Raw genomic sequence first — 50,132 nt, 5'->3', positions numbered from 1 at the left:
GAAGGCATGGGAGCGTACGTGCAGTGGGTTCCGGACCGCCACATCGTGGTCGTCCGCTACATCCCGCCGACGCCGCCGCCCCCGCCGCCCACGGAGGCACCGCCTCCGCCGCCACCGCCGCCGCCGACACCTGCGCCGGCTCCCTATCACGACGTCTACGTGGCGGGCGATTACATCATCTCACCCAAGGTGTACAACCAGTTCAGTCCGGGTAACACGGCGGACAACAATCACGACGGGTTCTCGTACCGCATTCACGGCGCCGCGGAGTTCGATCTCCTCAACATCCCCTGGATGTTGGAGGGCGACTATCGCCAGATCAACTACCCGCATAACTGCAGCAGTCCCTCGGATCCGCAGTGCTACGTCACGAATGTCGGCAGCACGGGTAGTTCGTTCGTTCCCGCGTTCACCGTGCGTGACTACGACCTGGATGTTCGACTCGGCATTCGCGTGCTGAGCCCGAGGATCTACGTCGGCGTCGGGTACATGTGGCGGACGAATAACTACGGCTATCCGCACCTCAACAACTGGGGCTTCGGAGTATCGAAGCTGCCCGACCTAAACCACCCGTGGAGCTGGTACGGCAGTGCGTGGTACTATCCGAACGTCAAGGGCACGTATGGTGCCTACACCGTTGCGTACAACATCTTGAAGTACGACATCGGCTTCGCGTACTCAATCTTCAACACCCCGATCATGATCGAGGGCGGTTGGCAAGGAGAACGCGGATATCAGCTCGATGACTCGCCGATCGGCACGTCTCAAAACGGTCCGTACCTCGGCTTGGGCATCAAGTTCTAGATCGTCAGCGAACGATCGAGGAGAGCCCCCGGAGCAATCCGGGGGCTCTTTCTTTTTTATCGCGTTATAGCGGCGTTACTTCGGGAGCCGGCGTCGCGCTCTCTTCGGGAACCGGCGTCGCGCTCTCTTCGGGAACCGGCGGCTCGCTCTCTTCGGGAACCGGCGACGCGCTCTCCTCGGGAGCCGGCGTCTGCGGCTGCACGCACGGCGGGGTTATGACGACGACCTTCGGCTGGCCGGGCGGCGTGGGCGTCGGCGTTTCGACCGGCGTCGGTTCGGGTGTCGGAGTCGGAGGCGGCCGTCGATCGCGCGGACCCGGCGTCGGCAGCGGCGTCGGGCACATCTGCGCAAGCGCGAACCAGTGTTCGGTGAAGCCGCGCGCAACGTCGACGCGCAAAACTTTCGCGAAGTACGACGACGGATACGTGTGAATGATATGCTGCATGTACGCCCACGCCCGCCGCTGCGCGTCTTGCGTGTACACCTTACGGTATACTTCGACCATCAGAAAGTAACTGCGCGCAAGCTGCGGATCGCCGGGATAGCGCTGCGCCCATTGCCGCAGCGCTTCGTCGGCGAACTCGAGACGAGCGATGAGCCCGGGATTAGTCGTGTACGCACCGGCTTCAATGGCCACGTCGTGCGCGGTGTTGTCGATGCCGAGATAGCTCATCTTCATACGCCCGAAGTACTCGTCGCCGGGAGCCGAGCGATGAAAGTTCTCGCACTGCAAACGCTGCCACCGGCTCGGCAGCGGCGAGCACGCGTCTTTCGGCGGCGCGTGGTGCGGAGCGCCCGCTGCAGAGAGCGGCGCTTCGACGGCGAGAACGCTGAGGAGGGCGACGGCTGCGAGGATGCGGTGCATGCGCGCCCCTTCTTCGTTGCGACGCCCGGAGACCTGCGCCTCGAAGGCGAATCGAGCCGCAATGGCACGGACTCTTCGCGTTGCGGCTCTCCAGCTTCGCGCGCACGACCGCCGTTCGTTCGAGCAAGCATTTCGCGGTATCGAACGCAGCGTCGATGACGCCGCAGCGGACGCAGATCTCGTCGTCCTGCCGGAGGGAACCGTGCCTGCGTACGTTCTCGGCGACTCGGACGTTGACGATATAGGTATCGATCGTGCCGTCGCGCGCCTTTGTGAGATCGCGGCTCGGCGAGCGGCCGTTATCGTTGCGGGGGTCGCGACTCGCGACGGCTCGCAGCTCTACAACGCCGGAGTCGTGATCGACTCCGACGGTCGCGTGGCCGGCCGTGCCGACAAGGTGTTCTTATGGCACTTCGACCGGCGATGGTTCGCAGCGGGAACGCAGGTCGCGCCGATTCACACGTCGATCGGTCGCCTCGGCGTCTTGGTATGCGCCGATGGGAGAATGCCGGAGATCGCACGCGCCCTGGTCGACGGCGGAGCCGAGATGCTCGTCATGCCGACGGCGTGGGTTTCGAGCGGACGCGACCCAAATGCGCTAGAGAACCCCATCGCCGATCTGCTGGCACCCATGCGCGCGTACGAGAACGGGGTCCCGTTTGCCGCCGCCGACAAGTGCGGCGTCGAACGCGAAATGGTGCTCTACTGCGGAAAGAGCCAAATCCTCTCGGACTCAGGCGACGTCCTTGCCATAGCCGGCGAGCGCGAGCCGCAATGCATCGTGGCGACCGTCGAACTCGGCGACCCGCACCCGAGCCGCGTTGCACTCCCCGAGCCGGCGCCGCGAGAGACGGCGGCCCGAAGCGTCCTGCGCGTGGCCGTCAGCGCGCATGCGCTTCCAGGCGACATCGACGACCGCTTGCGTATTTTGGAATGCGAGCACGTACTCGCTCCGGGAGCACAGCCGCAGCTCGCCGCCCTCGATGCGACGATCCCGGTTGCGATCGTGGACGACGGCGTGATGCACGACCCCGCGGGCCTCGCGGCCTTCCGCCGGGCGGGCTATCGACTCGCGCTCTGGGCGACGCGAAGCGACGCATGGACCGAGCGCATCGCGCGCGCGCGCGCCGGTGAGGCGCGGATGTACGTCGTCGTGCTGGATGCGCAGGCGGGGCGCGCCTTCGTCGTCGATCCCGACTACGCCATCGTGTGCGGAACGTTCGACGGCTACCGCTTGGCAGCGTGTGCGATCGATCCCGCGAAGACCGCGCAGACCCTCGTGGCGCCGGGAACCGACGTCGCGGAAGGTCTGGCACGCGTCCACGCGATGACGATGCGTTGATGCGCACGATCGTTGCGGCCGCATGCGCGCTCGCGCTCCTCGCAGCGACCCACCGCCTCGCGATCGCGCGATTCGCGAACACGGCCGCGTCCCTCGTGCCGGGCAGCCGCTTCCCCACGCGCCTGTCGGACGGCGCGCTGCCGAATCGCGTCTCGGTGATCGGCAGTGGTGCCATCGTGAACGGCGCGTACGTCGTGCCGCCGGGCGCTCCGCCGGGAAGCGCAACGCTGGTTGCGGCAAACGCCGCGTCCCTTGCGGTTCGAACGTTTCACATCGTCGCGCCGCCGCACGCTCCGGTGATCGCCGTCGCTTCGTACCAAAACGGCATAGCGTTTCACGATCCTCGCACCTTCGCGCCGCTCGGAACGCTCGCAACCGCAGGCTCTCCGAGCGACGTGATCGCAGCCGGCGGGGAGATTGCGGCGACCGACACGGACGGCAGTACGATGACGTCGGTGCGACTGAGGCCCTGGAACGTTCGCGAGATCCCAGGCATCCTGCTCGGCGATGAGCTCGCGGCAGATCCGCCGCTCCACGCGGTCTTCGTCACCGAGCGCGAGCTGAACGGCAAGGGCGGCCTCGCACGCGTCTCCGGCGATCGGGTCGCGACCATCGTCACGGGAACGACCGCCGAAGGTATCGCGATCGATGTTCGCACGCAGCGCGTCTACGTTGCCGACGTGAACGACGACGCCGTCGCAATCGTGGACGCGAAGCGCATGCGCGTCGTCGGGCGAATACGGCATGTCCCGCGCGCCTTCTCGCTGGCGCTCTCGCGCGACGGGCGCCGGCTCTACGTGGTCTCGAACCAAAGCGAGAGCACGTTTCTCGCAGCGGCCGGAAGGGTCACCGAGATCGCGCTCGGTCCCGGAGGTCCACGCGTAGCGGCGCGAAGTTCTCCACTCGAGTTTCCGGTCGGCATCGCGCTTGGGACGCTCGGGCGCGTCTTCGTTACCGACGAGCAAAGCAACGTCGTCGACGTGCTGAACGCGCGGACCCTGCGCGTCGCGCACGCACCGGTCGGTACCTGCCGCACGCCGTGGGCGCCCACCCTCGACGTACGCTCGCACCGGCTCTATATCCCTTGCGCGGGAAGCAACGAGGTCGACGTGCTCGACGCGCGAACTCTGAAGCGCGTGCGCGGCGCACCCTTTCAAACCGGCGGCTACCCACTCGCCGTCTCCGTCGTACGCCGGTGACGCACCGGCTGCCGGCCGCGATCGTGCTGGCACTACTTCCGGCATTTGCGTCGGCGGCCGATCTGCCGTCGAAGCTCGATCTTCACGCTCCGTTTCCGGTCGTTACGCTCCAGGCGCCGGAGATCGAGCGGGTCGCTCCGGGCGTCGAATACGGCGACTACGAGCTATGGAGCGATGCCGGGCCGATCTCCGTCCACGTCATCGCCGCAGATCTCACGAACCCCGGCGTGCACGCGCGTACCGTGCTCGCAGGCGATGCGTTGGGCTCGAACGGCGAGACGATCTCGGACATGGCGCAACGCACGGGCGCCGTCGCCGGCATCAACGGCGACTACTTCGACATCGGACGGACGAACCGCCCGACGAACATCGTGGTTCAAGACGGCACGCTCCTGCGCTCGCCGCGCAAACGTTACGCACTCGCGCTGCTGCGCTCGGGAAGCGCGCACTTCGCCGAGTTCTCCTTCACCGGCTCGGTGCAGATCGGCACGCAGGCGTTCTCACTCGACGGCGTTGACGTCATGCCCTCGCATTCCAATGAGATCGCGCTCCTCACGCCTGCATTCGGAGCGGTGTCCCAAGAGCCGGGCTTCACGAGCGTTGCGCTCACGCCCACGACAGGAACACCGCCGTTTGCCGCCTATCGCGTCGATTCATTCGCGCAGACCGCCGACGGACCCCAGCCCGCTGGATACTATCTCGTCGTCGGCTCCGACGTCGCGCCCGGCGCTCTCCCAGCGGTCGGCGATGCGGTGGTCGCAAGCGGCGCCCTCGCGCCGATCGCGCTCTCGGAGATCGCGGACGCCGTCGGTGGCGGCCCGCTCATTCTCTATCACGGCGCGTGGTACGCGGATCCCGACGGCCCTCGCGGCGGCGCGTTCGATCACCGGATCCCATGCTCCGGAGCCGCGCTCGAGAGCGACGGAACGCTGTTGCTCGTCGAGGTCGACGGGCGCCAGCCGGAGCGCAGCGTGGGTTTGACGCGGCCGCAGCTCGCCGAGCTGATGCGCGCACTCGGCGCGCAGGACGGCATGGCGTTCGACGGCGGAGGATCCTCCGCGATCGCCGTGCGACTGCTCGGCGAGCGGAAGGCATTACTCCAAAGCTCGCCGTCAGACGGTATCGAACGCCGCGTCGCAAACGGCATCTTTCTCTACAACGACGCTCCCGTCGGAGCGGCGCAGCGGTTGGTGGCGTCGCCGCAGGTGGTTCGCGCCGTCCCGGGCGCGCAGGTCGCACTGCACGTCGCTGCAATCGACGCAGACGAACACCCCGCGGATCTGCAAGCGCCGCTCACGGCAACGGTCGAGCCGGGCGCGCTCGGAACCGTACGCGGGGACACGTTCGTAGCAGCCGCACCCGGTACCGGACGCATTCAACTGCGCGCCGGAACGATCCGCGGAAGCATTCCGCTCGAGGTGGCCGCAGCGCCCGCGCGGCTGCTTATCCTGCCGCCGGATCCGAACGTCGAACCGCACGGCGTGCTCGCGTTGCAAGCCCACGCCTTCGATGCGGCCGGCTTCGCGCTCGCTCTCCCGCGCCAGATGCTTTGGAGCGCCAGCGGCGCTACTATCGACGGTCTCGGGCAGGTAACTGCGGGCGATCGCGACGCGGACGTACGTTTGGACGTCGGCGGCCGCGTCGCGGCATTGCACGTCTCGGTCGGCAGTCACGACGTCGCCGTCGACATCGCGAACGGCATTGCATTCCTCACCTTTCCCGCCGGCGGCAGCGGCAGCGCAAGCGCGCAGGTCGCGTGTGACGGGTGCATTCGTCTGACCTACGCCATCGGCGATCGGGAGCACGCGGCGTATGCGGTCGCCGAGCGAGAGCTTCCGGCCGGCAGCGTGGGTTTGAGCTTCGACGTTCGCGACGACGGCAGCGGCGCCGCACTACGCCTCGCGCTGCGCAACGCGATCGACGAACAGGTGCTTCTTGCAGCCGTGACCCTCAACCAACAGGGGCTGCGCCACGTCGTCGTCCGGTTTCCGCTCGGCATGCCGCAGCCGATGCGGTTGGTAGGCTTCTACGTCATCGCTACGCGCGCGTCGCCTGCACCCGCCGGCTCGATCGTGATCGGCAACGTTCGTGCGCTCGTGGGAGGGTCTCGATGACGGACGCGGCAGCGCAGCGCGTTCTCGACACCGCCGCAGCGCGTGGCGCGCAGTTCGCAGACGTGCGCTTCGAGACGACGCGCAGCGAGCGCGTCGAAGTGCGCAACGGCGTCGTCGCGTCGCTTGCCGATGCGACCTCCAGCGGCTATGGCGTCCGCGCGCTCGTCGACGGCTCCTGGGGATTCGCCGCAAGCGACGATCCGAACGACGCTGCGCTCGATGCAACCGCGGCGCGCGCGTGCGCGATTGCGCGAGCCGGGGCCGCAATCGCGCGCCGGCGCATCGGCTTCCCGCCCCCGCGCGCCTATGTCGACGAGTACGCGACGCCGGTCGAGCGCGATCCGGCGAGCGTGCCGCTCGGCGAGCGCGTCGCCTTGCTTCTCGAAGCCGAGAGAGATCTGCACGCCGGAAACGCGATCGCAGTCGGCCGCGCGTGGATCGATCTTTGGAGCACGAAGAAAACATTGTACAGCTCGAGCGGATCGCGCATCGCGCAGCACGTCGTGCAGACCGGCTGCGGGATGGAAGCGATGGCGGTCGGTGACGGCGACGCGCAGACGCGCACGTTCCCGGGCGACGTTGGACTCTACCAATCCGGAGGCTGGGAGATCGTCGAAAAGGCGAACCTCCGGGAGAATGCGCGGCGAATTGGCGAAGAGGCGATCGCGCTGCTCGCGGCTCCGCAGTGCCGCAGCGGAATCTGCGACATCGTCCTGGGCGGATCGCAAGTGTCGCTGCAGATTCACGAATCCTGCGGTCATCCCGCCGAGCTCGATCGCGTCATGGGCTGGGAGGCGAACTTCTCCGGCACGAGCTTTCTTGAAATCGACCAGCTCGATCGGCTGCGCTACGGATCGCCGCACGTCACCATCGTGATCGACAACGCGATGCCGCTCGGGATGGCGACCTGCGGCTATGACGACGAGGGGACGAAATCCGGCCTCTCCGATATCGTGCGCGACGGCATCCTCGTCGGCTACGAGATGAGCAACGACACAGCGCGCGCAATCGGAAGAGCATCAAACGGCTGCGTCCGTGCCCAGAGCTGGGCCTTCGCGCCGATGATCCGCATGTGCAACCTGAGCCTGCTGCCCGGTAACGTTCCTTTCGAGCATCTCTTCGACGACGTCCGCGAGGGTCTCTACATGGAGAGCAACCGCTCCTGGTCCATCGACGATCGCCGCCTGAACTTCCAGTTTGGATGCGAGATCGCGTGGGAGATCAAGAACGGCAAACGCGGCCGCATGCTCAAGAACCCTACCTACGCCGGCATGACGCCGCAGTTCTGGGGCTCATGCGACGCCGTCGGCGATGCCGCGTCTTGGTTCGCCTGGGGGACCCCGAACTGCGGCAAAGGCGAGCCGATGCAGGTCGGACGCACGACCCAAGCCGCGGCACCCGCACGCTTTCGAAACGTCGCAGTCGGCGTGGGATACGAATGAGCGGAGTACAGGGATGAATGGCCTGGATCGCGAGCGGCTAGCGCGCGAGATCCTCGAACGCTCGACCGCCGACGAGACCGAGGCTCTCGTCGCGGCGAGCGACAGCGCGGTGACGCGCTTCACGCACGAGGTTTCAAACCAGAACGTTGCGGCCGAGGGCGTCGAGCTCTCCGTTCGCGCGATCGTGGACGGGCGCACCGGCGTTGCGAGCGCAAATGCGTTTGACGCGCTCTCGCTGCAGCAGCTCGTCGACCGCGCCACGGCGATGGCGCGGCTTGCTCCGAAGGATCCTCTGCAGCCGTCGCTTCCCGCGGGTAAACCCGCGGCTGCGCCTGCCGGCGCGTACGTGCGTGCGACGGCAACGGCGCCACCACAGCGCCGCGCGCAGCTCTGCGATCCGCTCTTCGCGGCAGCGGAGGACTCGGGATGCTGGTGCGCCGGCTACATCTCCACGGCCTCCACCGGTATCACGGTTGCAAACTCGAATGGCGCGCTTTCGTCCTTTGACGGAACCGAGGCGGGCGCCAACGTCAAGATGATCGCACCCGACGCGAGCGGATGGGCGGAGTCACACGCGACCGACGTCGACGCGATCGATGCCGTCGCCGTGGCTACGCGTGCGGTTGAGAAAGCGCGGCGCGCGAGGGCGCCTCAAAGCGTCGAACCCGGAAAGTGGACCGTCGTGCTCGAGCCGGCGGCCTTCGGGGAGATGCTCGCCTACCTCTCGGGACACTTCTCGGCGCAGAGTTTCGACGAAGGCTCTTCGTTTTGCAGCGCAGGGCTCGACCGTTCGTACTTCGGCGAGAACGTGTCCCTGTACGACGATTGGTCGCATCCGCTCGCTCCAGGCATGCCGTTCGATTTCGAAGGGTATCCGACGCAGCGGCTCGCCCTCGTGGAGCGCGGGGTCGTGCGCTCGGTAGTCACCGACAGCTACTACGCGCACAAACTTGGGCGCGAGAACACCGGCCACGCCTTGCCGGCTCCCAACGCGTACGGCCCGCAGCCGCTCCACCTCGTCGTCGGGCCCGGAAGCGCCTCGTTCGACGAGCTCGTCGCACGAACCGAGCGCGGCCTGCTCGTCACGCGCTTTTGGTACATTCGGCCCGTCGATCAGAAGCGAGCGATCGTCACCGGGATGACGCGCGACGGAACGTTTCTCATCGACAAAGGGCGCGTCGCGCACGGGGTTCGCAACCTGCGATTCAATCAGAGCATCCTAGAAGCGCTGCGCGCGTGCGAGTTCTCGCGAGAGCAGTATCGTACGGGCGGCTACGGCTACGGCGTCGTCACGCCAGCTGCGCGAATAGAAGGCTTCAACTTTTCGAGCGTGACGGAGTTTTAGCGCCGCGCTGCGAGAGCGACAACCCGAGGCCCAGCGCAAGAGCGCCGAATCCAACCGTCAGACCCGGGAGCGATGGGATCGCCGTAAGCTCGACCGCCGGATACCGCACGATCGTCGCGCGCAAGCGTAGTCCGCCGACGGCCACCTGCTGGCGGTCGTTCGCCAGGAATATCGCGTGTGGAAGCGGTCGATCGGTCTCGTCGTCTACGGCAAAGAGCACGACCGGGCGCGGGGATCCCGAGATGCCGCTCATCAGCGCGACTTGCTGCGCGCTGAAGAGCACGACCTTGACGATGCGATGTGCGGCCGGAACGGAGAAGGCATCGAAGGGAAGATCGAGCCCCGAGATCCGCTGCGTCTGCTGCATCAGCAAGACGGGCGACGAGAACGCCGACCCCGTCGGCTGCGTGATCGTGAGGTGCGCGTCCGCCGCGTCGCGCGCTTCGACTGCAACCACGGTGCGCATCATCTGCTTCACGAGAAACGCACCGATGTACCGCTGGGACGCGATCGGCAACGGCGCGCGTCCGGGGAGGACGAGCGCCGGCGGCTCTCGACCGTGCAAGGCGGCGAAGCGAAGCGAGCCGCCGAGATCGGGAACGAAAATGTCCGAGCCCGGCGCTCCGACGATCTGCTGCCGGTCCGGCGCCAAGAGTCCGCTCGCAACTCCGCTAAACGCGATCGCTCCTCCGCCGAACGCGAGGAGCACGACGGCCGCTCGCGCACGCCCCGCCGCCTTTACGGCGGCATGCCGCGCACGAACCGCGAGCAACGCGACGAGCGCGACGAGCGCGACGCTGTACCATCCTTGGTGCCAGATCGCGCGATTCGGAAGCAGGAGTTGCAGGAGCACGGCGGCCGCGACGGCGACGACCAGCGTAGCGACGTCTCTCACGCTCAGGAGTGCAGCCTTGCGAGCAGCGGCGCGACCGCAGCGCGCATTTGGTCGAAGGTCAACGCACCGTCGTACCCGCGCACGATCGTACCGGTCGAGTCGATGATGACCGTCGTAGGAAATCCGAGTGCGTCGTAGGCTCGTCCGAAATCTTGTTGGGCGTCGATCCAGATCGGAAAGTGCAGGCCGAGCGATTGCGCGAACGCGCGAGCGCGCTGCGCCGATTCGCCTTGATCGACGCCGATCACGACGAGTCCCCGGCTCGCGTCGGCTGCGTACAGGCGCTGCAGATCCGGCAGCTCCTCGCGGCAGGGCGGACACCACGTCGCCCAAAGGTTCATGAGCACGACTTTGGAGCGATACCGTGCGAGCGATGCGGGGCGTCCTTCGTCGTCGCGCAGCACGATCAGCGGAGCGCGCTGACCGGCAAGCCCTGCCGGACCCGCGACGCGCGACCCTCCGCGAAAGAGCGGTACGAGTACGAGCGTCGCGACGATTGCCGCGATCGCTGCGAGGATCCATGGCGCCGACCTGCGCACGGCGGAAGAGTCCAGGGGTAACTCCTTTTGCGGACGAAGGCGACGGCGTGCCCGCTCGCATACTCGACGGCAAGGCCGTAGCTGCCGAACTGCGCGCCGAACTTCTCTCGCGTATTCTTGCGCTGCGGGAGCGCGGAACTCATCCCAAGCTCGCAGTAGTCCTCGTGGGAGAGGACGAGGCGAGTGCCGCATACGTGCACACGCTCGAGCGAACCGGCGTGCGGCTCGGCATCGAGGTCCGGGCCGAGCGTCTGCCCTCGTCCGCGCAGACGGGGGACGTTCGCGAACGGCTCGCGGCACTCGACGTGGACGCCTCGGTGCACGGCGTCATGCTCCAGCAGCCGCTTCCGGAGCCTCTATCGATCCGCGCGATCGCCGATGCCATTCCGCGGAACAAGGACGTCGACGGAGCGAACCCCTCGAACCAGGGAAATCTCGCCTTCGGAAAGTGCGCGCTCTTCGTTCCGGCTACGCCCGCCGCCGTGATGCTCTTGCTGCAGCGCAGCCCCCATTGGCCGCTGCGCGGATACGCGGCCGTCATGATCGGGCGCTCCGTCGTCGTGGGCGCGCCAGTCGCACTGCTCATGCTCCTCGAAGACGCTACCGTCACCGTGCTGCACAAAGCATCGCGCAGCCTCCAACCCTACGTTCGCATGGCAGACGTCGTGGTCACGGCAACGGGCGTGCCGGGACTGCTGCGCGCCGAGGATATCGCGCCGGGAGCGACAGTGATCGACGTCGGCACGACGCTCCTGCACGGCAAGCTCGTCGGCGACGTAGATTTTGCCAGCGTGGCTCGAGTGGCCGGCGCGATCACCCCGGTGCCCGGGGGCGTGGGTCCCGTCACGAATGTGGCGCTCTTGCGCAATGTAGTCCTCGCCGCCGAGCGAATGACGCAGTCATGAACGACGTCACCGCGTATCTCGAAGCAGCGCATCCGCCGCCCGATCCCCTCCTCTTGGAGCTGGAACGCCACGGCCGAAAGGACGGCATCCCGATCGTGTCGCGCGAGACCGGACGGTTTTTGGCAACGCTGGTCCACGCGATGCAGGCCAACCGCATTCTGGAGATCGGCACCGCCTACGGCTACTCGACGCTCTGGATGGCACTCGCGCAGCCGCCCGTGGGGACCATTTGGACGATCGATGTCGACGTGGCGCGTACCGACGTCGCGCGCTCCTATTTCGAGCGCGCAGGGGAGGCGGAGTCGATCGTCGTGCTCAATCAGAACGCGCTCGAGGTTCTCGAAACCTTTCCGCATCGCAATCTCGACATCGTCTTCATCGACGCCGACAAGACCGAATACCGAGCATATCTGGATCTCGCGATTCCGCGCCTGAAGCGATCGGGGCTCGTGATCGTCGACAACTGCTTGTGGAGCGGCCGGGTCGCGCAGCCGGAACGCGCGGACGACACCTCCGAGACGCGCGCGCTGCGCGACTTCAACCGGTATTTCCTCGCGCATCCCGATCTCGCGGCAACCATCTTGCCCCTCGGCGACGGCACGGGAATCGGCGCGCGCGTGCGGTGATTCGCGAGACGTTCGCGCTCGGACCACTCGCCTGCAACTGCACGATTCTCGCTGACGAACGGACGCGTGATGCGATCGTCGTCGACGGCGGCGACGGCGTGGACGACGTCGTAGAGCGCCTGCGCACGCGCGGCTTTCGCGCGACGTTTCTCGTGTACACGCACGCGCACATCGACCACATCGGAGACGTCGGCCGTCTCCGCGACGCGACGGGCGCGCGTGCGTTGCTTCACCCGGCGGATCTGCCGCTGTACGAAACGCTGCCTTGGCAGGCGGGGCTCATCGGGTACGCGCGGGCCCCTGCGGTGGTGCCGCTCGACGGCGGCTTTGCCGATGGGGACGAGATCGGCTCGGGTGAGATTGCGTTGCGCGTACTGCACACGCCGGGTCACACGCCCGGCAGCGTCTCCTTCGTAACTCGCGACAGAGCGACGCTCTTCACGGGCGATACCCTCTTCGCCGGATCGATCGGGCGATGGGATCTCGGCGGAACCTCGATGGAAGACATCGTCGCGTCGATCGTAACCAAGCTCCTGCCCTTCGACGATGCGACGCGCGTCGTTCCGGGGCATGGGCCGATGACGTCGATCGGCATCGAGCGCCGCGATAATCCCTACCTCACGTGAGGCTATTTATCGGCATCACGATCGACGACCAGACGCGTATCGCCTGCGCGTCCGTCGCTACGAGGCTCGAGGGTTGCGGCGTGAACGCACGGTTCGTCGATCCTGAGAACTATCACATGACGCTCGTCTTTCTCGGCAGCGTATATTCCGGACGCCTCTGCGATATCGTGGCGGCAACGCGGGGCGTTGCGCAACGTCACGCACCTTTTTTACTCGCCTTCGATCGCATTGGAGCCTTTCCACACGAGCGCAAGCCGCGCGTGATCTTCGTCGGGTCTCGGGGCGCCGATAACGCGTATCGCGTGCTCTCGGCGCAGGTGCGCGAGGTCTGCGCGGCGTTAGGCTACGGCAGCGAGAATGACGCGGTTCCGCACGTAACCTTGGCGCGAGTTCCCGGGCGCGTGAAAACGACGCTTCCGATGCTCGAGATCGACCCATTTGAGGTCGCCGTCGACGCGTTGACGGTTTTCGACTCGGTGCCCCGCAACGGAAAGACCCGGTACGAGAAGCGAGCGGCTTTCCCGCTTACGCGCGCAGGTTGATCAGGAACTTCCCGTCGCTCGCGCTCGCCGCAGCGGCAGGCGCTGCAGGCTCGACGCGCGGCGATGCGGGCATAGCGGCGTAATCGGGAACGTCGCCGCGCGCGACTTTGGCGCGATAATCGGCAATTGCGAGTTTGAGCGCTTCGAGCGCGCGGCCGGGATAATCGCGCTTCTTCTCGGGATAGCCGCCGAGCGCGTCCACGATCTCTTGCTCGCCGATCGCTTCAGCCTCTTCCAGCGTCTTGCCGCGCGCAATTTCCGTGACCAAGCTGCAGGTCGCAGTACCGAAGCCACAGCCGGTCGTGAAGTACGTGATGTCCTCGACGACGGCGCCGGCGCCGACCTTGAGAAAAATGTTGTACATATCGCCGCATGAGTCGCTGAAGTACTCGCCGCTCGCCGTTGGATTCTCCATCGTACGAAATCCCGGGCGCTCTTCGACCAGACGCTGAAACTTTGCGAAATCCACGTTTATCCTCCAACCTGCGCTTTTATCTCGAACCGGCACTCCCTGCCCCCGGTTGCGAGCGACTCGGTCTGTTCCATCTTACCGCCGATCGTCTCGTCGATCATCTGATGAACGACGTGACACATCTCGGGGTGCTCTTTGGCAACAGCCGAGTACGGGCAGTTGTGCTCGTGGAGCGCGAAACCGCCATCGATAAGGCTGTACTCAGCCACCACGCCGTCGTGCCGCAGGAGATCGGCGAGCTGAGAGACGCGATCTTCGGCGCCCGCGGCGGTCACGGTACGCTTCGCGCGCGCGACGGCGCGCTCGGAGATCGAGTCGAAGATCTTACCGACTGCGGAGTCGCCGTATTGACGGCGTACCTCTCGAAGGACCGTCGAGAGCAGCCGGTCGTACCGTTGCGGGAAAAGCGCGTCCGCCTCGCTCGTCAGCGAGAACTCCAGCGTCGGCTTGGTCGGGCCGCGCCGTACCGGCCGTTCGAGCACGAGCCCGTCTCGCTCGAGAACGACCACCTGCTGGCGTATGGCGTTGGGCGACAGATCGAAGATGCGGGCGAGATCCGCGGCCGACGCCGAGCCCCGACGGCGCAGCTCGGCGACGATCCTCCCGCGCGTGGTCTTGAAGAAGCGCTCGCCCTGCATTTGGCCGTATCCTAGCATGGAGAAGGCAGATAGTAAAGTTTATCCTTGACTTTCTCAACGGGCCTTCGCTACGATACCTCAATGAGGGAAGAGCAGGGTCTGTCTGTCGTCGGACTGCGCGCTGAGGTCGAGGGTAATGAAATTCTCAAAGGCATCGATCTCACCGTCGAGCCGGGCCGCGTCCATGCCCTGATGGGCCCCAACGGCAGCGGCAAAACGACGCTCGCGCTCGCTCTTTCCGGGCATCCCCATTACCGGATTACGAGCGGGAGCGTAACGCTCGACGGCGAGGATCTGCTCGCACTCTCGCCGGACAAGCGCGCGAAAGCCGGGCTCTTTCTCTCGTTCCAATATCCCGCTGCCATCCCGGGAGTGAAGGTTGCAAACTTCCTCTACGCCGCTCGGCAAGCCGTTCGTCCCGGCGATCTCACGCCGGCAAAGTTTCGGGCGCTTCTCATGGAGCAGATGGAGGCACTCGGCATGGATGCGTCCTTCCTCGGACGATACTTGAACGACGGTTTCTCGGGCGGTGAGAAAAAGCGGCTGGAGATGCTGCAGATGGCGGTGCTCGCGCCGCGATACGCCGTTCTCGACGAAACCGACTCCGGCCTCGACGTCGACGCGCTCAAGCACATCGGCGAATCGATTGCGTCGCTGCGCGGCAAGAGCGACCCGACGGGCTTGCTCGTCATCACGCATTACCCGCGTATCCTCCGCTACGTGAAGCCCGACGTCGTCCACGTGATGCTCGACGGCCGCATCGTCAAGACGGGCGACGCGGAGCTGGCCAATTACATCGAGCGCGGCGGCTACGACGCCATTCGCGCGGAGACCGGCGCCGTTGCTTGAACGCACGGCCGCTCCGCCGGCCGAGCTCCTCGCACGCTTTGCCGACGACGTGTTCCCGGTGGAGGTGCGCTCGGCGGCATTGCAGCGCTTCGGGCATACGCACTCCGGACGCGAACGTCCTGGGCGCTACTGGCGCATCGATCTCGACGCCGTTTCGATCGACGATCTCGCGTTCGACCCGGCGTGCGGCGAGGTCACGGTCGTCTGTGACGACCCGCGGGTGCGCGTCGGCGAACGGCCGCAAACCCTCGGAATGACGGCGTCGGGGGCGTCGAAGTTCGGCGCACTTGCATCTGCCTTCGCGAACCGGTACGCCTTCGTCACCATTCCGCCGGACGCGGACGTCGAACGGCCGATCGTCATCACCTATCGCGCCGGTACCGCGCCGCTCTTTCCCTACACCTGCGTCCACGTCCGTCGCGGCGCTCGAGCGACGATCGTGCAGCGCATCGAAGGCGATGGCGGGGCGTTCGTTTGCGGCATCGTCGAAGTCGTGACGGAGGACGGAAGCGACCTTCGCGTGGCGACCCTCCAGGATCTGCCGCAGGACGCGCGCCTCTTTCTGACGATTGGTGCTTTGCCGGGCAGAGACTCCGCCTTTTCGTGCGCAACGGCCGATCTCGGCGCGGCGCTCGTCGTCGAAGAGATCGGCGTCGAGCTCCTGGCGATGGGAGCGCAAGCGCAGATCGCAAGCATCTTCTTTCCGCGTGGAAGCCAACACGTCGACCTGCGTTCGACCGTCGACCACCGCGTCGGCGGTGCCACCTCGCTGACGACCGTGAAGTCCGCTGCGACGGACCGCGGTCAAGGACGGTACGTCGGGAACATCCGCATCGCGGCGCGAGCGCAGAAGAGTGATGCGTCGCTGCGCGACGACGCACTGCTCTTGTCGCCGAGCGCGCACATCGATTCGGTGCCTGCTCTCGAGATCGCGGCTAACGACGTAAAAGCCTACCACGGAGCGACGGTCGGAGCGCTCGACGCAGAGATGCTCTTCTACATGATGACGCGCGGCATCGAGCGCGACGCGGCGGAACGCATGGTGACGCTCGGTTTCTTCGAGCCCGCGCTCGAGCGGTTTCCGGAGCAGCTGCGCGACGAGCTGCGCGGTCTGCTCGCGGCAAAGATCGCGTGAGCACGCTCCATCTTCCCGAACGCGGAACGCGACCGCGCCCAACGGCGCTCGGAATTCGGGCCGACTTTCCGATCTTCGATCGCCCGACCGTACGCGGTAAACGGCTCGTCTATCTCGATTCCGCAGCGACTTCTCAGAAGCCGAACTGCGTGATCGAAACGCTCGACACGTATTACCGGGAATACAACGCCAACATCCACCGCGGCGTGTACGAGATCGCCGCGCTCGCGACGGAGCGCTTCGAAGCGGCTCGTGCGAGCGTCGCACGCTTCGTCAACTGTGCTCCCACGGAGCTCGTGTGGACGAGAAACACCACCGAAGCGATCAACCTCGTCGCCTACGCCTGGGGCGACGCCAACCTTCGCGCCGGCGACGCGATACTGCTCACGGAGATGGAGCACCACTCGAATCTCGTTCCCTGGCAGCTCCTCGCGCGCCGCACCGGGGCGGTGCTGCGCTTCATTCCGGTCGACGACCGCGGACTGCTGGTCCTGGACGATCTCGACCGGCTGCTCGACGGATCCAAAGTGCTGTCGATCGCGCACGTGGGCAACACGCTTGGCACGATCTCACCGCTCGAGCAGATCGTTCCGCGGGCCCGCGCTGCCGGAGCGCTCATCGTCGTCGACGGCGCTCAGGCAGCGCCGCATCTGCCCGTCGACGTCGCCGCGCTCGGCTGTGACTTTTACGCGTTCAGCGCCCACAAAATGCTCGGACCCACGGGGATCGGAGGGCTCTACGGGCGCCGCGAGCTGCTCGAATCCATGCCGCCGTTTCTCTCCGGCGGCGACATGATTCGAACGGTTGAGTACGAGCGCGCGACGTTCGCCGATCCCCCCTGGAAGTTCGAAGCGGGAACGAGCAACATCGCCGACGCGATCGCCTTCGGCACGGCCATCGAGTATCTCACCAACGTCGGGCTCGACTGGGTGCGCGAGCACGAGAAGCAGATCACGCGCTACGCATTGGAGCGCCTTGCGGAGCTCGAGCCGCACGGCCTTGCCGTCTACGGCCCCAAAGACCCGGAGCGCACGGGCGGCGTCATCTCCTTCAATCTTGCCGACGTGCACGCGCACGACGTCGCATCGATCCTGGACACCGACGGCGTCTGCATCCGCGCCGGGCACCATTGCACCATGCCCCTCATGCACCGGATGGGCTGGGACGCAACCGCTCGAGCGTCCTTTTACCTGTATACGACGCAAGACGACGTCGACGCACTCGCCGCGGGCCTCGAGAAGGCGGCGCGCATCTTCAAGGTCTAAGGTTTAACGAACGACGTGGACGACTTCTACCGCGACTACATCCTCGATCACTATCGCAATCCGCGGAACTTCGGTCGCCTCGAGGCGCCGACGGCAACCGCCGAGGATCTCAATCCGCTCTGCGGTGATCGCATCCGCATGGACCTGCTCGTCGACGCGGGCGGTACCGTTCGCAACGTGCGCTTCTCCGGGAAGGGCTGCGCGATCAGCCAAGCCTCGGCCTCGATGTTGACCGAATCCGTGATCGGCAAGTCGCTGGAAGAGGTCGCGAAGCTCACGAAGGAAGCCGTCCTGGAGAACGTCGGCATCGGCATCAGCCCGACGCGCATGAAGTGCGCGATGCTCGGCTTGCGCGTGCTCAAGAGTGCCGCTATCGGCTCCCTCGCCTCGTGGCCCGACGAAGAGTAACCCCGACCGTCAGTGAGGCTTGACGTAGAAATGGTCGGTGATGACCATTCCCTGCGGTAATGCCGCAACGGTGCAGGTCACGCGGTAGCTCCCACCGCGCGCTCGCACGTCCGCCGTGACGAGATAGGTGCCGTCGCCGTTCGACATCGATTCAACGTCGGCCACGCGCGCGCCGCGCATGAAGGGCTCGTCGGGTGCACCTGAGGCGAGATACGACGCCGCTTGCGACGTGTTTCCGCGCGCAAGCGCGTAGAGATACGCCCGGACGACGGCCGCCGGGTCGTTCGTCTCCATGCCTCTGGCTTGTTGGACGCGCTGCGGAGGCTGCGTCCGCGGCGCTTGCGTTCGCACCGTCAGCGGGCGTGGCGGCGGCGTGCGCGGGGGCGGCGCGGGGCTCGCAGTGACCACCGCCGGCAGTGTCGTTGCGGGCGCCGGCGTCGGAGGCCGCGGCGCGAGATGCGCCGGCGTCAGCCGCGCCGTCGGCACCGCGTGCGGCATTACGGTCGGCATCGCTTCGGGTGTTGGCGCAGGCTTAGCTGTCGGTCGAGGGGTCAGCGATACGAGTGGCGCCGGCGAAGAATGCGCCCGCGGCGTGGGTCGAGGTGTACGATGACGCGGCAGAGGCGTTAGACTCGGCATTGCGCTCGGCCTCGGAACCGGCGTGACGAGTGACGGGCTCATCGCCTCCTGCGCTCCAGAGCCGCGACTCCCGAAAAAATGCGCGAGAAGACCGCCGAGCAGCAGGCCCGCGAAGACGACGATAATCACGAGCGGAATGACGGGTAGCCCTCCGCCTTCGTGCCGCTCCTCGTCGCCGCGGCGGCGGCGCGGCGTGTAGCGCATCTCCGTCGTTTTCTACGCTATCGCGGCAGGCAGCTCCTCGGGTAACGCAAAATCACGAAGCGTGATCCGCGTGAGGATTCCGCTCGATCTGCAAGCCGTTGCGCAGAGCGGAGCGGCGGTCTTCGCGCTCGCTACGCCGCTGCGCGTGCGCGAGCTGCTGGCGCTCGCCGTGCGTGAAGCGATCGGCGATCTCGCTCCGGCCGACAAGTTCTCGCGTAGCGTGGTACGGACGCTGGAAGGCCTCTATGCCGGCGACTTCACGCTCTCCATCGACGGCCGGACGTTTGCCGACCCCGATGCGGTCGTGGTGTGCGGGGGGACCGCCGACGTGCGGTTCTTCGTCAACGATTGGAGGCGCGTCCGGTCGCGGGTCCGGGGTCTCCCAGCTCGGTGAAGAGCGCGTTCGGCCAGGCGAAGTCCGCACGCGTGTAATGCTTGGGGTCGTTCGGATCGAACGACTCGTGCAGCACGTGATTGCCCGTATCTGAAGCGGCGAGATACCCCAGCACCCGCGCCTTTTCGACCGGATCGATGCTCGTCATGGCCTCGACGATGAGCGCGAGGGGCCATACGTATCCGCGCGGCGTGTGCGCGCTTCCGATGCCTTGCGCATCCTTTCCGGAGTAGAAGTACGGGTCGGAGGGGGAGAGCACGAAGCGTCGCGTCGCTTGATAGATTGGATCGCGCACGTCGAGGTAGCCGATGTACGGAGCCGAGAGCAGCGACGGCACGTTGGCGTCGTCCATGAGATTGGCGTGGCCCAAGCCGTCGACTTCGTACGCGTAGATGCGCCCGTAATGCGGGACGAAGACCACGCCGGAGCGCTCGATGGCGTCGTGCACCTGCACGCTGAGACCCCAGGCCTCCTCGGCGAGACGCTCGTTGTGATAACAACTGCGCTCGATCGAGCTCAACTGCTGGAGTTCGACGACGGCAAACATGTTCTGCGGAATGTTGTAGGGGTACTGAGCGGCGTCGTCAGAGGGGCGGAATCCGGTCCAAATCATGCCGGTATAGGAGAAGGGCATGCCGTCGTCGCCCCCCACGAGCGAGCCGTTGCGATAGTGCGAGCGGGTCGCGTGGTGCTGCTCCGTTCGCAGCACGCGCAAGACGAGCGCGAACGCCCGGCCCAGTTGCGGCGTGAAGATCGATCCGTCGTGATCCTCACGCCAGTACCGGTACGCGAGCTGGACGGGATAGAGCAAGGAATCGACTTCGAACTTGCGCTCCGCGACGCGATAGTCTTCGGTAAAGGCATTGGCATAGGGATCGATGAGGATGTAGCGAGCCTGGCGGGCGATGGCACCCTTGATCATCGAGCGGACTGCGGGCTTCGTCGCCGCGTCCGGGACGTAGGCAACGAGCACCGCGCTCGAATCGCGCAGCCACTCCATGTTGATGTCGCCGCTCGAGATATACGTCGTTCCATCGCGCTCGAGTATCGCATGGCGGCTGTACGCGGAATCGGCGGCATGGGAGTAGATGGCCGAGAGCGTCGCGACGTCGGACGCAGACGTGGCGGCGATGCAACCGAACGCGGCTACACACAAAAGGACGCTTTGGTAGCGCGCCGGCTGCAGCATTTCGTGTATGATGATACCATGTCGAGCCGAGCCGTCCTTGCAGCCGGGGCATTTGCCGCCCTGATTGCACATCCGTCAGGCTCCACTCTGCGCTACAGGATCGCCGGCGACGACCTCTACCGCGTCGGCACGGCAGCGACGACGCACATCGCCTATAGCGGGATGCAGGTGCTGGCAGTCGCTCGCGCCCGCGGCGTGACGCAGTTCACGGCGCAGGCCGATTGCACGCGCACGGATGCCGCCGGGAGCACGGTCGAGCACGCGCGGTTCGTGCAGGACGAACTTCCCGATGGGAGTTTCGAGGATCGCACGGACGAGGACCCCGATTTTCTGACGATATTGAACCAGCCGTTTGCCGTCCGCCTCGACGTAGCGACGGTTCGCGATCTGCGCGAGCTCCGCGCTCCCGTGCCGTTTGCGGCCGCGTCCCCGGTGGGCGGCGGCGACTTGCGCGGGACCTTGCGCCCGGGGGTGAACGGAATCCTCGGTGGCCGGCGCGTCGTCGGAGTCGAGTTTCGCGCGGACGGCTTCGTGAACGGCCCCCTGCCGGAGCAAAATGCGAGAATCAAGGGGCGCATCCACCTCGACGGGACCGCGTACTACGACACCGTCCAATCCATGCTGCTCGCTCTCGACGCCCGTCTGACGATCGACGGCATGCTGACCGGCACCCACCTCTTCGCGGTGCCGGTACGCATCGTCTACAGCCGCTCCATAAAAATAGTGTAGAGCGACCGTCCGGCAGCCCGGTCAGAACGCGGCGAGAAGCTGGAGCTCCAAAGGATGCAAGAATGGCGTCTCGCCGAGCTCCGTCAGCGGCGTGAAGGCCAAGTGATTCTGATGGCAGTCCACGAGCATCTCAATCCCTCGCCTCACCGACCCCGTCTCGTCGACGTACTTGGCGAGTTTCTTTCGAAAGTACGCTCGCGGATCGCGTAAAACGCGCGAATAGTACGGGTCGCTCGTCAGCCCCTCCGGGCGCAGCCCTTCCTGCGGAACCAGCCAAACGAACCAAGGGTCCTCGTGCGCGCGATAGCCGATAAGCACGAGCGGTATCGCCCGTGCCGAATCGAGGTCGGGCAAGAAACTGCACATGGTGTACGCGTCGAAGGAGATCTCTCCAACAAAAACGCCCGACTGCGGCTGCAGTTCGGGCGATGGGACGACCTCCGGCGGCATCCGGTGTTGCGTCATGGGAGGAGCTTCCCCGTGAGGCCGCGGGAACCTCCGGACTGGCGAGTGAAACTCGGCCATAGGAGCGGGCGGTTCGAGCTAGGGATGAGTGCTCTCGCACCGCTCCTTCAAGGAGCCTTCTTGTCAACTGCGGTTCGCCCCGCACGCCCTTCAGCCAAGCGGGAAAGCAAGAGCGTCGCGAGCGTCGAGAGCTTCGACCAGATCGTCGACGACTATCAGCGTAGGCTCTACGGCTTCGCACTGCGCATGACCGGTAATCGCGAGGACGCCGAAGAGATCGTCCAGGATGCGTTCGTGCGCGCCTATCGCGCGCTCGGCAAGATGCCTGCCGAGCAGCGACACGAGCTTCGCCTTCAGCCCTGGCTCTACACGATTACGCTGAACGTCACGCGCAATCGTCTTCGCAGCAAGCGACCGGCGAGCGTCGCTCTCGACGCGCTCGCTGATCCCGACGCCCTGCTGCGCAACACCGAGGAGCGCCGGCCGCAGCGACCGGAGACCATCGTGGAGCAGAACGCGGATGTCGCCCTCGTCGAACGCGCGCTGCTCCAACTTCCCATGCACCTTCGTGCGGCGGCGACGCTGCGATTCATCGAGGGGCGCAGTCACCCGGAGATCGCCGAAATTCTGCACCAACCCATCGGCACCGTGAAGTCGCACGTGCACCGAGCCGTGCGGATTCTGCGGCGCATTCTCGGGCCGCAGGTCGGCCGCTTTACCCCGCAAGGAGCACCAACCCATGCGATGTCGTGACCTCGAAGCGATGTGGGACGAGACCCGAGGCACCTGCACGCGCACGCTGAAGGCCGAGGTGACGACGCACCTTCACGCCTGCCCACAATGCCAGCGACTCTACGAGGAGTGCGAAGGCGTCGCCTACTGCCTTGCATGCCTCCCCGTTCCCGAGCCGTCGTGCGACCTCGCCCGAAGAGTTCTCGGGCACATTACGTCATTACGCCAGCGCATGCGCAGCGAGCCGCTGATGCTGACCTCGGCTCGCACGCCCGTCGGGCGGCTCTACGTCGGTTTCAGGGGACCGCGCATCGCGTACCTCGGATTCGACACCGGCGGAGGCTTCGAGGCAGTGCAGCAGCGCGTCGAGCAGCGCTTGCGCCGCCCAGTCTTGCGCGGACAGGCTCCGGCGTGGCTCCACGATACGCTCGACCGATTCTTTCGGACGTGGCGCGTCGACGAGCGCGTCGTCGACATCGGCGATCTCACGCCGTTCGAGCAGGCCGCGCTTCGCGCCGCAGCGAGCATCCCTCCCGGGGAGGTGCGCTCGTACGGCTGGGTCGCGACGCAGATCGGCAAGCCCAAAGCGGCGCGGGCCGTAGGACGGGTGATGGCACGCAATCCCCTTCCGCTCTTCTTCCCCTGCCACCGCGTCGTCGACTCCTCGGGGGCGCTGCACGACTACTACTATGGGCTCGAGATGAAGCAACGTCTTTTGGAACTCGAAGGGTATCGGCGCGCGCGTTAGCCAAAAATCCGCCGGAGTCAGATGAGCGACCCACGGATACGCGCAATCCCGGACGTCCACGGCCACGCGAAGGGGGAACATCGGCCATTGTTTGCCGAGGAGCGTCCCATCGCGTATTCGGCGCGGATGCTCTTCCTTTGGTTCTATCAAGCCTGCCGCCGCGGCTGGCCGCGCTTCCTGATGGTGAGCGATCACGTCAACTTCCTCACCTTCGAAGACCCCGGCGCGGTCAATACGGTGCGCCGCGCGCTCAAGCTCGCCGAAGCGGGAGATATCTACGGCTGTGCCGAGACGGCGGGCGTCGAGGTCGGCCACGCGCAGGTCGTCTCCGAAGGTCTGCGCCGCGGCATGCGCTTCTCCATCGGGGTCGAGATCGACACCGATCCTCGCTCGAGGCCCGACGCGCAAAACATCGTGGATGCCATGCGGCCCGACGGCCTCGTGCGCTCCGTCCATTTTCTCACGATCGATCACCCCGAGAAGGGCTCCGACTGGCCTTGGCCCTTCGACAATCCGGAGTTCGCCGAGTACTTCGAGGCCGTCGGCAAAGAACGAACGTGGGAGATGTACGTCACGAAGCTCGTGGACGAGATCGAAAAGCTGCCCGGCCAGATCGCCGGGCACATCTATGCGCCGGCGATCTTCGGACAATGGCCGGAGGCCAAGAAGCTCGAGGAGTACGAAAATCGCGTGTTGGCGGCATGCCTCGCCCGCGGCATGGCGATCGAGTTCAACACGCGCTTCCTCTATCGCGACCATCCCGAGGATCAGAAGCGGCGTTATCTCGACGCGTACCGTCGGTTGTTGCGCAAGGCGAAGGCGAAGGGCGTTCCGGTCGCGATCGGCTCCGACGCGCACAGCCCCAAGGACCAGGGGGGAGCGTTCGAAGCAGTGCTCAAGCTGCTCGATGACTGCGGCATCAACGAGCTGGTCTTCCCCGTGAACGGACGGCTCGCGCGCGTCGCGCTTCGCGCCACGCGGGAGCACATCGAGAAGGCACGACAGCGGCGCCCCGAGCGGCCGCATGCGCCGGGAAGCAGCATCACGGGGTTCGGCCGAGCCGAGCTGGGCCTCCCGGAAGAGACGGAGAGCGCTCGCGCCCTTCGCCTCGGCGGCGCTCGCGCCGCTCGCACCGCCGGCCCGAAGCGCAAAGTGCCGCTGTCCGCCAGAACGGCCTCCCCTAAGGGAAGCAGCGCTCGCCGGAGCGTTGAATCGGCGGCCTCGTCGTCGAAGGCACGCGCGGTAAAGGCCTCCAAGCCGGGCAAGAAGCCCGTGGCAAAGAAAAGCGTCGCGAAGAAGCCCGCCAAGAAGGCCGTTGCGAAGGCCGTTGTCAAGAAGCGCGTTCCGATAAAGAAGACGAAAACCGTCGCCAGGGCCTCGCGCGCCGCGACGGCGAGAAAGACGCCGAAACGGAAAGTGGCCGCGAAACGCACGGCGAAGCCGAAGAAGCTCGCGAAGAAGAAGACGAACAAGAAGGCGGCCAAGCGCCGCCGCTGACACCACGCTCGAAGGGGGAGCCATCGATGGCGGAGATCTCACGCCTGCGTAACGTTGCATTCGTCGGTCCTCACCACGCGGGCAAGACTACGCTCGTCGAAGCGATCCTCGCACACTGCGGCGCCATTGGGCGCCGCGGTTCCATTTCCGACGGTACGACCGTCACCGATTTCGAGCCCGAAGACGTCGCTCACGCGCAGAGTACGACGGTCGGCTTCGCACACTGTGCGGCAGACGGCATCGACCTCACCATCGTCGATACGCCGGGCTTCATCGATTTTTTCGAAGAGACGCGCATGGCGCTCACCGGCGTCGATGCCGCCGTCATTGTGGTCGAGGCGGACCCCTCACGCGTCGTGCAGACCCGCATGCTCGTCGACGCCGTCGAGCAGCTGCGGCTCCCGCACCTCTTCGTCGTCGACAAGATGGACCGGCCGGGCGCGAACTTCGCGGGCACGCTCGCCGCACTGCAGGACGCGTACGGCCGCCACGTGATCGCGGAGCAATGGCCGATCGGCGCAGCGGAGTCCTTCACCGGTTTCGTCGATCTCGCGGAGATGAAGGCGTATGCATCGGCTGACGGCGCAGAGCGCGAGGTGGAGATTCCGCAGGGCGTGCAGCAGCAGGTCGGGCAGGCGCGTACCGCACTCCTCGAGGCTATGGCCGATTTCGACGATACCCTCATGGAAGAGCTGCTCGAAGGAAAGGAACCTCCGCTCGACGAGGTCGAGCGCGACTTGTGCAACGAGTGCTCGCACGATCAGATCATTCCGGTCCTCGTCGCTGCAGGCGCGACGGGCGCCGGCGTCGGCGCGCTCGTGCGCGCGATGGAACGCTGGTTTCCCTCACCGGCGGATCGGCCGCATATCGACGCCGAGGGACGCCCGCTTCCGCCGGATCCGTCGGCACCATTCGTCGCACGCGTCCTCAAGACGTCGATCCACCCGCAATCGGGCAAGATATCCGTCGTGCGCGTGCTCGCCGGAACCGTGACGTCCGACGCGACCCTCACCGATATCAGCAAAGGCGGCGAGCGCGTGCGTTCCGGCGGCCTTTACCGCTTACAAGGCAAGAAACAAGAGCCCATGGGCGATGCCGGGCCGGGCGCGATCGTCGCCATCGCGCGTCTTGAATCCGTCGCCACCGGTGACACGATCACCGCGAACGGCCACAAGGTTCTTCTGCCGCGGATCACGCACGGTGCGCCCGTCTTCGCCGTTGCGATCAGGCCGAGGGAGAGAATCGACGAGGCAAAGATCTCGCAGATGCTCGCCCGCATCGTGGACGAGGACCCGTCGCTCTCGCTCGGGCGAGCCGACGTCACCAACGAGTTGTTGCTTCAAGGCTCTGGGGAACAGCATGTGAACATCGCTGTCGAGCGGCTTGCGCGCAAGTACAAGGTCGAGGTCGAGGTGGCGCCCCCGTCGATCCCGTATCAAGAGACGATCACGGCATCGACCGAGATCCACTCGCGGTACAAGCATCAAACGGGTGGGCACGGCCAGTTCGGCGACGTATGGCTGCGCTTCGAGCCGCGGGAACGCGGCTCGGGCGTGACGTTCGAGGAGAAGATCGTGGGAGGGGTCGTGCCGCGCCAGTTCATTCCCGCGGTCGAAAAGGGCGTGCGCGAAGCGCTCGCACGTGGGCCTGGCGGTTATCCCGTCAGCGATCTGCACGTGACGTTGTTCGACGGACAGTACCACGACGTCGACTCGAGCGAGCAGTCGTTCAAGACGGCAGCAGGCATGGGCGTCCGGGAGGCGCTGCCGAAGTGCCGGCCTGTCGTGCTCGAGCCGATCGTTCGCGTTACGGTGATCGTGCCGACGCCATACACGTCGACGGTCATTCAGCAGCTGACCGGCAAGCGCGGGCAGATTCTCGGCATGACGCCCTCGGCGCGCTCGGGATTCGACGAGATCGAAGCCGACGTTCCGCAGGTCGAGATGCCGCGGTACATCACCGAGTTGCGCACGGGGACGCAAGGCTTGGGAACGTTCCGTTGGCGTCACGAGCGCTACGATCCGATTCCCGGAAACCGCGTCGGCGGAAAGGCGGCGGTATGAGACGCGCGGTCGCCTTCGTCGCGCTGAGTCTCCTTCTCGCGAGTTGCACCCGCAGCATTGGAAACGTCCAGGGCGGCCGGCACGCATGGACGGTGCCGGGCGACTTACGCATCGCCATCCAAGGGGACTTGAAGAATCTCAATCCTTTGCTCGCTTCGAACACGACCGACGTCTTCGTCGCGCGATTGATGTTCGAGCCGCTCGTCTCGGCCGACGCTCGCGGCAACCCGGTTCCGATGCTCGCCGCCCAGGTACCGACGCTAGAGAACGGCGGCGTCAGCCGCGACGGCCTCGCGATCACTTACCACCTGCGCCGGGATGCCTACTGGACCGACGGCGTGCCGGTCACGGCGCGCGACGTCAAGTGGTCGTGGCAAGCGATCATGAACCCGAACAACAACGTCGTTTCGCGGCACGGCTACGACGAGATCCGCACGATCGACACGCCCGACCCCTACACGGTCGTGGTGCATCTCAAAGAGAAGTTCTCGCCGTTCGTCAATACGTTCTTTGCTGAGAGCGATCAGCCGTACCCGATTGCACCGGCTCACGTGCTGGACAAGTATCCCAACATCAACCAGGTTCCGTTCAACAGCGAGCCGACCGTGAGCGACGGCCCGTTTCGCTTCGGCGAATGGTCGCACGGCGACCATATCACGCTGCTTCGCAACGACCGGTTCTTCATGGGGCGGCCCGGATTGCAGCGCGTCGAGCTGAAGATCGTTCCCGACGAGAACACGTCGGTGAACATGCTGCGCACGCACGCGATCGACTGGATCTATCAGGCCTCCATCGAGACCTATCCGCAGACGAGTCAAATCCCGGATACGCACATCGTGTGGATGAACATCAACGGATACGAGGACATCCAGCTCAACGACGCGCGGCCGTACCTGCGCGATGTGCGCGTCCGGCAAGCGATTGCGTATGCGCTCGACAAGGGAGAGTTGATTCGTACGCTCACGTACGGCCAGCAAAAGGAGGCTACAGAGGACCTCCCCGACTGGATGTGGGCATTCGATCCCAACGTCCGGTCGTATCCGCATGACCTCGCGCGCGCGCGCGCTCTGCTCGAGGCGGCGGGGTGGGCGCCGGGGCCCGACGGCATCATGCGCAAGAATGGGCAGCCGCTCGTGCTCGTCGAGGTAACGAACCCCTCGAACGTCACGCGAAGCAAAGAGTCGGTGATCGTGCAGGCGCAGCTTCGCCAGGCCGGGATCGAAGTGCAGGTCAAGGACTTTCCCGGCGACGTGCTCTTCGCTCCGGCAGGCGAGGGCGGGATCCTTCAGCTCGGACACTTCGACCTCAGCCTCGCCGGATGGTTCTCCGGCATCGACCCCGATGACAGCTCGCAGTACATGTGCAAGAACGTTCCGCCCGGAGGATACAACTACTCACGGTATTGCAGCGCCGCAATGGACGCGGCCGAGAACGACGCGCTCACGCACTTCGATCACGCGACGCGCAAGGCGGCGTACGCGCGCACGCAACAGCTGCTTCACGACGACGTGCCGGAGATCTTCGTCTACTGGTATCGCTTTCAGCAGCCGATCAGCGACGACTTCAAAGGCTTCGACCCCAATCCGGTGGAGGAAGCCTGGAACGCATGGCAATGGAGCATTTAGGATCGCCCAATCAGCCCGTGGGTCCGCTCCCCGAGCTCGTCTGGCTTCGTAAGGTCATCTTCGACCGCGCGCTGACGCGCGGCGACTACGTTCTTGCGGGGGGCGTGCGAAGCGACTACTACATCGACAAGTTTCAGCTCTTCAGCGATCCGCAGGTGTTGCGGCGCATCGCTCGCCTCTTCACGCCGCTCATCGCCGAGACGAATCCCGATCTCGTCGGTGGAACCGAGCTCGGCGGGGCGATCGTCGCGACGGCGGTATCGCAGCTCTCCGGGCTTCCGATGATCGTCGTGCGCAAGAAGCCCAAGGGGTACGGCGCCTTTCCTGGCGAGTACGTCGAGGGCCCGTACCATCGCGGGGAGCACGTCTTGCTTCTCGAGGACATCGTGAGCAACGGCGGCGAGCTGCTCGCCGCAAAGGCGCGCCTTGAGGAGTTGGGGCTGCAGGTCACGCCGTGCGCCGTCATCAGCCGGGGCCTCGCGCCCGTGCGCGCGCTGATCCAGTTCTCACTACCGCGCGGCAAAGGACAGGCCGAGAACTAAGCTCCTCTTGTCATCGCAGGCTGCGCTGCCTTATCGGCGCCGTCGACGACGCCAGAACCGAGTTCGTTCCCGACGTCGCCTTCATACTTGACGCTCGTTGGAATGGGCTACCTCGCGAGGAGCGTCTGGTCTTCGAAGACCTCGATAATCTGGAATAGCGGCGTCCAAGGTTCCAGGAGTAGTCTTGTTACTCTTGCGATAGGTACGCCAGCACTTCCTCGGCGTGACCGTCGGCGGTCACCTTCGGCCACACTTTGACGATCGTACCCTTCGCGTCGATCAAGAACGTCGAGCGCGCAATGCCCATGTACGTCTTGCCGTAGTTGCTCTTCTCGACGATGACGCCGAACGCATCGCAGAGCTTCGACTCGACGTCCGAGAGCAGCTCGAACGGGAGCGCATATTTTTTCTTGAACTTTTGATGCGAGGCAACGCTATCGCGACTGACGCCGACGATCCGAACCTTCTTTCGCTTGAAGCGCGCAAGCAGATCGCGAAACTGCGACGCTTCATTCGTGCAGCCCGGCGTATCGTCTTTCGGATAGAAATAGAGCAGCAGCGAGCCGCCGAGGAGATCCTTGGTCGCGACGCGCTTCCCCGCGTCGTCCTCGACGGTGACGTTCGGCATGGTATCGCCTTGCGTAAGCATCGTCGGGCGTTTCGCGGTATACTCGCACCGATGCCTGCCCATCCGCTTGCCGGGGAACTCATCGAGGCGCTGTGCTGCCGCGGCGGCGGACGCGTCCTGGACTTCGGCAGCGGCATCGGGCGGAATACTGCGGCCTTGAGGGATGCCGGATTCGACGTCCTCTCGATCGATGACGCCGCCGCCGTGGGAACGGACGCGCTTGCCGCGATCGACATCGGCGGTGCGCCGTTCGACGGGGCGCTTTCGACGCACGCGTTGCTACACGGAACCCCGCATAGCGTCAGGAAGCGCGTCGGCGCGCTCGCGTGCGTTCTCTCCGGTGGAGCGTACTTCTTTGCGACGTTTGCCTCGACGCGTGACGCGCGCTACGGCGGCGGCGAAGAGGTGGCTGAGGCAACGTTCGCACCGCTCGACGGCGACGAACGCGGGGTAGCGCACGTCTACTTCGACGAGTTGCGGCTCCGGGCAATCGTCGAACCGCATTTTCGCGTTACCTCGCTCGACGAGCGCGCCGCCGATGCGATTGCCGGAACCTGGGCGCATTCGGCGTCGCCGTTGCGTGGCGCCGTGCATTGGATCCTGTACGCCGTTCGAGGGAGCTGCGAAGGACCTTAGTAGCGTGGAATCGACGGATCGACGCGCGCGGAATAGGCGTCGATTCCGCCCACGACGGTGCAGGCATCAGCAAAGCCGTTGCTTGCCAAGAATCGGGCCGCGAACTCGCTACGAGCCCCGGTATGGCAGATGAGCGCGATCGGCACGTTGCCGTCGAGCTCACCGAGCCGCGCGGCAAGCTCGTGGAGCGGGACGTTCACGGCGTCCGGCAGTGCGGCGAGCTTCAACTCGTTCGGATGCCGAACGTCGACGAGCACGAACGCTTTCTCGCCGGCGCGCCATTTCGCAAGCTCTTCGACGGAGATCTCTTTTACCGGCTGCACGCTGGCTACGCCTCCTCGACGGCGATGAGGTTTTCCATCGGGCTCGATGCGCTCGCGTAGAGACGCTTGGCCATTCTCCCCGCCAGGTAGGCCATTCGCCCCGCCTCGACCGCACGACGCATCGCATGCGCCATGAGCACCGGGTTACGGGCAGCGGCGATGCCCGTGTTCATGAGCAGCGCATCGACGCCCAGCTCCATCGCGATTGCAGCATCGGAGGCGGTCCCGACGCCGGCGTCGACGATGACGGGAACCTTCGCGCGCTCCTTGATGATACGAATCGAGTACGGATTGCAAACGCCAAGGCCGCTTCCGATCGGCGCGGCAAGCGGCATGACGGCCGCGCAGCCGATCTCTTCGAGCTGCCGGCATACGATCGGGTCGTCGCCGACATACGGGAGCACGGTAAACCCGTCGGCGACGAGGCGCTCCGCCGCCTCGAGCGTCGCGCGCGGATCGGGGTGCAGCGTCTGCGCGTCGCCGATGACCTCGAGCTTGACGAGGTCGGTCTGCAAAAGCTCGCGCGCAAGCTGCGCCGTGAGGACGGCGTCCCGCGCGGTATAGCATCCGGCGGTGTTCGGAAGAATCGTCAAGCGCGAGCGGTCGATGTAATCGAGGAGCGTCTTGCCGCTCGGGTCGTCGAGAGCAATACGCCTGATCGCAACGGTCACCATTTGTGCGCCGCTCGCCGCGTGCGCGGCTTGCATAACCTCGAGGGAGGGATACTTTCCCGTGCCGACGATCAGCCGCGACGCGAACTCAAGCGTACCGATTCTCAGAACATCATTCATGATTCTTCGGACTCTTTCTCCCTCAGCCGCCCGCCACCGCTTGGATGACCTCGATGCGATCGCCGTGTGCGATGCGGTACTCGCCGAAGGTCGAGCGCCGGACCACCGCATCGTTGCAGGCGACCGCAATCCCGGTCTGCGCCGTACCCAGCAATACAAGCAGCTGCGCGATCGTGAGGCCCTCGCGCAGCTCGCGCGACTCTCCGTTGACCGTGACCGTCATCACATGCCCGTGTAGACGGGCCCCCCTCCGCCTTCCGGAGGTACCCACGTGATGATCTGGTACGGATCGGCGATGTCGCACGTCTTACAGTGGACGCAGTTCGTGAAGTTGATCTGCAAGCGGCCCTCGACCGAGCCGTCGCGTTTCTCGAAGAGCGGTTCGTAGACCGCTGCCGGACAGAAATAGCGGCACGGATTACCGTACTCCACCGTGCACCGATCGCGGCAAATATTCGTGTCCGAGACGTGCAGGTGGCATGGCTGGTTCTCGTCGTGCATCGTGCCGGAGTTGTAGACGTCGGTGAGCTTGTCGAACGTCAGCACGCCGTCTATGGTTGCGCGCGGCGATTCCGGCGGCTCGTAGCCGCGCTTCTCCATCACTGCAAAGCCGGGTTTAGCGTGAAGCCGCTCGAAGAAGCCGAACCCGCGCCCGCCTGAGATCGTCGAGAGCCCCGCGTTGAGCATGCCGAAGAGAAGGCCGCGCTCGAAGCCCTGATGGAAGTTGCGTGCACGGCGCAGTTCCCCGTACGCCCACGACCCTTCGAACCGCCGCTGATATCCCGCGAGCGTCGCCTCATCGAATCGGCCGGCCTGCAGGGCCTCCCACGCGGTCTCACCGGCGAGCATGCCGGACTTCATCGCCAAGTGAATGCCTTTGAGGCGCATGCCGTTGAGGAATCCGCCCGAGTCGCCGACGATCATCAACCCGCCGGCGTAGAGCCGCGGCATTGCGAAGAGGCCGCCTTCCGGAATCGCTTTGGCTCCGTAACGCAGCAGCTTTGCGCCGCGCAATAGCGCGGCAATCGAAGGATGCTGCTTCAAGCGCTGGAGCTCGTTGTGCGGATCGCTCGTCGGATCGCGCGCGTCGAGCCCGGTAACCATGCCGATGTCGAGAATGTCTCCGGTCATTCCGTAGATAAACGCTCCGCCGAACGTTTGCGCGGGCAATGGATAGCCCAGCGTATGGGTCACGCTGCCGGCTTGCACCGATCCCGGTGGGCACTGCCAGAGCTCCTTCACGCCGAGTGCGTACACCGCCGGCTCGCGTCCGGCATCTAGGCCCAAACGCGCGACGGCCTGTTTGGTCAGCGTGCCCAGCGGACCTTCGCCGAGAACGACGATCTTTGCTACCAGATCGGCACCGGGCTCGTAGTTGGACTTGGGATTGCCGTCGCGATCGAGCCCTTTGTCGCCGGTGCGAACGCCGGCGACGCGGCTTCCGTCCCACAGCAACTCTTGACCGGGAAACGCGGGAAAGATCTGCACGCCCGCTTCCTCTGCACGATCGGCGAGCCATCGTACGATCTTCTGCAACGACGCAACGTACTTGCCTTTGTTGTTGAGCGGCGGCGGCGTGAACGGTGCCTTGAACGTGCCGCTGTGCGTAAGATACCAGAGCTCGTCGCGCGTCACGGGCGACTCGACGGGAACGCCGTGTTCGAGCCAATTGGTGTCGAGCTCTTCGAACGCGCGCGGATCGAGCACCGCGCCGGAGATCGCATGGTTCCAGGCCTCGGCGGCCTTCTCGATGACGAGAATCTCGAGCGTGCGGCTCGCGCTCTTCGCGCGTTCCGCGAGCACGATCGCACCGGCAAGGCTCGCCGGACCGGCACCGACAAAGAGAACGTCGACTTCGAGGCGCTCGCGCTCCGCCATGCGGGGTTTCTTCGAGGAGATGCTCGGCGTTACTCCTCGCGGTAGGTTCCGCGGAATGTCGCACGGTATCCCCGCTTGCATGAAGATCCAGGTCGGCGTCATGGGCTCCTCGGGCGGAAGCATTTCTGCAGAACACCTCGCCGCGGCGCGTCGTCTGGGCAGGCGCATCGCCGAACGCGATTGCACGATCGTTACCGGCGCGTGCCCGGGATTACCGCACGCAGCGGTGCTCGGCACCCACGAGGCAGGCGGCGCGAGCCTGGGTGTCTCGCCCGCCCTCACGCGTGAAGAGCACGTCGACGTCTACCACTCGCCGATTCAGCCGTACACTTCCATCGTCTTTACCGGCTCCGGACTCATGGGGCGCGAGACGCACAACATCCACAGCTCCGACTTCGTGCTCTTTCTCGGAGGTCGCAGCGGAACGCTCGGCGAGTTCTGCATCGCGTACGACGAAGGAAAGCTGATCGGCGTCCTCGCTCACTCCGGCGGCATCTCCGATCACGTCGATGACGTGCGCAAAATCGTCAAGAAAGAGACCGGCGCGATCATCGTGGAGGACGCCGACCCGGCGTCGCTCGTCGACCGCTGCCTGGATCTCTACCTGCGTAACGCACTTCCGAGCTCGCTCGCCCTTACCGCGGCGCGTGGCTGAGCTCACCTTCGTCGGCGCGGCCGGCACGGTCACCGGCAGCAAGCATCTTCTCACGGTTGGTGGCAGGCGGTTCTTCGTCGACTGCGGCCTCTTTCAAGGGACGCACCAGATCGCGGCGCTCAACGACGCACCTCTGCCGGTCGAGCCGGACGACGTCGAGGCCGTCGTCGTCACCCACGGCCACCTCGATCACATCGGCTACCTTCCCAAACTCGTGCATGATGGCTTCGCCGGCCCGATCTACTGCACGCCGCCGACGCAAGCCCTCATGCAGATCGTGCTCGACGACGCAGCGCACTTGCAGCAAGAGATGTTGCAGCGCGGTCTGGAACACGAGCACCCAAGCGTGCCGCCGGCGTACTACGACGAGCGGGACGTCGCTCGCACGATGCGCCTGGTGCGAGCCGTTCCGCTCGGAACGCAGTTCGACGCCGTTTCCGGCGTGCGCGCGACATACCACAACGCGGCGCACGTCATCGGCTCCGCCTTCGTCGCCTTCGAGCTCGAGGGCAAGCGCATCGTCTTCTCCGGCGATCTGGGACGGTACGGGCGCACCTTGCTCTACGATCCCGATCCGATCGGACGCGCCGATACGATCGTCTGCGAATCGACGTACGGTGACCGCACGCACCCCGTAGACGCTCTCGACGCGCTCCAAGCGGCGCTGCTCGACGGCATCGCCCGCGGAGGCACCATCGTGATGCCGGCGTTCGCCGTGGAACGCACGCAGGACATGCTCTTGGCCGTTGCCGCCATCCAGGCGAGGGAGCCGAAAATCGCGGCGCTGCCCGTGCATCTCGACAGCCCGATGGCGGAGAAGGTCGACACGCTCTTCGAAAGCTTCCCCGACGCGCACAAGCCGATACCTCACGGCACGCCTGAAACGCCGTTCGGCGTACGCAACTTCTCCCTTGCCGTAACGACCGAGCAGTCGAAGGCGCTCAACCGTCTCGAGGGACCCCAGCTCATCGTTTCGGCGAGCGGCATGGCATCGGGCGGACGCGTCCTCCATCACCTCCACAACCATGTCGCCCAAGCCGATTCTACGGTGATCTTCGTCGGCTATCAAAGCCGCGGCACGCTCGGGTCGTTGCTGACGCACGGCGTGAAGGCGCTGCGCCTCTACGGTGACACGCTGCCGGTGCGTGCGAAAATCGTGGACTTGGCGGGCTTCAGCGGCCATGCGGATCGCACCGACTTCGGGCGCTGGTTCTCGACCTGCACGAGCAAGCCCCATTTGTACGCCGTGCATGGCGAGCCCGAGTCCGCAATGGCGCTGGCGGCGTTCTCGACGACGCAGTTCGGATGGCCGGCCGAAGCCGGGCAACGCGGAACCACGGTACCATTGTGAGCCCGGCGGCGCGCAGCTTCGCGAGCGACAACACCGCTCCGGTCGCTCCCGAGATCCTCGACGCGATCCGCCACGCAAATGGGGGCGATGCGATCGGTTACGGCCACGACGCATGGACGGCGTCGGCGATTCGCCGCTTTCGCGAACACTTCGGCGAGACGACGGACGTGTATTTCACGTTCAACGGCACCGGCGCCAACGTCGTCGCACTCAGCTGCCTCGTACGACCGTGGGAGGCCGTGCTCTGCCCGGCGAGCGCGCATCTCCAGACCGACGAGTGCGGCGCGTTCGAGCGCTTCGCCGGCTCGAAGGTAATCCCGGTCGTGACGAACGACGGCAAGCTGAGCCCGGCGGACCTCGAGCCGCACCTGCATCCCGGGCACGACGAGCATCATCCGCAGCCGCGAGTCGTCTCCATTTCGCAGTCGACGGAGTACGGAGGCCTCTACGAACCCGGCGAGATTCGCGAGCTCTGCGACTACGCGCACGAGCGAGGCCTGCTCGTGCACGTGGACGGCGCACGGATCGCGAATGCTGCCGCAGCATTGCACGCCACCCCGCGTGCGATCACTGCCGATCTCGGCGTCGACGCGCTCACCTTCGGCGGCACGAAGAACGGTTTGATGTTCGGCGAGGCGATCTGTTTCTTCACGCCCGAGCTTACGGCCGGCGCCGTGCCTTTCGCCCGCAAACAAGGGATGCAGCTGGCCTCGAAGATGCGCTTCGTGGCCGCGCAGTTCGACGCCCTGCTCTCTGACGATCTCTGGCTGCGCTACGCCTCGCACGCCAATGCGATGACGGCGCGGCTTCACGAGCGCGTCCTGGCCATCCCCGCAATCCGCGTCACGAGACCCGTTTGCTGCAATGCCATCTTCGCAACGATGGACCGCGCCGCGATTGCCCGCGCGCAGGGCGAGTTCTTCTTCTACACGTTCGACGAAGCGCTGCCGGAGGTGCGCTGGATGACGCACTGGGCGACGCAGCCCGAGGACGTCGAAGCATTCGCGGACGCTCTCGAGGCCGCCCTCACCTGAGCCGAGCTAAGGGACGATCGCGTATCGCCGTACGCCGGAGTCCGTCACTGCATTGCTATTCCAGTCATCATACGAAAGCCGGCGTCGAGAGCTCGCTCGTCGATGTCGTACCGTGCGCTGTGCTGCGGCTCGTTCCCCATTCCGGCTCCGCGCGCGCCGACGAGAAAGTACGCGCCGGGACGCTCGGCTTGCATGTACGCCATGTCCTCGGCCCACATGACGACCTCGTGCGGTTCGACGATGTTCTCCGCCCCGACGCTCCCGCTCGCGATCGCGCGCACGACGTCGTTCTCGCGCGGGTCGTTGACGACGGCGGGATAGCCCCATTCGTACTCGAGGCGGTACTCCATCCGCATCGCGCTACAGAGCCCTTGCAGCATGCGCTCGATCCGCTCGGGCATCGAGCGGCGCACGACTTCGTCGAGCGTTCGTACCGTGCCGGTCAGCTCGGCACGATCCGGAATCACGTTGTGCGTCGTCCCCGCAACGACTCTCCCGATCGTCACGACCACGGGCTCCTTCGGAGGCACTTCGCGGCTCACGAGCGTCTGCAGCATCGTGATGAACTGCGCGGCGCCGACGATCGGATCGACCGAGAGCTGCGGCATCGCGCCGTGCCCGCCGTGCCCTTCTAGGATAATGGAAATCTGATCCGAGGCAGCAAAGAACGGGCCGTCGCGGATTCCGACTTTTCCGACGTCGAGGCCGGTATAGAGGTGCAGCGCGAAGACGCGGTCCACGTGCGGATTCTCGAGGGCGCCGTCGGCGATCATCAGCCGGTTGCCACCGTAGCCTTCTTCGCCCGGCTGAAAACAGAAGACGACCGTCCCGGCTACGTCTTGACGGCGCGCAGCGAGCGCGCGCGCCGACGCCAGCAGAATCGCCATGTGCCCGTCGTGCCCGCAGGCGTGCATCACGCCGTCGTGCTGCGAGCGATACTCCGCCGTGCCGAGCTCCGTTATCGGAAGAGCATCCATGTCGGCGCGAAGCAGCGTCGTCGGACCGCGACGTCCGCCGCGCAGCGTCGCCAATATTCCCGTTTTACCGATGCGCGTTCGAATTTCGTCGAAATCGCACTGCCGAAGTTCGCGCTCGATGAAAGCCGCGGTCTCGTGCTCTTCGAGCGAGAGCTCCGGATGCGCGTGAAAATGCCGCCGGTAGCGGATCAGCTCAGGGTTCAAGCAGCCGAACCGCTACGCGCGCGCCGCTACTTCTGTTGAAACGGCATCAGGAGGAGACTCACCACCGGCATGCAGAGGAACTTCGCCGGTGAGTACGTCTCCGTCTTTGCGTCGTCGAGCGCCTCCGTGTCCGTTACGGCGTTTCCGCTGGACTGCACGAGCTGCGTGTAGACGGGCTTGCCGTTGGAGTCGAGGTAGATCGCGACGAGCGCCGAGGTGCCGCCGCGGCCGCTGGAGTAGCTCGCCATTTCATCCTGCGCCGACCAGTCGCTCCGCGGCTGCAGCGCCATTCGCGACGGCGCGTAGGCTGCGCCGCACGCGAGCGAAGGAAGTGGCTGGAGCAGCGTCGCTGCGACCATCGCGTAACGCCGCGGCATCGTCGGAACCGTCGAGCTGGCGATGATGTGCAGCGATGGCACGGCACTGTTCGGACGCGGCGTCGCACCCCAGGGATAGACTTGATTGACGAAGCTGGGACACGAGACGAGCGCCGCGCCGTCCACTGCATACGAATCCACGTATGCGTACTGGACGCCGACCGACCGGTCGAAGGTCACGAGAACCGGATCGCTCATGCGATCGCCGGCGCGCGCTTGTTCGTGCAGCGGCACGCCGGCAATCGTCGCCTGATATGCCGAGTCGTTCGTGATGAAGGTCACGAGCGCGGTCACCCGCGAGCCGGATGCCGCGTACAAAACCACGCGTAACGCGCGTTCGGAGGAGGCGGTCTTCGGAGCCGGCGCGTTCGTCGCGGCGTCCCACGGGACGTACGACCCGTCAGCGCCGCAGAAGATGTTGCTCGCCGCTGCAGGCGTGGGCTGCACGGCGAAGGCGAGCGGTCCGCACAGAGCTGCGACGCTCGCCGCAAAAAGGATGCTTCGAATGGGACGCTTCATGATGTAGCCTCGATTTCGACGGATTCCTGGTGCGGCCTCGCGCGCATGCCTTGGTCCGGGCACGGCACGCCGCCCTTTTGAAGCGTTCCGCGCCGCCCGAGGCGAACCTCGGACCCCGTGGCAGTAAAGACGACGGCCGCGCTGGATCGCCGCGGACTGGGCGACGAGCAGTTGCGGCAGATCTTCCAAAACATGCTCCTCCAGCGCCAGCTCGATAACCGCGGCTTCCAGCTCAACCGGCAAGGGAAGGTGCCGTTCGCGCTCGGCAGCGAGGGGCATGAAGCGCTCCAGGCCGGCGCGGCGATGGCGTTCCGGCGCGGCTACGACCTGCTCGCGCCCTACTATCGTGATCTCGGCCTCTGCCTCGGCGTCGGTTTGCCGGCATACGAGATCATGCTCTCGATCTTCGCTCGCGCCGCAGATCACAACGGCGGACGCCAGTTTCCCAACCACTACTGCTCGAAGAGCGTCGGGATTCTCTCGTTCTCCTCGATCCTCGCCGCGCACATCCCTCACGCAGTCGGTGCCGCATATGCGATGAAGTACCGCGGCGAGGGCGGGCGCGCGGTTCTCTGCACGTGCGGCGACGGTACGACGAGCGAGGGTGAGTGGCACGAGTCGATCAACTTTGCGGCGATTCACGCACTTCCGATCGTCTTTCTCGTCGAGAACAACATGTGGGCGATCTCGACACCGCTCGAAAAGCAGATGGCGCAACCAGAAATTTGGAAGCGCGCCGCGGGATACGGCATTCCTGGCAAACGATTCGACGGATTCGATCCAATCGAAACCTACGCGTGCGTGAACGAGGCACTCGAGCGCGCCCGCTCGGGCGGCGGCCCGACGCTGCTCGAAGGCATGTGCTATCGTTTTCTCGCCCACTCGACCGACGATAACGACATGACGTATCGGACGAAGGACGAGGTCGCGCGACATCGGAAAGACGATCCCGTTCCACGATTCGAAGCGCGGCTGGTCGAGGCCGGCATCGTCACGGACGCGGAGGCGGCCGCAATGAAGAAGGACGTGTTGCAGGAGACGAACGACGCCACCGATCGCGCCGAGGCGATGCCGTTTCCGCAGGCACGCGATCTCTACGAGAACGTCTACGAAGGAGCGTGGCAGCCATGGCAGTGACGACCTCGCAGACGTCCGCGTCGTCGCAGACGATGAACAACGTCGAAGCGGTGCGCGCGACGCTGTACGAGGCCTTGAAGAACGACGACCGCGTGATTATCCTCGGCGAGGACGTCGGCGCACGCGGGAACGTCTTTCTCATCACGAAGGACTTCATCGACGAGTTCGGCCCGCAGCGCGTCATCGACACGCCCATTGCCGAGGCGTCGATCGTCGGCATCGCCGTCGGAATGGCGATGGAAGGCTTGCGTCCAATTGCCGAGATCCAGTTCGCTGACTTCATCTATCCGTCGTTCAATCAGATCGTCGGCGAGGCGGCGAAGACGCGCTACCGCAGCAACGGCGAGTACACGTGCCCGCTCGTCATACGCGCGCCATACGGCGGCGGCGTGCGCGGAGCGCTCTCGCACTCCGTCTGCGTCGAAGCGCTCTTCTACCACGTTCCGGGGTTGAAGATCGTCGCTCCGGCGTTCCCCGCCGACGTGAAAGGGCTGCTCAACGCCGCAATCGACGATCCGGATCCGGTGCTCTTCTTCGAGCACAAAAAGACCTATCGCCTGATCAAGGGTGAGGTACCCAACGGCCACTACTCGATTCCCATCGGCAAAGCCAACGTCGTACACGAGGGCTCGCAGCTCACCGTCGTCTCGTACGGATTGTACGTGCACTGGGCGCTCGAAGCGGCGCAGACGCTCGAACGGGACGGGATCTCCGTCGAGGTGATCGATCTGCGTTCGATTCGCCCGATGGATCGCGGTGCGATTCTTGCGAGCGTCGAGAAGACGCGCAAGCTGCTCATCGTACATGAGGACAACAAGTTCGGCGGCATCGGAGCCGAGATCAGCGCGATGGTCGCCGAAGAGGCGCTCTTCCATCTCGACGCGCCGATCCGGCGGCTGTGCGGACCCGACGTTCCCGCGATGGGGTACGCGGAGACCCTCGAGCACGAGTTCATGTCGTCCCCGGCAAAGATCGCCGACGCGATGCGCGAACTGGTGGCCTTCTGATGCCGACCACGGTAACGATGCCGCAGCTGGGCGAGACGGTAACGGAGGGCACCGTAGCGCAATGGCTCAAGCAGCCGGGTGAGAGCGTCGAGAAGTACGAGCCGTTCGTCGAAGTTTCGACGGATAAAGTCAACGCGGAGGTTCCCTCGCCGGTCAGCGGCGTCTTGCGCGAGCTTCTCGTAAAGGAAGGCGAGACCGTCGCCACCGGAACGGCGATCGCCATCATCGACGACGCCGGCGCTTTGGCACAGGCGACCAAGGCTGAGGCGAATCGCATGGCCTCCGACGAGCCGGTTCCCGGCATGACGGCGCCCCCGGCACCGCGTTCGAACGGCCAGACGATACGCGCGCCCGCACCCGCCGGTGGCGCACTCGAATCGGCGCTGCGCGGCGTCTCGCCGGCGGTGCGCAAGCTCGCCCGCGAGCACAGCGTGGACGTTCGCGCGATCTCGGGAACGGGCAACGGCGGTCGCGTGACCGCGCAAGACGTCCTCGCAGCAGCAGCGACCGGACCGGCGACGCTCGCCGCGCCGGCGGCAGCCACGCAGGCGCCGCCCGGCACGTCGACCTACGCGCAGCCGATTCCCGGCACGACGATTCCGCTCAATCAGGCGCGCCGCATCATCGCGCAGCGGATGGTCGAGAGTAAACACACCGCGCCGCACGCGTGGTCGGCCGTCGAAGTCGACGTCACGAACCTCTGGAGATGGCGCGAGCGCGAGAAGGCGCGCTTCGAGCGCGAAACCAGCTACAAGCTGACGCTCTTACCCTTCTTCATTCGTGCGGTCGTGCAATCGCTGCAGGCCTTTCCGCTCGTGAACGCCCGCTTTGCGCCCGACGGCATCCAAGTGCTCAAGGACGTCAACGTCGGCATCGCGATCGGCCTGCCGTCGAATCTCGTCGTGCCCGTGGTGAAAAACGCAGACCGCTTGACGATCAAGGCGCTCGGCATCGCCGCCGGAGAGCTCATCGATCGAGCGCGCAAGAACAAGCTCGGCGTCGACGATCTCGCAGGCGGAACTTTCACGGTGAACAACAACGGCGCAAACGGCTCAATCCTCTCCGCGCCGATCATCAACGGCGGCCAAGCCGGAATCGTGACGATGGAAGCGGTCGTGAAACGCCCCGTCGTGGTCGACGCAGACGCAATCGCGATCCGGCAGATGATGAACTGCTGTCTCTCGATCGACCATCGCGTGCTCGACGGCTACACGGCGAGCGGATTCCTCGCCGACCTCAAGAAGCGCCTCGAGTCCATGGGCCCAGACGGCGCGATCTAGGAAAGCGCCAGCGCCACTCCGTCCCCTCATGCAGATTCGCAAGCACTTCCGCTTCGAGGCGGCACATTCGCTACCGAATCACCCAGGAAAGTGCGCGAGGATGCACGGCCACTCGTACCGCCTCGACGTCGCAATCTCGGGCCCACTCCACCGGGACGGTCCGGCGCGCGGCATGGTCGAGGACTTCGACGCCCTCGAAGCGCTCGTGACGGCAGAAGTACTCGACGCGCTCGACCACCGCACGCTCAACGAGGTCATCGAGAATCCGACTGCGGAAGAGATCGCGCTGTGGATTTGGCGACGTCTCGAGCCGAAGCTGCCGTCGCTCGACGAGCTCGTCCTCTGGGAGACGCCGAACGCCTGCGCCGTCCTCAAGCGCGGCGATCCGTCGACGGTGCCGGGATGACGCCGGCGGTGATTCAGGTCTCCGAAATCTTCCGCAGCATCCAAGGTGAAGGAACGTGGACGGGAATGCCCGCCGTCTTCGTGCGCCTCGCCGGCTGCAATCTTTCATGCAATTTCTGCGACACGGATTACGCGCTCAAGCGGATGATGACCGTGCCGCAGATCGTTGACGCCGTGCGAGCCGCCGGCGCACAATGCCCCATGGTGGTGCTCACCGGCGGAGAGCCGCTCGCGCAATCGGCGTCCGCGGCGCTCATCGACGCCCTACGCGAAGACGGGCGACGCGTCCACGTCGAATCGAACGGTACGATCTACGCCACCCTTCCCGACGACGTGTGGCTCTGCGTCTCGCCGAAGGAATGCGTCGATCCGAAGATGGCGGCGCGCGCCAACGAAGCGAAGCTCATCGTGGACGAGCGCGTTCCGGAAGAGCATCTCCCGCTCTTTACGGCGCTGCCGACCATCCTGCTCCAGCCGGAGGGCAACAAACCCGCCAACGTCGCGCTCGCGCTCGATTACCTGAGCGCGCATCCCGAGCGCTTCCGCCTCTCGCTGCAAACGCACAAGTTCATCGGCGTGCCGTGATTCTCGTCGTCAGCGCGACGCGCCAGGAAACGGCTTTCCTCGAGCCGAGAGCGGGCGTCGAGGTGCTGGTGACCGGAATCGGTCTCGTGGAGGCCGCCGCGCAGCTCTCGCGCGCGCTCGCGCAAGACCGTTACGATCTCGTCGTCAGCGCCGGCATCGCCGGAGCGTATGACGAAGAGCTTGCGATCGGCGACGGTGTGGTCGTGGCGGAGGAGAGCCTCGAGCTCGATCTCGAGACGGGGCACGCCCTCCCGCTCCCGGCCGGCATGACCGTCCACGACCGCGCCGCATCGGATCTCGTTCTGGTCGACCGGCTCGTCGAGCTGGGCTTTCGCAGCGTTCGGGGCGCAACGGTCTCGCGCGTCACCGCGACCGATGAAACGGCGGCGCGTCTGCGCGCAAGCGGCGCGCGCATCGAGTCCATGGAGGGATTCGGCGTCCTGCGCGCTGCGGAGATCGCCGGCGTTGCGGCCGTCGAACTGCGCGGGATCTCGAACTACGCGCGCGAGCGCTCACGCTCGCGATGGGACTTCTCGGCCGGAACGCGAGGTCTCGCCAACATTACGGAGGCGTTCCTCGCGCTCGAGGACCTACCAGCGTGAACGAGTCGTACACGCTCGCATACTCGCCGTGCCCCAACGATACGTATATTTTCGCCGCGCTCACCCACGGGTTGCTCGCGCAGGCGCCACGCGTTCGCGTCGCATTGGCGGACGTCGAGGCGCTCAATGACGCCGCGGAGCGCGGCACCTACGAGCTCACCAAAGTCAGCTACGGCGCGATTCCGCATCTCGCGCAACGGTATCGCATCCTTCGTTCGGGAGGCGCGCTCGGACGCGGATGCGGGCCTCTCGTCGTCACGCGTCCTGGAGCGGCTGCAGCACTCCAGGAGCTGGACGGTCTGCGCGTCGCCATTCCCGGCGCCCGCACGACCGCGAATCTGCTGCTCGCGCTTGCTCTGCACGACGTAAAGGCGAGCGTCGTGCGGCTCGAGATGCGATTCGACGAGATCGTCGCAGCAGTCGTGCGCGGCGAGGCCGACGCCGGCCTCATCATTCACGAGTCGCGCTTCACGTACGGACAGAGCGGCTTAGCGTCGCTGCTCGATCTGGGCGACTGGTGGGAATCGCAGACGGGCCTACCGATTCCGCTCGGCGCGATTCTCGTACGGAGCGACCTCGGCGCCAGCGCCGGCGCACGCCTCGATGCGGCCATCCGTGCAAGCCTTGCGTACGCGCGCGAGAACCAAGCCGCCGTCATGCCCTACGTTCGCGAACATGCCTTCGAGATGAATGACGACGTCATGCGCAAGCACATCGCACTCTACGTCAACGAGTACACCGACGACGTCGGCGAGCTGGGGATCGCGGCCGCGCGCGAGCTCTTCGACCGCGCCCGTGCGGCGGGGCTGCTCGCGGGCGCGGCGGAACCGCGCTTCGTTTGAGCGAAGCACGGAGCATGCGAAGACGCGAGTTTCTCGGCTCGGTTGCTGCTGCCGGTCTTACGGCTGCCGGAGGCGCACGCGCGCTCTCACAGGCGCCCGTTGCGCTCGGCGGCGACGTGTTGCTGCGCGATCATGTACGCGAGCTTGCGGGGCGCGGCATCGGCATCATTACGAATCAAACGGGCGTTACGGCACAGGGCGTTTCCATCGTCGACGCGGTGCGCCGCAGCGGCGTGCGCGTGCACGCACTCTTCGCGCCCGAGCACGGCTTGCGCGGCGACCGTCCCGCCGGCGCATTCGTCGAGTCCTACGTGGATGCCGTCACCGGGCTTCCCGTGTACAGCCTCTACGGGCCGGATCGCCATCCCTCTGCGGCGATGCTCGCCGGCATCGACGTTTTGCTCTTCGACATTCAAGACGTCGGAGCGCGCGCGTACACGTTCGTCTCCACGATGGCGTACGCGATGCAGAGCGCTGCGGCACATGGCATCGAGTTTTGGGTTCTCGATCGACCCAATCCGGTCGGCGGCGCCATGGTCGAAGGACCGGTGCTCGACCCGAAGTTCTCCTCCTTCATCGGGCTCTATCCGATCGCAATGCGTCACGGCATGACCATCGGAGAGCTCGCGCGAATGTTCAACCGACACTTCGGTATCGGTGCCAAGCTGCGCGTGATTCCGATGCAGGGCTGGCAGCGCTCGATGATTTGGCCGCAAACGGGCTTGCGGTGGATCCGCACGTCGCCGAACATCCCGACGTGGCAGACGACGTTCGTCTACCTGTGCACGGGGCTGATCGACAGTGCCGGGCTCAACAACGGCGTCGGCACGCCCGATCCGTTTTTCTTCGCCGGCGCGCGCAACCTCGACGCTCGCGGCTTTACCGAACGCCTGTCGGCAACCGGTGCGCCAGGGGTCGTCTTCGACGCGGCGACGTGGTCGCCGATCAAAGGAGCAAATATGGGCCGCTCCTTTTCCGGCGCGCGTCTGCGGCTCTCCGAACCGTCACAGTTCGCACCCGTCCGCACGTCGGTCGAGGTCGCGGTCACGGCGCGCGACATGCGAGCGAGCGCGATCGACGTTCACAGCGTGCGCGAGGTGGACATCGATTGGGGAACCGATGCCTTCCGCAAGCAGCTCCTGGATGGTAGCAGCGCGAACGAGATCGTTGCCTCTTGGCAGCAAGGCGTTGCCGATTTTCTGCCGCTGCGCCAGAGATTCTTGCTCTACACGTGAGCGCGCGCCTCGAGGATCGGCTGCGCGAAGCACTGGGAGCCGCGAACGTCAAGACGGCCCCCGAAGACCTGTCGGTCTACTCGTTCGACGCATACAGCGAAGGCAAGCTCCCCGCAGCCGTCGTCATTCCCTCCGACACGCGGCAGGTCAGCGCCGTCGTGAAGATCGCGCGCGAGTTCGAAGAGCCGGTCATCGCGCGCGGCGCCGGCACCGGCCTGTGCGGCGGCGCGGTCTCGATCGACGGCGGCGGAATCATCGTCTCCTTTGCCCGCATGCACGAGCTGCTCGAACTCGACGTCGCAAACCGGCGGGCGCGCGTCCAGCCCGGCCTCGTCAATCTCCAGCTCTCGCAGCAGGTTGCCGGCGCGAAGCTCTTCTATGCGCCCGATCCGGCCTCGCAGCGCAGCTCGACGATCGGCGGCAACATCGCGACGAACGCCGGCGGACCGCATTGTCTCTCGTACGGAACGACGGTGAATCACGTTTTGGGCCTCGAGATCGTCGACGAGCGCGGTGAGGTCTTCACGACCGACGTGGACGATGCGGGATACGACGTGACGGCGGTGCTCGTCGGCAGCGAAGGAACGCTCGGGATCGTGACCTCCGCCTGGGTTCGGCTGCTGCGCCTGCCCGAGGCGACGCGCGTCTGGCTTGCGGCGTTTTCCGACATCGAGAGCGCCTCGGAGACCGTCTCCTCGATCATCGGCGCCGGGATCGTTCCGACGGCGCTCGAGATGATGGATAGCGTGATCGTGAACGCCGTAGAACAGGCGTTCCATGCCGGGTATCCAACCGATGCCGCCGCCGTGCTCTTGATCGAGAACGCCGGCTTCGAAGACGCGATGGACGGATGCGAAGCCGCGATTCACGCGATCGCGATGCAGCACGGCGCGCTCTCGTGGCGCGCCGCGCGAACGCAGGCCGAACGCGACGCGCTGTGGGCGGGGCGCAAAGGTGCGGTCGGCGCGATCGGCCGCATCGCGCCGAACTACTACACGCAAGACGTGACCGTGCCGCGCAGCGCGCTGCCGAAAGCGCTGCACGCCGTCGAGGCTGCGGCGCGCGAGCACAATCTCGTCGTCGGGAACGTCTTTCACGCCGGCGACGGCAACCTTCATCCGCTGCTCGTCTACGACAAGCGCGACCGCCGGCAGGTCGCTGCCGTGCTCGCTACCGGCGACGCGATCCTGCGAGCCGCAATCGACCTCGGGGGAACGATCAGCGGCGAGCACGGCGTCGGATACGAAAAGCGCGAGGCGATGACGCGCGTCTACGGCACCGCGGACCTCGCCGCGATGGCGCGCGTACGCGACGTTTTCGATCCGCAGCGCATACTGAACCCGGAGAAGATTTTTCCCGCCGGCTCGCGCTGCATCGAGCTCGGCACGCCGGCATGACGCCGGGGGCCGCCGAACGCGCCCTCCCGCAAAGCGTGGAAGAGCTGTGCGCATTGCTCTCGCGCTGCGACGGCGACGGCACGCGCGTCGCGATCTGCGGCGGCGAGACGCTGCGCGGCATGGGGTTTCCCCCCATGGGCAGCGAGTTCGTCGTGCAAACGACGGCGCTCAAACGCATCGTCGCCTACAACCCGGCGGACCTCACCATCGCCGTGCAAGGCGGCACCACGCTGAAGACGCTGGCGGCACGGCTGAAGCGCGACGGACAGTTCTTGCCCCTCGACGCTCCGAAGCCTGGCCGCGCGACCGTCGGCGGGACGCTCGCCGCCGGATGGCTCGGACCGAGGCGCCATCGCTACGGCCGGCCGCGCGATCTGCTCATCGGCTCGACGATCGTGCTTGCCGACGGTACGATCGCGCGCGCGGGCGGCATGGTGGTGAAGAACGTCGCCGGTTACGACATGAGCCGTCTCTACGTCGGATCGTTCGGTACGCTCGGCGTGCTCGTGCAGGCGAACTTCAAGACCCTTCCGATGCCGGGTGCGGCGCGCGCATTCTTGGCGCCGCTTCCCGAAGGGACGCGTTCCCGAGCGCTCGCACAGCTACGCGCACTTGCGATCGAGCCGTCCGCGGCGCTCTGGATCGAGGGGTTCGAGAAAGAGATCTCCGGCGCGGCCGGCGCCGAAGGGCGGATCTTCGTCCTGCTCGAGAACGGCGAAGAGCTGCTCGAGCGCGCGACGCGCGACTTGCGCTCCGCACTCGGCCGCGCGGGCGTGCCGGAGACGCAGATCGTCGACGCCCGCGCGCGCGACGTGTTCGACGCCGTCCTCGATGCGTTCGTGTCGACGGTTGCGGACCGCTCGATCACCTATCGCATCCCGGCCATGCCCGATCGTCTCGATGCGTGCGCGACCGAAGCGCGCGACATCGTGCGCCGCTTCGCATTGGACGCTAACGTGATCGCCGACGTCATGAACGGCGACGTCATCGTCCGCGCGAGCCGCAACGACACGCGCGACCTCTCACTCAAGCTGCAGGTGCTCGACGACGCGCTGCATCAAGTCGAGCCACGTGCGCGCGTCATCGCCGGCGAGCACCCCGTACGGGCGGCGCTGCGCGTATGGGGCGCCGACCCGCCGGCTATCGCGCGCATGCGAGCGCTCAAAGCCGCCTTCGACCCGCACGCCACGCTGAACCCCGGCCGCTTCATCTCGGGAATTTAGGATATGGGGCAAGAGCGGCCCACGCAGATGCACCGGGTCTAAGACCCGGCCCGCGCCGCGCGGCCTGCGACGACGATGCGCAAGGCATCGGCGGGAACGTAGAGCCATACGTAGCCTGGGCCTTCGAAGCGGCGGGCTATGGCACAACCGTAGGTTTGCGCATCGGAGATTTGCGCTTCGTCATAGTCCGCAACCGCGTCACGAAAGCTCCAATGCGGAGGGCCGACGACGTAGTCGCTTCCGGAGGCGACAAATGCAGCACGCGACGCGATCTGAAAGGCAAAGATCAGGGCATACGTCCCATCCTTTGACGGCACCTTGACGGTCACGGCGGAATCGTAGGTGCCGATGCCGCGCGATACCGTAGGCGCGACGGTGAACCACACGGTCTCGCGCTTACCCCATGTCGGGGTTGCTATCAGCGGGGCCGTTGAGACCGCAGGACTGCGGTTGACGGTACGCAATCGTATGCTTCCTCGAAGAATCGCTCCCGGGCGCGCGGCGACGCTCTTATTGTGCTGGGATATCGAGGCAAACGCGCCGTTTCCTGAGAGCAGCGCAACCGTTCCGCCGGTGTTGTTGACGATGCCGATCCGTCCGCGCTGCGCGCAGCCGTTCGCGGAGCGCACGCGCGGCGTTAGGAGACGAAGTTGGGGAAGTTGCACCGGCGGGGACCGTCCGAAATCGTAAGCGATAACCCTTCCGTTTCCGCCGCTGCCGCTCGGGTAGCAACCGGTGCGATTTCCCCGTCCGCCGCGAACGTAGTACGCGCCTGGAACCAGCGCATCGCCGTAGGCGAGCACGACGATGCCGCCACCGCCGCCCGCCGATCCATGGATCGGCCCGCAACCCGACGTGTCGCAGGCATCTTGCCCTCGGGCAACGATGCGCCCTGCGATAATGCGCTGCGCCTGAATGTAGATGCCCCGCGCGCCGGGCGTTCCGGTGTATCTGGACGCCAGATCCCCTCCGCCGGCAGCTCCACTAAGATACCGCTTCATTCCGACGAGATACCAGCTCTCAAGCAGACTCGCCGTAAGAAGGGGCGCAGGTGGCGAGCCGCCGTCGGCCGGCGCAAGCGATCCCGGTCCGCCCGGCACGCGCGTTGCATCGCCGTCCTGCCCGCCACTGCCTGTGCAACTCGCCCCGCCGCCGCCGCCGGAGCCGCCGTAGGACTGCGGATACTCGCGGTATCGCGTGTATCCGGTTACAATCGTGCCGCGATTGTCGATGGTGCCGGAGCAGAGAATGCTGTGACCATCCGTAGCGAGGGTTACGTTCGCGTCGATCGTGAGATTGCTGCAGAGCAGGCCGTGCGCGAGAGTCATCGGATGGCGTAACGTGCTCTCCCCACGCAGATCCTCGAAAACGAGCGTCCTGTCTGCGGGCATCACAACGGGGTTGCGCGGTCTAATCATCGAAAGCACGGCAGCCGCTGCGATCACGACGATCGCGCTCGCGGTAGCGAGCGCGATCCACCGCATGGGCGCGCGGCGCTCCGGCGCAGAACCCTCCAACAGCTCGTTCGGATCGGAGATGTCCAGCGCTTGCGCGATCAGCCTCCAGGTGCGCACGGTGACGGGTTTTCCGTTCTCCGCATCCCAGATGACGCGAGGCCCCACCCCGGTTCGTTTGAGATCGACGCGTGCCGTCTGCTCTGCAAGCTCGGCCTGCGAAGAGAACCCGCGCTGTTCGCGCAGGTGACGCACCTTTGTTTTGTCGAGAACGATTCTGACGCTCAACGCTCGCTCCCGTGGATCCGCTGGATTGGTTTCTATGAGCCGGGCTCCGCCCCTTGAAACCCTACAGGAAGGCGACCGTTTGTGAAGCACGATAAGCCGTGACATGCTGCTGCCCCGCGCACGCGATATGAGGCATCTGCCCGTGAAGTGGCGCACGAGTCGTGGCCTGCGCTCCGGGGCAGGTCGTGGGCGAGTAATATATACTATTCGGTATAATCGGCCCATGAGAAGCCGGGGAATCGGGAAGGCTAAACGGGGGGCTCGCCGCCCTTGAGCGAGGGCAAGCAGGCCCCGTCGATTCGGTTGCGCCGGGCCGACCCATAGCGGTGCTGCAAGACGTTCGATGGGCCGTCGGGCGCGTTGCGACGAGCCGTACGCGCCTCGCGATGCTCGCCGGCGGCGGCTTCTCCGGAGCGTATGACGTGGCGGAGTTCCTGCTGAGCGTCGTCCCAAAAGCCGCGCGAGC

53 protein-coding genes (1 of these 53 cut by a window edge) are annotated in these 50,132 nt (G+C 65.9%); 37 read left to right on the top strand and 16 right to left on the bottom strand.

What is annotated here, in order from left to right; genetic code table 11:
* A partial coding sequence (locus tag VMV82_03865; GenBank protein HUY40685.1) for a hypothetical protein occupies window positions 1-804 on the top strand: 804 nt, incomplete at its 5' end.
* A 64-nt stretch (window positions 805-868) separates the two neighbouring features.
* Here VMV82_03865 and VMV82_03860 read toward each other — a convergent pair.
* Entirely contained in the window at window positions 869-1,669 is an 801-nt protein-coding gene (locus VMV82_03860) for a hypothetical protein (GenBank protein ID HUY40684.1), read from the bottom strand.
* 61 nt (window positions 1,670-1,730) lie between these two features.
* Here VMV82_03860 and VMV82_03855 point away from each other — a divergent pair, with 61 nt between their 5' ends.
* Genes VMV82_03855 through VMV82_03835 form a run of 5 tightly spaced genes read left to right on the top strand, consistent with a single transcriptional unit; the run spans window position 1,731 to window position 9,111 of the window.
* Window positions 1,731-3,011, top strand: a complete 1,281-nt coding sequence (locus tag VMV82_03855) for a carbon-nitrogen hydrolase family protein (GenBank protein HUY40683.1) — start codon at window positions 1,731-1,733, stop codon at window positions 3,009-3,011.
* Window positions 3,011-4,210 (top strand): hypothetical protein, encoded by a 1,200-nt coding sequence (locus tag VMV82_03850; protein ID HUY40682.1) that lies wholly within the window; start codon window positions 3,011-3,013, stop codon window positions 4,208-4,210. The genes VMV82_03855 and VMV82_03850 overlap by 1 nt, the downstream gene beginning before the upstream one ends.
* Window positions 4,207-6,324, top strand: coding sequence for a phosphodiester glycosidase family protein (locus tag VMV82_03845; GenBank protein ID HUY40681.1), 2,118 nt, complete (start codon window positions 4,207-4,209; stop codon window positions 6,322-6,324). Before VMV82_03850 ends, VMV82_03845 begins: the two co-directional genes overlap by 4 nt.
* Window positions 6,321-7,766, top strand: a complete 1,446-nt coding sequence (locus VMV82_03840; protein HUY40680.1) for a TldD/PmbA family protein — start codon at window positions 6,321-6,323, stop codon at window positions 7,764-7,766. Before VMV82_03845 ends, VMV82_03840 begins: the two co-directional genes overlap by 4 nt.
* 13 nt (window positions 7,767-7,779) lie before the next feature.
* Window positions 7,780-9,111, top strand: a complete 1,332-nt coding sequence (locus VMV82_03835) for a TldD/PmbA family protein (protein ID HUY40679.1) — start codon at window positions 7,780-7,782, stop codon at window positions 9,109-9,111.
* Here VMV82_03835 and VMV82_03830 read toward each other — a convergent pair.
* Together VMV82_03830 and VMV82_03825 are read right to left on the bottom strand one after the other, a co-directional pair.
* Window positions 9,083-10,006: a hypothetical protein gene (locus VMV82_03830; GenBank protein HUY40678.1), complete on the bottom strand. Its 924-nt coding sequence runs from the start codon at window positions 10,004-10,006 to the stop codon at window positions 9,083-9,085. The genes VMV82_03835 and VMV82_03830 overlap by 29 nt on opposite strands.
* Before the next feature lie 2 nt (window positions 10,007-10,008).
* Complete coding sequence (locus VMV82_03825) at window positions 10,009-10,545, bottom strand: TlpA disulfide reductase family protein (protein ID HUY40677.1); 537 nt, start codon at window positions 10,543-10,545, stop codon at window positions 10,009-10,011.
* 47 nt (window positions 10,546-10,592) lie between these two features.
* Here VMV82_03825 and VMV82_03820 point away from each other — a divergent pair, with 47 nt between their 5' ends.
* The 4 genes from VMV82_03820 to thpR are packed head-to-tail and all read left to right on the top strand — an operon-like array spanning window position 10,593 to window position 13,244.
* Window positions 10,593-11,450 carry a bifunctional 5,10-methylenetetrahydrofolate dehydrogenase/5,10-methenyltetrahydrofolate cyclohydrolase gene (locus VMV82_03820; GenBank protein ID HUY40676.1) on the top strand — a complete coding sequence of 286 codons (858 nt, stop codon included), beginning with the start codon at window positions 10,593-10,595 and terminating at the stop codon, window positions 11,448-11,450.
* Entirely contained in the window at window positions 11,447-12,076 is a 630-nt protein-coding gene (locus VMV82_03815; protein HUY40675.1) for an O-methyltransferase, read from the top strand. Before VMV82_03820 ends, VMV82_03815 begins: the two co-directional genes overlap by 4 nt.
* Window positions 12,073-12,702, top strand: a complete 630-nt coding sequence (locus VMV82_03810) for an MBL fold metallo-hydrolase (protein HUY40674.1) — start codon at window positions 12,073-12,075, stop codon at window positions 12,700-12,702. The genes VMV82_03815 and VMV82_03810 overlap by 4 nt, the downstream gene beginning before the upstream one ends.
* On the top strand, window positions 12,699-13,244 hold the full coding sequence (gene thpR / locus VMV82_03805; protein ID HUY40673.1) for an RNA 2',3'-cyclic phosphodiesterase: 546 nt from the start codon (window positions 12,699-12,701) through the stop codon (window positions 13,242-13,244). Before VMV82_03810 ends, thpR begins: the two co-directional genes overlap by 4 nt.
* On the opposite strand, the gene VMV82_03800 is transcribed toward thpR, so the two are convergent.
* Entirely contained in the window at window positions 13,228-13,713 is a 486-nt protein-coding gene (locus VMV82_03800; protein ID HUY40672.1) for an iron-sulfur cluster assembly scaffold protein, read from the bottom strand. The two genes, thpR and VMV82_03800, sit on opposite strands and share 17 nt — an antisense overlap.
* 2 nt (window positions 13,714-13,715) lie before the next feature.
* Complete coding sequence (locus tag VMV82_03795) at window positions 13,716-14,372, bottom strand: helix-turn-helix domain-containing protein (GenBank protein HUY40671.1); 657 nt, start codon at window positions 14,370-14,372, stop codon at window positions 13,716-13,718.
* A 63-nt stretch (window positions 14,373-14,435) separates the two neighbouring features.
* On the opposite strand from VMV82_03795, the gene sufC reads away from it, so the two are divergent.
* From sufC to VMV82_03775, 4 genes are read left to right on the top strand one after another with little or no spacing between them, the layout of a single operon-like run.
* Complete coding sequence (gene sufC / locus VMV82_03790; GenBank protein ID HUY40670.1) at window positions 14,436-15,203, top strand: Fe-S cluster assembly ATPase SufC; 768 nt, start codon at window positions 14,436-14,438, stop codon at window positions 15,201-15,203.
* On the top strand, window positions 15,196-16,338 hold the full coding sequence (sufD, locus tag VMV82_03785; protein ID HUY40669.1) for a Fe-S cluster assembly protein SufD: 1,143 nt from the start codon (window positions 15,196-15,198) through the stop codon (window positions 16,336-16,338). The genes sufC and sufD overlap by 8 nt, the downstream gene beginning before the upstream one ends.
* The gene (locus VMV82_03780) at window positions 16,335-17,603 is read left to right on the top strand and encodes a cysteine desulfurase (GenBank protein ID HUY40668.1); all 1,269 of its coding nucleotides are present in this window, start codon (window positions 16,335-16,337) and stop codon (window positions 17,601-17,603) included. The genes sufD and VMV82_03780 overlap by 4 nt, the downstream gene beginning before the upstream one ends.
* 15 nt (window positions 17,604-17,618) lie before the next feature.
* Window positions 17,619-18,011 (top strand): SUF system NifU family Fe-S cluster assembly protein, encoded by a 393-nt coding sequence (locus tag VMV82_03775; protein HUY40667.1) that lies wholly within the window; start codon window positions 17,619-17,621, stop codon window positions 18,009-18,011.
* A 9-nt stretch (window positions 18,012-18,020) separates the two neighbouring features.
* Here the strand turns inward: VMV82_03775 and VMV82_03770 are convergent, their stop codons facing one another.
* Entirely contained in the window at window positions 18,021-18,509 is a 489-nt protein-coding gene (locus tag VMV82_03770; protein ID HUY40666.1) for a hypothetical protein, read from the bottom strand.
* Window positions 18,510-18,915: 406 nt separating this feature from the next.
* Between VMV82_03770 and VMV82_03765 the strand changes: the two genes are divergently transcribed.
* Window positions 18,916-19,248, top strand: coding sequence for a hypothetical protein (locus VMV82_03765; protein HUY40665.1), 333 nt, complete (start codon window positions 18,916-18,918; stop codon window positions 19,246-19,248).
* On the opposite strand, the gene VMV82_03760 is transcribed toward VMV82_03765, so the two are convergent.
* Window positions 19,196-20,437, bottom strand: coding sequence for a glycoside hydrolase family 125 protein (locus tag VMV82_03760; protein ID HUY40664.1), 1,242 nt, complete (start codon window positions 20,435-20,437; stop codon window positions 19,196-19,198). The genes VMV82_03765 and VMV82_03760 overlap by 53 nt on opposite strands.
* 18 nt (window positions 20,438-20,455) lie before the next feature.
* Between VMV82_03760 and VMV82_03755 the strand changes: the two genes are divergently transcribed.
* On the top strand, window positions 20,456-21,166 hold the full coding sequence (locus tag VMV82_03755) for a hypothetical protein (GenBank protein ID HUY40663.1): 711 nt from the start codon (window positions 20,456-20,458) through the stop codon (window positions 21,164-21,166).
* A 21-nt stretch (window positions 21,167-21,187) separates the two neighbouring features.
* Here the strand turns inward: VMV82_03755 and VMV82_03750 are convergent, their stop codons facing one another.
* A complete protein-coding gene (locus VMV82_03750; GenBank protein HUY40662.1) occupies window positions 21,188-21,631 on the bottom strand; it encodes a hypothetical protein in 444 nt (147 codons plus the stop codon).
* An 84-nt stretch (window positions 21,632-21,715) separates the two neighbouring features.
* On the opposite strand from VMV82_03750, the gene VMV82_03745 reads away from it, so the two are divergent.
* The 6 genes from VMV82_03745 to VMV82_03720 all read left to right on the top strand — a co-directional run bounded on the left by VMV82_03745 (window position 21,716) and on the right by VMV82_03720 (window position 28,838).
* On the top strand, window positions 21,716-22,384 hold the full coding sequence (locus VMV82_03745) for a sigma-70 family RNA polymerase sigma factor (GenBank protein ID HUY40661.1): 669 nt from the start codon (window positions 21,716-21,718) through the stop codon (window positions 22,382-22,384).
* A 10-nt stretch (window positions 22,385-22,394) separates the two neighbouring features.
* The gene (locus tag VMV82_03740) at window positions 22,395-23,111 is read left to right on the top strand and encodes an MGMT family protein (GenBank protein HUY40660.1); all 717 of its coding nucleotides are present in this window, start codon (window positions 22,395-22,397) and stop codon (window positions 23,109-23,111) included.
* 87 nt (window positions 23,112-23,198) lie between these two features.
* Window positions 23,199-24,608, top strand: coding sequence for a hypothetical protein (locus VMV82_03735; GenBank protein ID HUY40659.1), 1,410 nt, complete (start codon window positions 23,199-23,201; stop codon window positions 24,606-24,608).
* A gap of 26 nt (window positions 24,609-24,634) precedes the next feature.
* Window positions 24,635-26,671: an elongation factor G gene (locus VMV82_03730; protein HUY40658.1), complete on the top strand. Its 2,037-nt coding sequence runs from the start codon at window positions 24,635-24,637 to the stop codon at window positions 26,669-26,671.
* Window positions 26,668-28,296 carry a peptide ABC transporter substrate-binding protein gene (locus tag VMV82_03725; GenBank protein HUY40657.1) on the top strand — a complete coding sequence of 543 codons (1,629 nt, stop codon included), beginning with the start codon at window positions 26,668-26,670 and terminating at the stop codon, window positions 28,294-28,296. The genes VMV82_03730 and VMV82_03725 overlap by 4 nt, the downstream gene beginning before the upstream one ends.
* Window positions 28,278-28,838, top strand: coding sequence for a phosphoribosyltransferase family protein (locus tag VMV82_03720; GenBank protein ID HUY40656.1), 561 nt, complete (start codon window positions 28,278-28,280; stop codon window positions 28,836-28,838). Before VMV82_03725 ends, VMV82_03720 begins: the two co-directional genes overlap by 19 nt.
* A gap of 187 nt (window positions 28,839-29,025) precedes the next feature.
* Here VMV82_03720 and bcp read toward each other — a convergent pair whose 3' ends face one another.
* Window positions 29,026-29,487 (bottom strand): thioredoxin-dependent thiol peroxidase, encoded by a 462-nt coding sequence (gene bcp / locus VMV82_03715; GenBank protein ID HUY40655.1) that lies wholly within the window; start codon window positions 29,485-29,487, stop codon window positions 29,026-29,028.
* 30 nt (window positions 29,488-29,517) lie between these two features.
* Here bcp and VMV82_03710 point away from each other — a divergent pair, with 30 nt between their 5' ends.
* Window positions 29,518-30,102, top strand: a complete 585-nt coding sequence (locus tag VMV82_03710; protein HUY40654.1) for a hypothetical protein — start codon at window positions 29,518-29,520, stop codon at window positions 30,100-30,102.
* On the opposite strand, the gene VMV82_03705 is transcribed toward VMV82_03710, so the two are convergent.
* From VMV82_03705 to VMV82_03690, 4 genes are read right to left on the bottom strand one after another with little or no spacing between them, the layout of a single operon-like run.
* Entirely contained in the window at window positions 30,099-30,425 is a 327-nt protein-coding gene (locus VMV82_03705; GenBank protein HUY40653.1) for a rhodanese-like domain-containing protein, read from the bottom strand. The two genes, VMV82_03710 and VMV82_03705, sit on opposite strands and share 4 nt — an antisense overlap.
* Window positions 30,426-30,430: 5 nt before the next feature.
* Complete coding sequence (locus tag VMV82_03700) at window positions 30,431-31,216, bottom strand: thiazole synthase (GenBank protein HUY40652.1); 786 nt, start codon at window positions 31,214-31,216, stop codon at window positions 30,431-30,433.
* 22 nt (window positions 31,217-31,238) lie between these two features.
* Window positions 31,239-31,439 carry a sulfur carrier protein ThiS gene (gene thiS, locus VMV82_03695; protein HUY40651.1) on the bottom strand — a complete coding sequence of 67 codons (201 nt, stop codon included), beginning with the start codon at window positions 31,437-31,439 and terminating at the stop codon, window positions 31,239-31,241.
* Window positions 31,439-33,094, bottom strand: coding sequence for an electron transfer flavoprotein-ubiquinone oxidoreductase (locus VMV82_03690; GenBank protein HUY40650.1), 1,656 nt, complete (start codon window positions 33,092-33,094; stop codon window positions 31,439-31,441). Before VMV82_03690 ends, thiS begins: the two co-directional genes overlap by 1 nt.
* A 79-nt stretch (window positions 33,095-33,173) precedes the next feature.
* Here VMV82_03690 and VMV82_03685 point away from each other — a divergent pair, with 79 nt between their 5' ends.
* Genes VMV82_03685 through VMV82_03675 form a run of 3 tightly spaced genes read left to right on the top strand, consistent with a single transcriptional unit; the run spans window position 33,174 to window position 36,134 of the window.
* Complete coding sequence (locus VMV82_03685; GenBank protein ID HUY40649.1) at window positions 33,174-33,749, top strand: hypothetical protein; 576 nt, start codon at window positions 33,174-33,176, stop codon at window positions 33,747-33,749.
* A complete protein-coding gene (locus tag VMV82_03680; protein HUY40648.1) occupies window positions 33,742-35,100 on the top strand; it encodes an MBL fold metallo-hydrolase in 1,359 nt (452 codons plus the stop codon). The genes VMV82_03685 and VMV82_03680 overlap by 8 nt, the downstream gene beginning before the upstream one ends.
* Window positions 35,097-36,134, top strand: coding sequence for an aminotransferase class V-fold PLP-dependent enzyme (locus VMV82_03675; GenBank protein HUY40647.1), 1,038 nt, complete (start codon window positions 35,097-35,099; stop codon window positions 36,132-36,134). Before VMV82_03680 ends, VMV82_03675 begins: the two co-directional genes overlap by 4 nt.
* Window positions 36,135-36,178: 44 nt before the next feature.
* On the opposite strand, the gene VMV82_03670 is transcribed toward VMV82_03675, so the two are convergent.
* Window positions 36,179-37,315 (bottom strand): amidohydrolase, encoded by a 1,137-nt coding sequence (locus VMV82_03670; protein ID HUY40646.1) that lies wholly within the window; start codon window positions 37,313-37,315, stop codon window positions 36,179-36,181.
* Between the two features lie 26 nt (window positions 37,316-37,341).
* Window positions 37,342-38,211, bottom strand: a complete 870-nt coding sequence (locus tag VMV82_03665; protein HUY40645.1) for a hypothetical protein — start codon at window positions 38,209-38,211, stop codon at window positions 37,342-37,344.
* 117 nt (window positions 38,212-38,328) lie between these two features.
* Between VMV82_03665 and VMV82_03660 the strand changes: the two genes are divergently transcribed.
* The 10 genes from VMV82_03660 to VMV82_03615 are packed head-to-tail and all read left to right on the top strand — an operon-like array spanning window position 38,329 to window position 47,924.
* Window positions 38,329-39,348 (top strand): thiamine pyrophosphate-dependent dehydrogenase E1 component subunit alpha, encoded by a 1,020-nt coding sequence (locus VMV82_03660; protein HUY40644.1) that lies wholly within the window; start codon window positions 38,329-38,331, stop codon window positions 39,346-39,348.
* Window positions 39,339-40,355 (top strand): alpha-ketoacid dehydrogenase subunit beta, encoded by a 1,017-nt coding sequence (locus VMV82_03655; GenBank protein ID HUY40643.1) that lies wholly within the window; start codon window positions 39,339-39,341, stop codon window positions 40,353-40,355. The genes VMV82_03660 and VMV82_03655 overlap by 10 nt, the downstream gene beginning before the upstream one ends.
* Entirely contained in the window at window positions 40,355-41,635 is a 1,281-nt protein-coding gene (locus tag VMV82_03650; GenBank protein ID HUY40642.1) for a dihydrolipoamide acetyltransferase family protein, read from the top strand. The genes VMV82_03655 and VMV82_03650 overlap by 1 nt, the downstream gene beginning before the upstream one ends.
* 28 nt (window positions 41,636-41,663) lie before the next feature.
* Window positions 41,664-42,041, top strand: coding sequence for a 6-carboxytetrahydropterin synthase QueD (gene queD / locus VMV82_03645; GenBank protein ID HUY40641.1), 378 nt, complete (start codon window positions 41,664-41,666; stop codon window positions 42,039-42,041).
* 8 nt (window positions 42,042-42,049) lie between these two features.
* Window positions 42,050-42,625 (top strand): 7-carboxy-7-deazaguanine synthase QueE, encoded by a 576-nt coding sequence (locus VMV82_03640; protein ID HUY40640.1) that lies wholly within the window; start codon window positions 42,050-42,052, stop codon window positions 42,623-42,625.
* Window positions 42,622-43,227 (top strand): hypothetical protein, encoded by a 606-nt coding sequence (locus VMV82_03635; GenBank protein HUY40639.1) that lies wholly within the window; start codon window positions 42,622-42,624, stop codon window positions 43,225-43,227. Before VMV82_03640 ends, VMV82_03635 begins: the two co-directional genes overlap by 4 nt.
* Window positions 43,224-44,069 (top strand): 1,4-dihydroxy-6-naphthoate synthase, encoded by an 846-nt coding sequence (locus VMV82_03630; GenBank protein ID HUY40638.1) that lies wholly within the window; start codon window positions 43,224-43,226, stop codon window positions 44,067-44,069. Before VMV82_03635 ends, VMV82_03630 begins: the two co-directional genes overlap by 4 nt.
* A gap of 14 nt (window positions 44,070-44,083) precedes the next feature.
* A complete protein-coding gene (locus VMV82_03625) occupies window positions 44,084-45,304 on the top strand; it encodes a DUF1343 domain-containing protein (GenBank protein HUY40637.1) in 1,221 nt (406 codons plus the stop codon).
* The gene (locus VMV82_03620) at window positions 45,301-46,701 is read left to right on the top strand and encodes an FAD-linked oxidase C-terminal domain-containing protein (GenBank protein HUY40636.1); all 1,401 of its coding nucleotides are present in this window, start codon (window positions 45,301-45,303) and stop codon (window positions 46,699-46,701) included. The genes VMV82_03625 and VMV82_03620 overlap by 4 nt, the downstream gene beginning before the upstream one ends.
* Window positions 46,698-47,924 carry an FAD-binding oxidoreductase gene (locus VMV82_03615; GenBank protein ID HUY40635.1) on the top strand — a complete coding sequence of 409 codons (1,227 nt, stop codon included), beginning with the start codon at window positions 46,698-46,700 and terminating at the stop codon, window positions 47,922-47,924. The genes VMV82_03620 and VMV82_03615 overlap by 4 nt, the downstream gene beginning before the upstream one ends.
* 38 nt (window positions 47,925-47,962) lie before the next feature.
* Here VMV82_03615 and VMV82_03610 read toward each other — a convergent pair whose 3' ends face one another.
* Window positions 47,963-49,666: a helix-turn-helix transcriptional regulator gene (locus VMV82_03610; GenBank protein HUY40634.1), complete on the bottom strand. Its 1,704-nt coding sequence runs from the start codon at window positions 49,664-49,666 to the stop codon at window positions 47,963-47,965.
* A gap of 326 nt (window positions 49,667-49,992) precedes the next feature.
* On the opposite strand from VMV82_03610, the gene VMV82_03605 reads away from it, so the two are divergent.
* Window positions 49,993-50,132, top strand: the start of a protein-coding gene (locus VMV82_03605; GenBank protein HUY40633.1) for a DUF2600 family protein. Its footprint extends 949 nt past the window's final position; only the first 140 of its 1,089 coding nucleotides appear in the window; the start codon lies at window positions 49,993-49,995; its stop codon lies off the right edge, out of view.

The sequence above is a fragment of the Candidatus Dormiibacterota bacterium genome (assembly GCA_035532035.1).
Lineage (GTDB): Bacteria > Vulcanimicrobiota > Vulcanimicrobiia > Vulcanimicrobiales > Vulcanimicrobiaceae > Tyrphobacter.
The sequence above is the reverse complement of the archived record's forward strand: the minus strand, read 5'-3'. Positions and strand labels throughout refer to the sequence as shown.

Excerpts from the sequence above, each read along its gene's own strand:
- VMV82_03860 (HUY40684.1), bottom strand. The coding sequence starts at position 1,669 with ATGCACCGCATCCTCGCAGCCGTCGCCCTCCTCAGCGTTCTCGCCGTC.
- VMV82_03855 (HUY40683.1), top strand. The coding sequence starts at position 1,731 with ATGGCACGGACTCTTCGCGTTGCGGCTCTCCAGCTTCGCGCGCACGAC.
- VMV82_03850 (HUY40682.1), top strand. The coding sequence starts at position 3,011 with ATGCGCACGATCGTTGCGGCCGCATGCGCGCTCGCGCTCCTCGCAGCG.
- VMV82_03840 (HUY40680.1), top strand. The coding sequence starts at position 6,321 with ATGACGGACGCGGCAGCGCAGCGCGTTCTCGACACCGCCGCAGCGCGT.
- VMV82_03835 (HUY40679.1), top strand. The coding sequence starts at position 7,780 with ATGAATGGCCTGGATCGCGAGCGGCTAGCGCGCGAGATCCTCGAACGC.
- VMV82_03815 (HUY40675.1), top strand. The coding sequence starts at position 11,447 with ATGAACGACGTCACCGCGTATCTCGAAGCAGCGCATCCGCCGCCCGAT.
- VMV82_03795 (HUY40671.1), bottom strand. The coding sequence starts at position 14,372 with ATGCTAGGATACGGCCAAATGCAGGGCGAGCGCTTCTTCAAGACCACG.
- sufC (HUY40670.1), top strand. The coding sequence starts at position 14,436 with ATGAGGGAAGAGCAGGGTCTGTCTGTCGTCGGACTGCGCGCTGAGGTC.
- VMV82_03770 (HUY40666.1), bottom strand. The coding sequence starts at position 18,509 with ATGCCGCACGCGGTGCCGACGGCGCGGCTGACGCCGGCGCATCTCGCG.
- VMV82_03760 (HUY40664.1), bottom strand. The coding sequence starts at position 20,437 with ATGCTGCAGCCGGCGCGCTACCAAAGCGTCCTTTTGTGTGTAGCCGCG.
- VMV82_03755 (HUY40663.1), top strand. The coding sequence starts at position 20,456 with ATGTCGAGCCGAGCCGTCCTTGCAGCCGGGGCATTTGCCGCCCTGATT.
- VMV82_03750 (HUY40662.1), bottom strand. The coding sequence starts at position 21,631 with ATGACGCAACACCGGATGCCGCCGGAGGTCGTCCCATCGCCCGAACTG.
- VMV82_03745 (HUY40661.1), top strand. The coding sequence starts at position 21,716 with ATGAGTGCTCTCGCACCGCTCCTTCAAGGAGCCTTCTTGTCAACTGCG.
- VMV82_03740 (HUY40660.1), top strand. The coding sequence starts at position 22,395 with ATGTGGGACGAGACCCGAGGCACCTGCACGCGCACGCTGAAGGCCGAG.
- VMV82_03730 (HUY40658.1), top strand. The coding sequence starts at position 24,635 with ATGGCGGAGATCTCACGCCTGCGTAACGTTGCATTCGTCGGTCCTCAC.
- VMV82_03725 (HUY40657.1), top strand. The coding sequence starts at position 26,668 with ATGAGACGCGCGGTCGCCTTCGTCGCGCTGAGTCTCCTTCTCGCGAGT.
- VMV82_03720 (HUY40656.1), top strand. The coding sequence starts at position 28,278 with ATGGCAATGGAGCATTTAGGATCGCCCAATCAGCCCGTGGGTCCGCTC.
- bcp (HUY40655.1), bottom strand. The coding sequence starts at position 29,487 with ATGCTTACGCAAGGCGATACCATGCCGAACGTCACCGTCGAGGACGAC.
- VMV82_03710 (HUY40654.1), top strand. The coding sequence starts at position 29,518 with ATGCCTGCCCATCCGCTTGCCGGGGAACTCATCGAGGCGCTGTGCTGC.
- VMV82_03700 (HUY40652.1), bottom strand. The coding sequence starts at position 31,216 with ATGAATGATGTTCTGAGAATCGGTACGCTTGAGTTCGCGTCGCGGCTG.
- thiS (HUY40651.1), bottom strand. The coding sequence starts at position 31,439 with ATGACGGTCACGGTCAACGGAGAGTCGCGCGAGCTGCGCGAGGGCCTC.
- VMV82_03690 (HUY40650.1), bottom strand. The coding sequence starts at position 33,094 with ATGGCGGAGCGCGAGCGCCTCGAAGTCGACGTTCTCTTTGTCGGTGCC.
- VMV82_03685 (HUY40649.1), top strand. The coding sequence starts at position 33,174 with ATGAAGATCCAGGTCGGCGTCATGGGCTCCTCGGGCGGAAGCATTTCT.
- VMV82_03665 (HUY40645.1), bottom strand. The coding sequence starts at position 38,211 with ATGAAGCGTCCCATTCGAAGCATCCTTTTTGCGGCGAGCGTCGCAGCT.
- VMV82_03655 (HUY40643.1), top strand. The coding sequence starts at position 39,339 with ATGGCAGTGACGACCTCGCAGACGTCCGCGTCGTCGCAGACGATGAAC.
- VMV82_03650 (HUY40642.1), top strand. The coding sequence starts at position 40,355 with ATGCCGACCACGGTAACGATGCCGCAGCTGGGCGAGACGGTAACGGAG.
- queD (HUY40641.1), top strand. The coding sequence starts at position 41,664 with ATGCAGATTCGCAAGCACTTCCGCTTCGAGGCGGCACATTCGCTACCG.
- VMV82_03625 (HUY40637.1), top strand. The coding sequence starts at position 44,084 with ATGCGAAGACGCGAGTTTCTCGGCTCGGTTGCTGCTGCCGGTCTTACG.
- VMV82_03615 (HUY40635.1), top strand. The coding sequence starts at position 46,698 with ATGACGCCGGGGGCCGCCGAACGCGCCCTCCCGCAAAGCGTGGAAGAG.